This is a genomic window from Stenotrophomonas maltophilia (genome assembly GCF_002799245.1).
GTDB lineage: Bacteria > Pseudomonadota > Gammaproteobacteria > Xanthomonadales > Xanthomonadaceae > Stenotrophomonas > Stenotrophomonas maltophilia_S.
The window spans coordinates 1-56,738 of the sequence record NZ_NEQV01000010.1 but is presented as its reverse complement, the minus strand read 5'-3'; the positions used below and the strand labels follow the sequence as shown (position 1 = coordinate 56,738).

The window sequence follows — 56,738 nt, the reverse complement described above, 5'->3', positions numbered from 1 at the left end:
CCGTAGCGCACGAACTCATCGTCGAAGCGCAGCGTGTTGTAGCCCAGCGCACAGGTACCGGGGCGCGACAGCTGTTCGTTGATGCGGTCGAAGGCTTCGGCCTCGCTGATGCCCTCGGCCAGCGCCTGCTGCGGGGTGATGCCGGTGACCAGGGTGGCCATCGGCGAGGGCAGCAGGTCATCCGCCGGCCGTACGAAGAAGCTGACCGGGGTATCGATCTCGTTGAGGTCGGCGTCGGTGCGGATCGCGGCGAACTGCGAGATGCGCGTGCGCCGCGGGTCCTGGCCGAAGGTTTCCAGGTCGTAGAACAGGAAGCTGTCGGCCATCAGTGCGCGCCCTCCAGGACCGGCAGCTGGGCGTGGATCTGCGCTTCCAGTGCGGCCCAGTCGATGTTGTCCAGTGAATCGTGACCTGCGGTGGCTGCAGCCAGCATGTCGCGTTGCAGTTCGGTACGGCGCAGCGCCTCGGCGTAGGGCGTGTGCAGGAAGGTGACCATCGTGTAGTGCGGCACGAAGCGGGTCGGCCAGCGCCGCTGCAGTTCCTGCTCCAGCTCGCGCTGCAGCAGGAATGCAGGATCGGCCACGCGGTCGCGCATCTCCAGGTAGTTCTCCAGCGCCATCTGCTGGATGGCACGTGCATTCGGCTTGCGCTCGGCTTCGAACGCGGCGAACGCCCCTTCCAGGTCATCGGCCTCCGTCAGGTGGCGAGCCAGTGCGACGCAGTCCTCGAACGCGCAGTTCATGCCCTGGCCATGGAACGGCACCATGGCATGCGCGGCATCGCCGATCAGTACGGCGCGGCCCTGCTGATGCCAGCGCTCCAGGGTGAGCGTGCCGAGCAGGCCCGGCGGGTGCTGTTCCCAGTCCGCGCGCAGGTTCGGGATCAACGGCAGGGTGTCGGCGAACTCGCGGGCGAACAATGCCTCGGCCTGCGCACCGGTGTTGACCGTGGCGAAGCTGGGGTCGCCCTGGTTGGGCAGGAACAGGGTGACGGTGAAGGTGCCCTCGTGATTGGGCAGGGCGATGCACATGTAGTGGCCGCGTGGCCAGATGTGCAGGGCATTGCGCTCGATGCGGAAGCTGCCGTCGGCGGCCGGCGGGATCTCCAGCTCCTTGTAGGAATGGTCGAGGAAGGCGATGTCCTCGCCCAGCGGCGCACGGCGGTTCATCGCCGCGCGCAGTGCCGAACCGGCACCGTCTGCACCGATCAGGGTGTCGAAGTGGATGTCGTGCGGGCTGTCGTCGCGATCATCGATGAAACGCGCGTAGCCGGCATCGAAATCAACGGTATGCAGGCGACGATGAAAATGCACGGTGGCGCCGGCCTGTTCGGCCAGTTCCAGCAGCGTGGTGTTCAGGTCGCTGCGATGGATCGACCAGATCACCTCGCTGTCGTCACGGCCATAACGCTGCAGCTGCGGCTCGCCGTCGCGCGGGTGCACCATGCGGCCGCGCATCATCACTGCGCGCGCCATCACTTCGTCCTCCACGCCTGCCTGGCGCAGTGCGTTGCGCCCGCGCTCGGCCAACGCCAGGTTGATCGAGCGGCCGCTCTCGTAGTCGGCCACGCGCGGATCGCCGCGGCGTTCGTACAGGGTGATGCGCCAACCTTGCCGTGACAGCAGGATGGCCAGCAGGGACCCGGCGAGGCCGGCACCAATAATGCTCAACGAGCGGGAGGCGTGTGCGATCAACGAACTGTCCAGCAGGAGGGGAGGAGCCGGCTTAGAGGCCGGCCCAGACTTCCACTTCCTCGACGAAGTGGTGCACGTCCAGGTAGCGGTTGTAGAGCGGGGTGGGCGAGATGCGGATCACGTCGGGCTCGCGCCAGTCGCCGAGCACGCCGATGCCGCGCAGGTGCTCGAACAGGGCGCGGCCACGCTCGCGGCCACCGATCACGCGCAGCGACAACTGGCAGCCGCGGCGCTGCGGGTCGGCCGGGGTGATGATGTCCAGCACCTGCGGCAGGCGCGCGCGTACCAGTGCTTCGAGCATGCCGGTCAGCGCCAGCGACTTGCTGCGCAGTGCGTCCATTCCGGCGCGCTCGAACAGGTCCAGCGAGGCACGCAGCGGTGCCAGGCCGAGAATGGGCGGATTGCTCAGCTGCCACCCTTCGGCACCGATGGCGGGCGTGAACTGCGGCGCCATCTGGAAGCGGGTGGCTTCCTCGTGGCCCCACCAGCCGGCAAAGCGCGGCAGGGTGGTGTCGCGATGATGGCGTTCGTGCACGAACGCACCGGCCACAGCGCCGGGGCCGCTGTTGAGGTATTTGTAATGGCACCACACGGCGAAATCGGGGGCGACGTCATGCAGGCGCAGCGGCAGGTTGCCGACCGAGTGCGCCAGGTCGAAGCCGATACGTGCGCCCTGCAGGCGTGCGGCGCGGGTGATCGAATCGAGGTCGAAGGCCTGGCCGGTGCGGTACTGCACGCCGGGCCACAGCACCAGCGCCAGGCGCGGGCCGTGCTCGGCGATGGCGCGTTCGATCGCGGTCAGCGAGATCGTGCCATTGGCTTCGTCCGGTTGCACTTCCACCAGGCACTCGGCCGGGTCGAAGCCATGGAAGCGGATCTGTGCTTCCACGGCATGGCGGTCGGTCGGGAATGCACCGGCTTCCATCAGGATCACCGGACGCTGCGTGGTCGGCCGGTAGAAGCTGACCATCATCAGATGCAGGTTCACGCTCAGCGTGTTCATCGCCACTACTTCACTGGGCAGCGCGCCGACCACGCGGGCCAGCTGTGCGCTCACCAGGCGGTGGTAGGACAGCCACTGCGTCGGGCCGGTGAAGTGGCCTTCCACGGCCAGCTCGCCCCACTGCTTCATCACTTCCTGCACCGCCGCCTGTGCACCACGCGGCTGCAGGCCCAGCGAGTTGCCGACGAAGTAGGTCTGCTCGCCGCCACCGTGGCGCGGAATCAGGAATTCATTGCGCAGCGGGCGCAGCGGATCGGCGGCGTCCAGGGCGATGGCATGGGTGCGGCTGAGCAGGTCGGACATGGTCGGGCAACAGGCTGCAACGGGACCGCCAGTGTAGCGCCTGCTCCCTGTAGAGCCGAGCCCATGCTCGGCTTCATCAATACAGCCAGGCTGCGCCTGCATGGTCACGGCAGAGCAGCCGAGCATGGGCTCGGCTCTACAGGCCGGTGGCGCCTCAGCCCACCGCTGGCGTCGGCAGCGGGTCCACGTGCCCGCACTGGCTGCAGGTACGCAGTTCCAGGCTGGCGTGGTAGTGCGCGAACACCTTGGGGAGATCGGTTTCGATGTTCTGCAGCGGGAAGAACTCTTCGTGCAGCTTGTGGTTGCAGCGCTCGCAGTGCCAGATCACGCCGTCCATCTCATGCGGCAGGCGCTTGCGCTCGACCACCAGGCCGATGCCACCGGGCGGGCGCCGTGGCGAGTGCGGCACCTTGCCCGGCAGCAGGAAGATCTCGCCGGCGCGGATCGGGATGTCGCGCACCGCGCCGTCTTCCTGCACCTTCAGCACCATCTCGCCTTCGAGCTGGTAGAACCACTCCGGGCCTTCGTCGTAGTGGTAGTCGGTACGCGAGTTCGGCCCGCCGACCACCATCACGATGAAATCGCCGTTGTCGATCATCTTGTTGCCTACCGGCGGCTTCAGCAGGTGGCGGTTCTCTTCGATCCAGGCGTGCAGGTTGATCGGCGAAGCGAGCATGGTGGTCATCCGTGGGGGATCAGTCGCGCTTGCCCTTGCGCGGGACGTAGGACAGGGCCTTTTCATAGGCCGGCTGCAGCTCTTCCTGCGAACCGACGTCGATGCCCATCTCGCGCACGCGTCCGTCCTTCAGGCTGTAGACCCAGCCGTGCACCATCAGCTTCTGGCCGCGGGCCCAGGCGTCCTGCACGATGGTCGAGCGGCACAGGTTGGCTACCTGCTCGATCACGTTCAGTTCGCACAGGCGCGCGTGCTTGAGCTCATCGGTCTCGATCGCATCGAGGATGCCGGTGTGCTTCTGCATCACGTCGCCGACGTGGCGCAGCCAGTTGTCGGCCAGGCCGACGCGGGTATTGTGCAGGCAGGCGTGCACGCCGCCGCAGCCGTAGTGGCCGACGATCAGGATGTGCTTCACCTTCAGCTGGTCCACCGCGTACTGCACCACGCTCAGGCAGTTCAGGTCGGTGTGCGCGACCACGTTGGCGACGTTGCGGTGCACGAACACTTCGCCCGGGGCCATGCCGATGATCTGGTTGGCCGGAACGCGTGAGTCGGAACAGCCGATCCACAGGTACTCGGGGTGCTGCTGCTTGGCCAGCTGGTGGAAGAACTCCGGATCTTCCTTTTCGATCCGGTCGGCCCAGTCGCGGTTGTTCTGCAGCAGCTTGTGGATGTCTTTCATGTTCGGGTCCCTGGCGTCGGGTGGGGGCTCGCCGCAGCCGTCCGGCTGCGTCGTCGCGGGAATCGGAGGCGTTCAGTCGCTGCGGGCGGCCTGTTCGCGGTGCCAGCGCATCCACTGCGCCAGCTCGGTCGAAGAAGGGGTGCCCAGCCGTTCCAGTTCGGCGATCACTGCGTGCTGGTTGGCGTCGGGGTGGTTCTGGCTCAGCTTGAGCTTCAGCTGCACGTGTTCGACCTGGAAACGGAAGCCGACGATGGCGCGCAGTTCCGGGCCGTGTTCGGCACGCGTGGCATCGAACTGCCAGGCCTGGCCGACGCTGGCCTCGAAGCGGTCGCTGATCGCGCCGACCAGTTCGGCCAGTGCATCGGTGTCGTCGAAGGCCTGCAGCTGGCCACGCAGCTCGGCGGCGGCGTAGTTCCAGGTGGGTACCCGCGCGGCGCGCTCCTTGTCTGGATACCAGCTGGCGGAGACGTAGCCGTGCGGGCCGTCGACCAGCACCTTGGCCGCGCCGGCATGGCGCGACTGCGGGTTGGCGCGGGCCCAGTGTCCACGCAGTTCGATGCGTTCGCCGTCACGCCGGTACAGCACCGGCATCCGGGTCAGCTCCGGCAGGCCATCGCTGCCGGAGGTGAGCACGGTGACGAATGGATCGCGCGCCAGCAGGCGGTCCAGCCAGAGCAGGTCGGTCTCGGCGAAGGCGCGCGGAGTGAACATGCCTGGATCAGGCGCGCCCGCCCAGCGACTGGATCATGCGGCCGCGCAGGCCCTCATCGCTGTCGGCCTGCGGTGGCTGCACTTCGTGCAGGCTGAAACCGCGCACCAGCGCGTCTTCCTCGTCCAGGCCGTCATATTCGACGAACTCGGCGTCGAACAGCTGCGAACGGGCGGTGTCTTCGCTGTCATAGCTCAGCGTATTGCCATCGCTGTCGAGCACCTCGGCGGTGCCCGCCGGGCGAACGCGCAGGCGCGCCCAGATCAGGGTGTTGCCGAGGCTGGCCAGCCACCAGCTGTCGCGCGAGGCGGTAATGTCATTCATGGGTGTCACCAGAGCGAGGCCAGCCAGAGCAGGGCAGCCATGCCCAGTCCGGCCAGCAGGGTCAGCAGCGACACCCAGGCCGGCGTCGCCAGCCCGGACAGCGAGCGGTCCGGCTGCTGGCGATAGTCGCGGCGCAGCAGCCAGGCCAGGGCATCGGGCTTGAGGAAGGCACCGCTGCCGAAGCGCTCGGCGAGCGCCGGATGGCGGTCGCGCACATGCACCAGGGTCAGCGGCCAGAAGATCACGAAGGCACTGAACCCGGCCACTGCAACGCCGACGAAACAGAGGGCGAAGAACAGGGTCATGGGAGCGGTACCTCCGTGGTCGTATGGGGCTTAGAAGTCCGCGCTGCCCGGGGCGCGCGGGTAGGGGATCGCATCGCGGATGTTGGACAGCCCGCAGACGTATACCACCAGGCGTTCGAAGCCCAGGCCGAAGCCGGCGTGCGGCACCGAACCGTAGCGGCGGAAGTCGCGGTACCAGCTGTAGTGCTCACGATCCAGGCCGAACTGGGCCATGCGCGCGTCCAGCACGTCCAGGCGTTCTTCGCGCTGGCTGCCGCCGATGATCTCGCCGATGCCCGGGGCCAGCACGTCCATCGCGGCAACGGTCTTGCCGTCGTCGTTCAGGCGCATGTAGAAGGCCTTGATGTGCTCCGGGTAGTTGGTCACCACCACCGGGCGGCCGACATGTTCCTCGGTCAGCCAGCGCTCGTGCTCGGTCTGCAGGTCCAGGCCCCATTCGACCGGGAAGTCGAACTTCTTGCCGGACTTCTGCAGCAGGCTGACCGCATCGGTGTAGTCGATGCGCTCGAACGGCGCATTGATGAAGTCTTCCAGCTTGGTGATCGCGTTCTTGTCCACGCGCTCGGCGATGAAGGCCAGGTCATCGCTGCGCTCGTTCAGCACAGCGCGGAACAGGTACTTCAGGAACTCTTCGGCCAGGCGCGCGTCTTCGGCCAGGTCGGCGAAGGCGATTTCCGGCTCGATCATCCAGAACTCCGCCAGGTGGCGGGTGGTGTGGCTGTTCTCGGCGCGGAAGGTCGGGCCGAAGGTGTAGACCTTGCTCAGCGCCAGGCAGTAGGCCTCGACGTTCAGCTGGCCAGACACGGTCAGGAAGGTCTCCTTGCCGAAGAAGTCGCGGCTGAAATCGATCGCGCCCTTCTCGTCACGCGGCAGGTTCACCATGTCCAGGGTGGACACACGGAACATCTGGCCGGCGCCTTCGGCATCGGAGGTGGTGATGATCGGGGTGCTGATCCAGTTGAAGCCGTTCTCGTGGAAGAAGCGGTGCACGGCCTGGGCCAGGCAGTTGCGGATGCGGGTGACCGCGCCGAACAGGTTGGTGCGCGGGCGCAGGTGCGCCACTTCGCGCAGGAACTCCGGCGACATCGGCTTGGGCTGGATCGGGTAGGTGAGCGGGTCTTCGACCCAGCCGACCACTTCCAGTGCGCTGGCCTGGATCTCGAACGACTGGCCCTTGCCCTGCGACTTCACCAGGGTGCCGGTGGCGATGACCGAGCAGCCGCTGGTCAGGCGCTTGATCTCATCGAAGTTGGCCAGGCTGTCGCCAGCCACGACCTGGATCGGGGCGAAGCAGGAGCCGTCGCTCACATTCACGAAGGCCAGATTCGCTGAACCGCGCACCGTGCGCACCCATCCGCGTACCGTGACTTCGCCGCCTTCCGGGATCTTCCCGGCAAGCGCATGTTCAACGCTGACCACCGTCATGACTTGAATCCTCTGCTGATCGACTCGATCTGTGAACACGGGAGTTTACCGGTTGCAGCGTTCTGCTTGCGAGGCATTTTTCGCAGCGGCGGCTCCTTATAATGTCCCCGTACCCTTGGAGTAGTCCCATGGCCGTCAGCCTGACCCCCATTGCCTTTGAGCGCGTGCAGCGCTTCGTCGCCCAGACCCCCGGCGCGCTGGGCCTGCGTTTCGGCGTGACCAAGACCGGCTGTTCCGGCTGGGGCCACGTGACCGACCTGGCCCGCGACGAGCGCGAGGGCGACACCGTGTTCGACCAGGACGGGGTGAAGATCTACGTCGACGCCAAGAGCCTGGCGCTGGTGGACGGCACCGTGATCGACTTCGGCAAGCACGGCCTGAGCGAGACCTTCACGTTCAGCAACCCGAATGCCACCGCCGAGTGTGGCTGCGGCGAAAGCTTCACCACCGACGCCGACAAGGCCTGAGGCCCGGCGGGAGCCTGATTGTTCCGGTAGCAATTGTTCCGGTAGCAGCCAACCTTGGTTGGCACGGGGTTGCTCCCCCGGTTCAGGTTGCCGTGTGGCCCGCTGGTTGCCCGGCCACCCCATCTGCGCCATAATGCGCGGCTTCCTGCCTCCCTGGCGGGAATCCTTGCCCCACCGCGGTCTCAACGGCGGGGGGCTGTCCGGCCGCAAGGCCACATCCGAAAGGTAGAAAAAACATGAGTCGTCATTACGAAATCGTGTTCATGGTCCACCCGGACCAGAGCGAGCAGGTCCCGGCCATGATCGAGCGCTACAAGTCGCTGGTCGAGAACGGCAACGGCACCATCCACCGTCTGGAAGACTGGGGCCGCCGCCAGCTGGCGTACCCGATCCAGAACCTGGTGAAGGCCCACTACGTGCTGATGAACATCGAAGCCGACCAGGCTGTTCTGAGCGAACTGACCGAAAGCTTCCGCTTCAACGACGCCGTGCTGCGCAACCTGGTCATCAAGCGTGACGAGGCTGACACCGAGCAGTCGCTGATCATGAAGAGCAAGGACGAGAAGGGTGACAAGCCGGAGCGCGGTGAGCGCCGTCGTCGTGACGACGAAGAAGGCGAGTCCACCACCACCGCTGACAACGAAGCCGGCGACGACGCCGCTTCCGCCGCCTAAGGAGCCTTCCCATGTCCAAGTTCTTCCGTCGCCGCAAGTTCTGCAAGTTCACGGCTGAAGGTGTGAAGGAGATCGACTACAAGGATCTCAACACCCTGCGCCAGTACCTGACCGAGAACGGCAAGATCGTGCCGAGCCGCGTCACCGGTACCAAGTCGAAGTACCAGCGTCAGCTGGCGACCGCCGTCAAGCGCGCTCGCTTCCTGGCCCTGATCCCGTACACCGACAACCACGACGTCTGATGCCCGGCGGGGCGGCCCGGTGCCGCCCCCGCTGTGCCAGCTATTCGGACAGCCTTTGTTGCGGGGCATCGCCTCGCTAACGAATAACTCATCTGGAGCAATACCATGCAGCTGATCCTCCTGCAGAAAGTCACCAACCTCGGCAACCTGGGCGACCTGGTCGACGTGAAGCCGGGCTACGGCCGTAACTTCCTCGTGCCGCAGGGCAAGGCCGTTCCGGCCACCGAGAGCAACAAGGCCGAGTTCGAAGCCAAGCGCGCCGAATACGAAGCCAAGGCCCAGGCCATCCACGCCGACGCTGATGCCCGCAAGGCCAAGCTGGAAGGCGCGAGCGTGACCATCGCCGCCAATGCTTCGACCGAAGGCAAGCTGTACGGCTCGGTCGGCGCCCGCGAAATCGCCGATGCCTTCACCGCCGCCGGCCTGCCGGTCAGCAAGAGCGAAGTCATCCTGGGCGAAGGCGCCTTCCGCAACATCGGTGAGTACGACGTCCTGGTGCACCTGCACGCCGACGTTGAAACCACCGTCAAGGTTGTGGTTGAAGCCGAAAAGGCCTGATCCCGCGCCGAAAGGCCTGGAATCACCGCAGAACGGGCGCCCGCGAGGGTGCCCGTTTTGTTTTATGGCTCCGTTTGGTGGTGCCGGGCCACGTCCGGCTGCCGGCGTGGGGCTGGACAATGTTCCACGCCCATTCGTAGAACACGGCCACATCGGTATACTCAGGGCGTCACACCCGTTCCACGGGCATCGATCCCAACAGGATCAATGACTTGGAGGGTAAACGCAGGCCGCTTGCCGGCCCCAGTCCGGAACCCCTATGCGTCTTTCCACGATCAAGCTGTCCGGCTTCAAGTCGTTCGTCGATCCGACCACCCTGCATCTGCCGACCAACATGACCGGCGTGGTGGGGCCCAATGGCTGCGGCAAGTCGAACATCATCGACGCCGTGCGCTGGGTCATGGGCGAGAGTTCGGCCAGCCGTCTGCGTGGCGACTCGCTGACCGATGTGATCTTCTCCGGGTCCAATGCCCGCAAGCCGGTCTCGCAGGCCACCGTCGAGCTGATCTTCGACAACTCCGACCATACGATCTCGGGCGAGTACGCCTCGTTCAACGAAATCTCGGTCAAGCGCACGGTGAGCCGCGACGGCACCAGCAACTATTACCTCAACGGCACCAAGTGCCGTCGCCGCGACATCACCGATCTGTTCCTCGGCACCGGCCTGGGCCCGCGCAGCTACTCGATCATCGAGCAGGGCATGATCAGCCAGATCATCGAGGCGCGCCCGGAAGACCTGCGCGTGTACCTGGAAGAGGCGGCCGGCATCTCCAAGTACAAGGAGCGCCGCAAGGAAACCGAGACCCGCATCCGCCACACCCGTGAGAACCTGGACCGGCTGGGCGACCTGCGCGACGAGATCAGCAAGCAGCTGGAGCATCTCAAGCGCCAGGCCAGGCAGGCCGAGCAGTACCAGGCGCTGCAGGAAGAGCGCCGGGTCAAGGACGCCGAGTGGAAGGCGCTGGAATTCCGTGGTCTGGACGGGCGCCTGTCGAAGCTGCGCGAAGGGCTGTCGCAGGAAGAAACCAGGCTGCAGCAGCTGATCGCCGATCAGCGTGACGCCGAGGCCCGCATCGAGACCTCGCGCGTGCGTCGCGAAGAGGCCGCCGACGCGCTCAACACCGCGCAGGCCGCCGTCTATCAGGTCGGCAGCACGCTGGCGCGGCTGGAGCAGCAGATCCAGCATCAGCGCGAACTGTCGCAGCGCCTGCACAAGGCGCGCGACGAGACCCGCCAGGCGCTGGCCGAACTGGGCCAGCACATCAGCGGTGACGAGGCCAAGCTGATGGTGCTGCGCGAGGCGGTGGAGGCCGCCACCCCGCAGCTGGAAGAGCTGCAGGAAGAGAACGAGATCAAGCAGGAAAGCCTGCGTGAGGCCGAAGACCGGCTGACCAGCTGGCAGCAGCGCTGGGAACAGCACACCTCGCAGAGTTCGGAAGCCTCGCGCGCCGGCGATGTCGAGCGCACGCGCGTGGACTACCTGGACAAGCAGATCCTCGATGCCGACCGGCGTCGCGAGGCCCTGGCCGCCGAGCGCGCAGGTCTGGACGTGGACGCGCTGGAAGAAGCGTTCGAGCAGCTGCACCTGCAGCACGACACGCAGAAGACCGCGCTGGATGAATTGAGCGAAGACGTCGAGCTGCGCAAGCAGGGCGTGGCGGCGGTGCAGGAGCAGCAGCGCAATGGCCAGAACGAACTGGCCGAACTGCGCAAGCAGGCCAACGGCCTGCGCGGTCGCCTGGCCTCGCTGGAAACCCTGCAGCAGGCCGCGCTGGGCCAGGAGCAGGGCGCGGCGGTCGCGTGGCTGAAGGCGCGCGGGCTGGATTCCGCAGCGCGTGTCGGTGAGCGCCTGGACGTTGATGCCGGCTGGGAGAACGCGGTGGAAAGCGCGCTCGGCCAATTGATCGAAGGCGTGCTGGTCGATGACCCGGCCAGCCTGGTCGACGCCCTCGGCGAACTCGGTGACGGCCACATTGCGCTGGTCGACGGCGCGGCTGCCGACGTCAAGGTTGCACCGACTTCGCTGGCCGCACGCGTGCGCGGCCCGGCGGCGATCCGTCGCCTGCTGGCGCACCTGCACGCTGCCACGGACCTGTCCGAGGCGAAGGCCCTGCAGGGCAGCCTTCCGGAAGGCGATTCGATCATCACCCGGAGCGGCGAGCGCCTAGGCCAGGGCTGGCTGCGCGTATCGCGCTCCGGTGCGGCCCAGCAGGGTGCACTGCTGCGCGAACGTGAGATCAACGAACTGCGTGAGCAGATCGAGCAGTTGCAGGACCGCGAAGCGGAACTGGAAGAGCAGCTGGGCGGGTTCCGCGAGCAGCTGCAGGCAGCCGAACAGCAGCGTGAAGACGCGCAGCGTGCGCTGTACCAGGCCCACCGTGCGGTGTCCGAGCTGGCTGGCCAGCTGCAGGGCCAGCAGGGCAAGGTGGAGGCGGCACGCACGCGCATCGACCGCATCGAAGGCGAGCTGAAGCAGTTGCAGGAAACGCTGGAAGCCAACAACGAGCAGGCGCGTGAAGCGCGCTCGCGGTTGGAGATCGCGGTCAGCAGCATGGGTGACCTGGAATCGACCCGGCAGCGGCTGGAGGGTGAACGCCGCCAGTTGACCGAGGCGCGCGACCTGGCCCGCGACGCCGCACGCGCGGTGCGCGAACGCTCGCACTCCCTGGCCCTGACCCTGGAATCGCAGCGTGCGCAGCTGGCCTCGTTGAGCCAGGCGTTGGAGCGCATGGGTACCCAGCGCGGGCAGCTGGATTCGCGCCTCGGCGAGCTGCATTCGCAGCTGGATGAAGGTGATTCGCCGGTCGAATCGCTGCAGGCCGAGCACCAGAATGCGCTGGAAGAACGCGTGCGGGCCGACCGCGTGCTGACCGAGGCGCGCACGCTGCTGGACGGCATCGACGCCGAGCTGCGCAATTACGAACAGACCCGCCACCAGCGCGATGAACAGGCACTGGCCCAGCGCGAGCGTATTTCGCAGCGGAAGCTGGACCAGCAGGCACTGGTGCTCAGCGCGGATACCCTGCAGGGCGCGGTGGAGAAGGCTGGTTTCGTGCTGCAGGACGTGCTCAACGCACTGCCCGGGGACGCCCGCCTGGGCGACTGGGAGCAGGCCGTGCACCAGATCGATGGCCGCATGCTCCGGCTGGAGCCGGTCAACCTGGCCGCCATCCACGAATACGGCGAGGCTTCGCAGCGTTCGGACTACCTGGATTCGCAGCACACCGACCTGACCACCGCGCTGGAAACACTTGAGGATGCCATCCGCAAGATCGACCGCGAGACCCGCGGCCGTTTCAAGGACACCTTCGACCGCGTCAACGCCGGCGTCCAGGCCCTGTATCCGCGCCTGTTCGGTGGCGGCCACGCCTACCTGGAACTGACCGGTGAAGACCTGCTCGACACCGGTGTGACCATCATGGCGCGCCCGCCGGGCAAGCGCGTGTCCAGCATCTCGCTGCTGTCCGGCGGCGAGAAGGCGATGACCGCGGTGGCGCTGGTGTTCGCCATCTTCCAGTTGAATCCCGCGCCGTTCTGCCTGCTGGACGAGGTGGACGCGCCGCTGGACGAAGCCAACGTCGGCCGCCTGGCCAACATGGTCAAGGAGATGAGCGAGAAGGTGCAGTTCCTGTTCGTCAGCCACAACAAGGCGACGATGGAAGCGGCGCACCAGCTGTCGGGGGTGACCATGCGCGAGCCGGGCGTCAGCCGCCTGGTCAGCGTGGACCTCGAAGAAGCCGCGCGATTGGCGGGCGCGGCCTGACGTGCCATCCTAATTACCTGAATGAACTAGCCGGAGAACCTATCGAATGTCCGACACGGCACTGTTGCGCATCGGCATCCTGGCCGCCGGCCTGCTGTTGATCGCCGCGATCTTCCTGTTTGGCCGTCCGAAGAAGAAGCCCCAGGGGCGCCGCGTGGAAAGCGCGGAACCGACCAGTGGCGAGCGCCGCGAACCGGTGCTGGGCGAGGACGGCGTTGTCGTGGCCGATGGCCGCGTCGAGCCGGGCATGGGCGGCGAAGGCGAGCAGGCCGAACTTGGCCTGGCCGACACCGACCCGGGCGCGGCCAGCGATCTTGGCAAGCGCGCCACCCAGGATTTCGACAAGATCGTCTCGCTGTTCGTGGCCGCGCGGGCCGGCGAGCAGCTGCGCGGCGAAGACATCGTGGTGGCGGCCGAGAAGACCGGCCTGGTGTTCGGCCACATGAACGTGTTCCACCGCCTGGTGGAAGGCCACCCCGAGCGCGGGCCGATCTTCTCGATGGCCAGCATCATGAAGCCGGGCAGCTTCGACATGGCCAACATCCGTGCCATGGAAACCCCGGCCATCGCCTTCTTCCTGACCCTGCCGGCGCCGCTGACCGCACTGGACGCCTGGGAAAAGATGCTGCCGACCGTGCAGCGCATGGCCGAGCTGCTCGACGGCGTGGTGCTGGATGACAGCCGCAACACCCTGGGCCGCCAGCGCATCGCGCACATCCGTGACGAGCTGCGCGCCTACGACCGCCAGCACCAGGCGCCGCCGCTGACAAAGACCCCGCGCTGGTAACGGCATTTTTTCGGTGTGCCGACCAACGGTCGGCACCCACAACAGTAGATCCACGCCATGCGTGGATAGGGCGAACCAAGGTTCGCCCCCACCAACAGGGTCAGGCCGGTACGCCGGCCACCTTCGCGAACGCGCGGCGGAACGCGGCCATCTCGTCCTCGGTACCGACCGTTACGCGTACGCGCTGCGGCCAGATCGGCCAGCTGCGCCCGATCACCACGCCGTTCTCCGCCAGCGCCTTGGCGAACGCGCTGCCGTCGCGTTGCACGTCGACCACGAAGCAGTTCGCCTCCGATGGCAGGCAGCTGAAGCCACGCTTGCCGAGCCAGGCGATGGTGGCCTGCCGCACCCTGGCATTCTGCAGCCGCCGCTGCGGGATCAACTGCGGATCGCGAAGGCTGGCCAGCGCAGCTGCCAGCGCTGGGACCGGCAGCGGGTTGTCGCCGAGGCTGGCCAGTTCGCGCAGGCGATCGGGATGTGCGGCGGCCACGCCCAGGCGCAGGCCGGCCATGCCGTACAGCTTGGAGAATGTACGCAGCACGATCAGGTCATCGCGCTGCGTCACCTGCGCGATCAGGCTGGGCTGCTCGCTGTACTGCAGATAGGCCTCGTCCAGCAGCACGCGGGTGGACGTGGGCTTGTGGGCCAGCAGCCAGGCGAGCTCATCCGGTGGACTGATCGAACCGGTCGGGTTGTTCGGATTGCACACGTACAGCAGCCCGGTCGGGCGGGCGTGCGCGGCAGCGACCATTGCGCGCAGGTCATGCGCGCCGTCGTCGCGCAGCGGCACCTTCTGCACGTGTGCACCGTGTGCGGCGGCGACCTCGCCCAGCGTCTCGAAGGTCGGGTCGGCCACCACCAGTCCCGCCTGCGGGCCGGTCCACAACGTCGCGGCGCGGTTCAGCGGTTCGCTGGAGCCCGGATAGAGGCGCACGTGGTCGGCCGGAATGCGTGCCTGCTCGATGAAGGCGTCGCGTACCTGTGCGGCCAGAGCGAAGCGGTAGCGGCCGCAGCTGGCGATGCTCTCGCGCGCGGCCCGCTGTGCTTCGGGCGAGGGGCCATACGGGCATTCGTTGAAGTTCAGCAGCACCGCGCCTTCAGCGGGGGCAGGTGCGGCGGCTGTCGCGGGTTGGGCCTGGCCGGGCCAGGGCAGGCCGCTACCGGCGACGGCGAGGCCGGCACCGGCCAGTTGCAGGAAGTGTCGACGGGAGGCAGGCAGGGTCACGGGCAGGATTCCGAGGGGCAGCCGTCGCACGCTAGCGCCGGTGGAGATGGGCGGCAAGCCCGTTTTTCTGTAGCGTCGAGCCATGCTCGACTGCAGATGTGCCAACCAAGGTTGGCACCTACCATCGCGGAGAAGTGGTTGGCACCTACCATAGCGGGGGAGTGGTTGGCACCTACCATCGCGGGGAAGTGGTGGGCACCTGCCAGAGCAGGGGAGTGCCCGCCGGGCATGGCTCGACGCTGCAATGGCGGGGGCGTTACAGGGCCTGACGGCCGGGCGCGGTAGAATCCCCGGCCATCCCAGAACCACCGGATCCCGATGAGCCCCAGCCCCGCCGAACGCGCCGAAGATCTTCGCCGGCAGATCGCCCAGGCCAACCGCGCCTACCATGAGCTGGACGCGCCGGAGATCCCCGACGTCGACTACGACCGGATGGTGCGCGAGCTGGAAGCACTGGAGCGCGAGCATCCGCAGCTGGCCCGTGCCGACAGCCCGACCCAGCAGGTCGGTGCGCGTCCGTCCGGCCGCTTCGCCGAGGTGCGTCATGCGGTGCCGATGCTGTCGCTGTCCAATGCCTTCAGCGACGAGGAAGTGGCTGATTTCGTGCGCCGCATCGACGAGCGGCTGGGCCGTCGCAGCCTGCGGTTCTCGGCCGAGCCGAAGATGGACGGCCTGGCGATCAGCCTGCGCTACGAGGACGGGCATTTCGTTCTTGGCGCGACCCGTGGCGATGGCAGTACCGGCGAGGACGTGACCGCCAATCTGCGCGAGATCGGCGACATTCCCAAGCGCCTGCACGGCAAGGACTGGCCGGATGTGCTGGAGGTGCGCGGCGAGGTTTACATGGCCCGCGCCGATTTCGAGGCCTACAACGAACGTGCGCGCCTGCAGGGCGGCAAGGTGCTGGCCAATCCGCGCAACGCCGCGGCCGGTTCGCTGCGCCAGCTCGATCCGAAGATCAGTGCGCAGCGCAGGCTCAGCTTTTTCGCCTATGGCACCGGCGAAGTGCAGGGCGGCGAGCTGCCCGATACCCATTCGGGCACGCTGGCCCAGCTGGGTGCCTGGGGCTTCCCGGTCAGCGGATTGTGCAAGGTGGTGGAAGGCACCGACGGCCTGCTCGGCTATTACCGTGACATCGGCGAGCGTCGCGACGGCCTGCCATTCGACATCGATGGCGTGGTCTACAAGCTGGATGACCGCGCCGGGCAGCAGACCATGGGATTCGTATCGCGTGCGCCGCGATGGGCCATCGCGCACAAGTTCCCGGCACAGGAACAGAGCACCACGGTGGAGGCGATCGAGATCCAGATCGGCCGCACCGGCGCGGCAACGCCTGTGGCGCGGCTGGCACCGGTGCCCGTGGCCGGCGTGATCGTGTCCAACGCTACCCTGCACAATGCCGACCAGATCGCACGCCTCGATGTGCGCATCGGCGACAGCGTGATCGTGCGTCGCGCCGGCGATGTGATCCCGGAGGTGGTCAGCGTCATCCTCGACCGCCGCCCGCAGGGCACCACGCCGTGGCAGATGCCGACGCGCTGCCCGGTGTGCGGCTCGGAGATCGTGCGCGAGGAAGGTGCCGCGGCGTGGCGCTGCTCGGGCGAACTGTCCTGCCCGGCGCAGCGCAAGGAAGCCATCGCCCATTTCGCCTCGCGCCGCGCGATGGACATCGATGGTCTCGGCGACAAGTACATTGAAACCCTGGTCGACGCCGGCATCGTCAAGAGCGTGGCCGATCTGTACCGCCTCAACCGCGACCAGCTGCTGCACCTGAAGCTGGTGCTGGACGCCGAAGATCCCTCGGCATTGGCCGCGGTGCTGAAGTTGCACCTGCCCGCCGAGGGCAGTGGTGCGGTGCTCAATGCGGTTCTCAAGCTGGACGGCAGCGATCCGGCGTGGCGCGCGCAAGCGCTGGCACAGCCAGCCCGCTTCGAATGGAACGCGAAGAAGATCGCCACCAAGTGGGCCGACAACCTGATCGCGGCAATCGATGCCAGCCGCGCTGCCACGCTGGAGCGCCTGCTGTTCGCGCTGGGCATCGAACATGTCGGCGAGAGCACCGCCAAGGCGCTGGCGCAGTGGTTCGGTGACCTGGAGCTGATCCGTCACCTGCCATGGCCGCTGTTCAAGCGTGTGCCGGACATCGGCGGCGAAGTGGCCCGCTCGCTTGGCCACTTCTTCGAGCAGCAGGGCAACCAGCAGGCCATCGATGATCTGCTGCAGGTTGGCCAGGTACGCATCAGTGATGTGCATGCGCCCAGCGCCAGGCTGCGCGAAGGCCTGGACCTGGCGCAGCTGCTGGTCGAATCGGAGATTCCCGGCATCACCCGCCTGCGTGCGGAGAAGCTGGTGGCCGTACTTCCCGGTGCGCAGGCGGTGCTCGATGCCGAGCATGGCCAGTTCGTCAACGCCGGCCTGCCTGACGATACTGCGCGCGGCCTGGCCGAGTGGCTGGACGCCGAGGGCCATGGCGCGATGCTGCTGGCGGCCGAGAAGGCGATGCAGCAGCTCCTGGCCAGGGCGCCGGCGCTGGCCGAGATCGTGGCTGGCCCGCTGGATGGGCAGACCGTGGTGCTGACCGGCACCCTGGCCCAGCTCACCCGCGATGCCGCCAAGGAACGCCTGGAAGCGCTGGGTGCCAAGGTCTCCGGCAGCGTGTCGAAGAAGACCAGTTTCGTGGTGGCCGGTACCGAAGCCGGCTCCAAGCTGGACAAGGCGCAATCGCTGGGCGTGCCGGTATGGGACGAAGACCGCCTGCTGGCCTTCCTTGCCGAGCACGAATGATGACCCCGCCGGGTGCCTCGCACCCGGCATGGAATACAAAGGAATACCGATGCAGACCGCCCCACTGGATTTCCGCCTGGCCAGCCGTGCCGACGAGGAATTGCTGATCGCGTTGATGCGTGAGTTCTATGCCGAAGACAAGATCGACTTCGATGACGCGCGGGTGCGCCGTGGTGTCGATGCGCTGCTGGCCGACCCGCGCAATGGCGAGGTGCTGCTGTGGCTGGATGAAGCCGGTGAAGTGGTGGGGTATGCGGTGATCGCGATGGGCTTCAGCCTGGAGCAGGGCGGGCACTTCATGCTGCTGGACGAGCTGTACCTGAGCCACCGTGCGCGTGGCCGTGGCCGTGGCAAGCAGGCGCTGGCCATCTGCGAGCAGCGTGCGCGCGGCCGTGGCGTCAGCCGCCTGCGCCTGGAAGTGAACCACCACAACGAGCTGGCCCGCCGCCTGTACCTGGCCAGTGGCTACATCGACGACACCCGTGACCTGCTGACCCTGCCGCTGGACCATCCGCGCCCGGAGGGCATCCTGTGAGCGATGCCCTGCTGCGCGCGCTGCAGCAGCGTGCTGCGCTCAATGCGCTGGTGCGCCGGTTCTTCGCAGAGCGCGGTGTGCTGGAGGTGGAAACGCCGATCCTGTCGGTCGCCGGCAACACCGAGCCGAACATCGACAGCTTCCACACCGATTTCAGCGGCCATGTCGACGCGGGCGGGCGCCGTCGCTGGTTGCGCACCTCGCCCGAGTATCCGCTCAAGCGCTTGCTCGCCGCGGGCGTGGGCGACTGCTACGAACTGGGCCGCGTGTTCCGCAATGGCGAGGCCGGTGGCCGCCACAACCCCGAATTCACCATGCTGGAGTGGTACCGGGTCGGTTGGGACCACCATCGGCTGGTGCAGGAAACCGCCGAGCTGGTCGGCCAGGCGCTGGCCCTGGTCGGGCGCAGTGCGAGCCTGCGTGTGCTGAGTTACCGCGAGCTGTTCCAGCAGCAGGTGGGCGTGGACCCGTTCGAGGCCGACGAAGCCGCGCTGCGTGCCGCGCTTGGCGATGTGCACATCGATCCGGTCGGATTGACCCGTGATGACTGGCTGGACCTGTTGATGACCCACCACATCCAGCCGCATTTCGATGACGCGGTGATGACCGTGGTACATGACTGGCCGGCCAGCCAGGCCGCGCTGGCCCGCATCCGTGCCGGTACGCCGCCGCTGGCCGAGCGCTTCGAGCTGTACCTGGGGGCAGTGGAGCTGGCCAACGGCTATCACGAACTGAACGATGCCGCCGAACAGCGTGCCCGTTTCCAGCGCGACCAGCAGCGCCGCCACGACCGTGGGCAGGTACAGCCGGCGCTGGACGAGGCGCTGCTGGCGGCGTTGCCAGCGCTGCCGGCCTGTGCCGGCGTGGCGGTGGGTGTCGATCGCCTGCTGATGGCGATGAACCGCACGCCACGCATCGCCGATGTGCTGGCCTACGACTTCGCCCACGCGTGACCAGCGCGCGTTGCTGAACATCTCAGGCTGAACGAAACACGGGTTCTGCGCGCTTGCGTCGGTAAGCGGGATGATGCTCTTATCACGGCCAATGCCGGACACTGGCATGCAGTTCATCCATTCCTGCTGGGGAAGGCTTTGTTCAAGTGGTTCGCAGTTGTCGCTGCACCGGTGTACTCCATTGCGCTCTGGGGTGCCTGGCTGCCGTCGCCGGCGTCGGCCCAGCAGGTGGGCTATGACGATGAAGTGGTGACCTGCGAATCACGCGACATGGGGTGGGTGCACTGCGATATTGAGGTTGCCAACGGCGTCGATCTGGTGCGACAGCTGTCCAGCAACAGCTGCATCCGCGGCAGCGAGTGGGGCACCGACCGCAGTGGCGTGTGGGTCACCCTCGGCTGTCGTGCCGAGTTCCGCGCCCGTCGCGCGGCCGGTGCTGCCCCGCCGGCTGACGGCACGGGCAAGCGCCTGGTGCGCCGGGTGGTGCGTTGCGAATCCAATGGCCGTCCGCAGAGTTGCCCGGTACGCCTCGATGGCGCGCCGGTGCGCCTGCTGCGCCAGTTGTCGGTGCTGCCGTGCCGTGAAGGGCAGGGCTGGGGCTACAAGCGCAATGAGGTCTGGACCAGCCGTGGCTGCCAGGGCGATTTCGAGGTGGCCGATGAGGACGGTCGCTTCGTCGACATGCCGCGCCGCCTGACCTGTGAATCGAAGTCGAAGAAACGGCGTTTCTGCGGTGCCAGCATCTCGGTTGGCGCCGTGGTCTCCGAGCAGCTGTCCAGCACGCCCTGCGAGGAAGGCAGTACCTGGGGCTGGAACCGCAACGGGATATGGGTGGATGGCGGTTGCCGCGCCGAATTCTCGGTGAATTGACCCCGGGCAGGCTCCAACCCCGTGGGGCGTGGCCCTACAATGGGCCCATGAACACTGCCTCCGACATCGACTACGCCCGTTACGACCACATCCGCCCGATCCTGTGGACCGGCGATGCTCTGCAACTGCTGGACCAGCGCAAGCTGCCATTCGTGGTCGAGCACGTGGTCTGCCATGACAGTGACGAGGTTGCCAGCGCCATCCACGCGTTGACCGTGCGTGGCGCGCCGGCGATCGGCATTGCCGCAGCCTGGGGCGTGGTGCTGGCTGCACGCGAGGTGCAGGCCGCCGATGGTGCGCACGCCCTGCAGCAGCTGGAACCAGCACTGCAGCGCCTCAACGCGTCGCGCCCCACTGCGGTCAACCTGGCCTGGGCGCTGGCGCGCATGCGCCGCTGCCTGAATGCTGCCGGCGCCGACTGGAAGGCCTTGCTGGAATCGGAAGCGCAGGCCATCGCCGAGGAAGACCTGGCTGCCAATCGCCATATGGGCGCACTGGGTGCTGGCCTGATCGAGGCCGGCAGCGGTGTGCTGACCCATTGCAATACCGGCTCGCTGGCCACCGCAGGCTTCGGTACCGCACTGGGCGTGATCCGCGCCGGCATGGCCCAGCACCGCATCGCCCGCGTGTTCGCCGGCGAGACCCGGCCGTGGCTGCAGGGTGCACGCCTGACCGTGTGGGAGCTGCAGCAGGATGGTATCGATGCCACCCTGATCGCCGATTCGGCCGCCTCGCACCTGATGAAGACCGGTGCCGTGCAGTGGGTGATCGTGGGCGCGGACCGCATCTGCGCCAATGGCGATACCGCCAACAAGATCGGCACCTACCAGCTGGCCATCGCCGCCCGCCACCACGGTGTCAGGTTCATGGTGGTGGCGCCGTCCTCGACCGTGGACATGGAAACCGTGGACGGCAGCCAGATCGAGATCGAGCAGCGCGACCCGGGTGAGCTGTATGGCGTGGGCGGTACCCGCACCGTCGCCGAGGGTATTGCTGCCTGGAACCCGGTGTTCGACGTCACCCCGGGCGAGCTGATCGACGCCATCGTGACCGAGCGCGGGGTGATCCTGAACCCGACTGCCGGGAACATGCGCGCCGCCTTCGGCGGTTGACGCGGAACGGGGTCGGATCCCTTTCCGCAGGAAAGGCCTCCGACCCCGGCCCCCAGTAGGGGCGGCCGCTGGCCGGCAACCCCTAAGTTCCTGATTTGTGCCGGTAAAATACCCGTAAAAGGAGGCGGAAAACGGCCTGTTGTGGTAGTATCCACAGGTTGAATCGAGGTTCCGGCGCGACCGCCCACGGGCGAATGTGCCGGACTGGACCGCTACCAGACAACGGAACCCGAATGGCAGAAACCGCCAAGGAAATCATCCAGGTCAACCTGGAAGACGAGATGCGCAAGAGCTATCTCGATTACGCCATGAGCGTGATCGTGGGCCGCGCGCTGCCAGATGCGCGCGACGGCCTCAAGCCGGTGCATCGTCGTGTGCTGTTTGCGATGAATGAACTCAACGCGCACAGCAACAAGCCTTACTTCAAGTCGGCACGTATCGTCGGTGACGTCATCGGTAAGTACCACCCGCATGGCGATCAGTCGGTGTACGACACGCTGGTGCGACTGGCACAGCCGTTCTCGCTGCGCTACATGCTGGTCGATGGCCAGGGTAACTTCGGTTCGGTCGACGGCGACTCCGCTGCGGCGATGCGATACACCGAGGCGCGCATGTCGCGCCTGGCGCATGAGCTGATGGCGGACATCGACAAGGAAACCGTCGATTTCCAGCCCAACTATGACGAAAAGGAACTGGAGCCGACGGTCATGCCGACCCGGTTCCCGAACCTGCTGGTCAATGGCTCGGCCGGTATCGCAGTGGGCATGGCGACCAATATCCCGCCGCACAACCTGACCGAATCGATCAACGCCTGCATCGCGCTGATCGACAATCCGGAAATCGATGTCGACGGCCTGATGGAGTACATCCCGGGCCCGGATTTCCCGACCGCCGGCATCATCAACGGCACCGCCGGCATCATCGCCGGCTATCGCACCGGCCGCGGCCGCGTGCGCATCCGTGCCAAGGCCGATATCGAAGTGGCCGACAACGGCCGTGAATCGATCATCGTCACCGAAATTCCTTACCAGGTGAACAAGGCGCGTCTGATCGAGAAGATCGCCGAGCTGGTCAAGGAAAAGAAGATCGAAGGCATCAGCGAGCTGCGCGATGAGTCCGACAAGGACGGCATGCGCATCTACATCGAGATCAAGCGCGGTGAATCTGCCGAGGTTGTGCTGAACAACCTGTACCAGCAGACGCAGATGGAATCGGTGTTCGGCATCAACATGGTGGCGCTGGTCGATGGCCGCCCGCAGTTGATGAACCTCAAGCAGATGCTGGAGTCGTTCGTCCGCCACCGCCGCGAAGTGGTCACCCGCCGTACGGTGTTCGAGCTGCGCAAGGCGCGCGCCCGTGCCCACGTGCTGGAAGGCCTGACCGTCGCGCTGGCCAACATCGACGAGATGATCGAGCTGATCAAGACCTCGCCGAACCCCGCCGAAGCCCGTGAGCGCATGCTCGCGCGCCTGTGGGAGCCGGGCCTGGTCGGCTCGATGCTGGGTGCTGCCGGTGCCGAAGCGTCGCGTCCGGATGACCTGCCCAAGGGCGTGGGCCTGATCGAGGGCGGCTACCAGCTGACCGAGATCCAGGCCACCCAGATCCTGGAGATGCGCCTGCACCGCCTGACCGGGCTGGAGCAGGACCGCCTGACCGAGGAATACAAGCAGCTGCTGGAAGTGATCGCCGGGCTGATCCACATCCTGGAAGATCCCGACCGCCTGCTGCAGGTGATCCGCGAAGAGCTGATCAGCGTCAGGGCCGAGTTCGGCGATGAACGTCGTACCGAAATCCGCCACAGCGAAGAAGATCTGGACATCCTCGACCTGATCGCCCCGGAAGACGTGGTGGTCACCGTGTCGCATGCCGGTTACGTGAAGCGGCAGCCGGTGAGCGTGTACCGTGCGCAGCGCCGTGGCGGCCGTGGCCGCAGTGCGGCGGCGACCAAGGAAGAGGATTTCATCGAGCAGCTGTGGCTGGTCAACACGCACGACACGCTGCTGACCTTCACCAGTTCGGGCAAGGTGTTCTGGCTGCCGGTCTACCAGCTGCCCGAGGCCGGCTCCAACGCCCGCGGCCGTCCGATCATCAACTGGATCCCGCTGGAACCCGGCGAACGCGTGCAGGCCGTGCTGCCGGTGCGCGAATATGCCGATGGCCAGTTCGTGTTCTTCGCCACGAAGAACGGCACGGTCAAGAAGACCCCGCTGGGCGAGTTTGCCTTCCGCCTGGCGCGCGGCAAGATCGCGATCAACCTGGACGAAGGTGATGCCCTGGTCGGCGTCGGCCTGACCGACGGCGAGCGCGACATCCTGCTGTTCGCCTCCAACGGCAAGACCGTGCGCTTCGGTGAAGACAAGGTGCGCTCGATGGGGCGTACCGCGACCGGCGTGCGCGGCATCAAGATGCCGGCCGGCGAGGAAGTGGTCAGCCTGATCGTGGCCGAGAGTGCCGGTGGCATCGAGGACGAGAACGAGGACGACAACGGTGTCGAGGAAGCCGCCGCCAATGGCGATGCGGTGATCGACGGCGCCGATGACAGCAGCGTGCAGTACATCCTCACCGCCACCGAGAACGGCTACGGCAAGCGCACCCCGCTGCCGGACTACCCGCGCAAGGGCCGTGGCACGCAGGGCGTGATCGGCATCCAGACCACCGAGCGCAACGGCAAGCTGGTCGCCGCGGTGCTGATGGGGTCGGGTGACGAAGTCCTGCTGATCTCCGATGGCGGTACGCTGGTGCGTACGCGTGGCTCTGAAATCAGCCGCGTCGGCCGCAACACCCAGGGCGTGACCCTGATCCGCCTGTCCAAGGACGAGAAGCTGCAGGCGGTGGAGCGCATGGATGCCTCGATCGACGAGGACGAGGACGAGGTGGCAGTGGCTGCCCCGGCCCCGGCCGATGGCGCCCCGGCTGCTGCCAGCAGCGAGGACGCCGCGCAGGAGTGATCCTGCCGCGAGCCTGAGGTACCCGACGACGCCGGCCCTGTGCCGGCGTCGTCGTATCCGGACGCTGCACATACGCGCGCGCTTCACGTCGGCAGTGGGATAACGGCGCATGCTGCCCCCGGAGATCGACGATGTCCGCCACGCCGCCGTCCGCTCCTGCTCCCACCCGCGCCTCCCGGCATCCTCTCGTTACCGTGCTGTCGCTGCTGCTGGTCGTGCTCGGCCTGGTCATCGGCGGGCTTGGCGCGTGGCTGCTCAGCCTGGGCGGCTCGGCGTACTACGCCATTGCCGGGGCCGGCCTGCTGGCCAGCGGCCTGCTGTTGTTCGGCAATCGCCGCAGCGGCGCGCTGCTGTATGCGCTGGTGTTCGTCGGCACGCTGCTGTGGACCTGGTGGGAATCAGGCAGCGACTACTGGCGCTGGGTGCCGCGGCTGGGCCTGGTGACCGCGCTCGGCATCGTGCTGGCGCTGCTGGCGCCGACGCTTCGCGAACCGGTCTCCAGGCGCCTGTCGCGCAGTGTGGCCGGTGTGCTGATGCTGGTGTTCGTCGCTGCGTTCGGGTTGGCGTTCGCACCGCATGGTGAAGTGGACGGGCACCAGCCGTTCCCGGAAGGCGCGGCCAGCGCCGGACTGGAACCCACGCGGGATACCACCGGCCTGCAGCCGGCCGACCAGCCTGCCGAGGGAGACTGGCCGGCGTGGGGCCGCAGCAATGCCGCCACCCGCTATTCGCCGCTGCAGCAGATCACCCCGGCCAACGTGGCCACGCTGCAGCCGGCCTGGCAGTTCCGCACCGGTGACCTGCCGAAGAAGCGCTGGGGCGCGGAAACCACGCCGCTGAAGATCGGCGACCGCCTGTATCTGTGCACCGCGCGCAACCGCCTGATCGCGCTCGATGCCGCCAGCGGCAGGGAATTGTGGCGTTTCGACCCGAAGGTGAAGGACGCTTCGATTCCGTACACCGCCGCCTGTCGCGGCGTGAGCTACTACGAGCAGCCGGCCACGCCAACCTTCGCCGATGCGGCATTGGCCGATGTCGCTGCCGATCTGGCCCTGCCCGAGCCGCCGCCCAGCGTGAGCCGCAGCGCCGCGCCGGGCAGTCGACCGGCCTGCTGGGCCCGCATCATCGAAGGCACGCTGGACGGGCGCATCATCGCGGTCGATGCGGACAGTGGTCGCCCGTGCGCGAATTTCGGCAACAACGGCCAGGTCGACATCACCCTGGGCATGGGCGAGGTACCGCCGGGCTATGTATCGATCACCTCGCCACCGGCCATCGTGCGCGGGGTGATCGTCACCGGCCACCAGGTGCTGGACGGGCAGCGCCGGGATGCACCGTCGGGCGTGATCCAGGCCTACGATGCGATCACCGGCAAGCTGCGCTGGGCGTGGGACATGGACCAGCCCGAGCGCAGCGGCCTGCCACCGCATGAGCAGACCTACACGCGCGGCACGCCGAACATGTGGACCACCGCCACGGGTGATGAAGCGTTGGGGCTGGTCTATCTGCCGCTGGGCAATTCTGCCGGCGACTACTGGAGTGGCTCGCGTACGGAGAACCAGAACCGCTATGCCACATCGCTGGTGGCGATCGACGTGGCCACCGGCAAGCCGGCCTGGCATTTCCAGGCCGTTCGCAAGGATGTATGGGATTACGACCTCGGTTCGCAGGCCAGCCTGATCGACTACCCGACGGCGGCGGGCAAGGTGCCGGCGATCCTGCTGCCGACCAAGCAGGGCGATCTCTATATCCTCGATCGCCGCAACGGCCAGCTGCTGAGCGCCGCCGAAGAGCGCAAGGTGCCGGTGGGCGGCGTCGAACCCGAGCAGCGTTCACCCACGCAGTTGTTCTCGCTGTACCACACGCTGCGCCGGGAACATGACCTGACCGAGCGTGACATGTGGGGCATCACCCCGATCGACCAGCTGGTCTGCCGCATCCAGTTCCGCAAGGCGTACTACGTAGGTTTCTACACGCCGCCGAGCAGTGACCGCCATTCCATCGAATACCCCGGCTACAACGGCGGTTCGGACTGGGGCAGCGTGTCCATCGACACGCGCCGCGGCGTGATCGTGGCCAACTACAACGACATGCCCAACTACAACCGGCTGGTGCCACGTGCCGAAGCCGACCGGCTGGGCTGGCTGCCGCGCGAGAAGATCCGAGCCGACAGGGGCGGTGGCGAGGGCGCTGGCGACCCGCAGGTGGGCACGCCGTACGGTATCGAGGTCAACGCCGGTTGGCGGCTGCCATTCACCGGCCTGCTGTGCAAGCAGCCGCCCTATGGCGGCATCCGTGCCATCGATCTGCGCACCGGCAAACTGCTGTGGGATCGACCCTTTGGCAGTGCGCGCGGCAATGGGCCATTTGGCATCCATTCCGGCCTGCCGATCGAGATTGGCACGCCGAACAACGGCGGCTCGGTGGTGACCGCCAGCGGATTGATCTTCATCGCTGCGGCCACCGATGACCTGCTGCGCGCCATCGACCTGAAGACCGGCAAGGAGCTGTGGCATGCGGCGCTGCCCGCAGGCGGGCAGGCCACGCCGATGGTGTATGAGCAGGGCGGGCGCCAGTACGTGGTGATCATGGCCGGTGGCCACCATTTCATGGAAACCCCGAACGGCGATTACGTGATGGCCTTCGCCCTGCCGAAATAGCGGCGGCCGGCCTGAACAGCGCATACAGGGCTGTGACCGCTGTCGCAGAAGTTGCGCGGGCGACCGGGCAGCATCCATCATCGGAACAGGACGGGGCCGGCCAACGCCCCCAGGGAAGGAAACGCATGCTGAATTCTGAACGCCTGGCGCGGCGCGTCACCCGGCTGCTAGCAGGACTGCTTCTGCTTGGCCCGTGCCTGTCGGCAAGCGCGCAGCCGTCGCCCCAGCCGGTCGCACGCAAGCTGCCCAGCGGTGCCGAACTGATCGCCGGCGATGCGCGCTATCTGAGCCCCGCCCATGCGCCCTGCATGGCGGCCGCGGGCACCGCGCTGGATGCCCGTCGTCGTTGTGCCGACGCTGAATTCAAGGTCCACGACGATGCACTCAACGCTGCCTACAACGCCGCGCGCTCCGCGTTGACGGCCAGCGATCAGCAGGTGCTGCGCGATCTGCAGCGGCAATGGCTGCGCCAGCGCGACAGCCGTTGCCCGGAAGGTGGCACCGCCGTTGCCCAGCTGGATTCACTGCAATGCCGCACGCACATGACCCTGCTGCGTGCCCGCCAGTTGCAGGGCGGCGGTGCGGCGGCGCTGGTGGCTGAAGCCAAGGCGGCCCCGGCGCCCGCGCAGGTTGCTGTGCATACCGCCGATGCCGCGCCCGACCAACAGGGCAGGATCGTGCTGCGGCCCGGCGAGGGCAGGATCTCGCCTGCACTTCAAGTGCTCTTCCAGGTCGCCGGCTGCAGCGGCACCGATGGCGTGACGATCTGCCAGGTGCGGAGCATGGGCGTGACCCGTGGCGGGCGCAAGGTGGCGGTCACCGGCGTGCAGCCGCGCCTGAGCCGCGCCGGCGCCGATGCCCAGGGGGCGGCCGCCGTGCTGTTGACCGTTTCCGATTTCAATGGCGATGGCATGCCGGACCTGCAGGTGTGGCAGGACAACAACGGTGTCTACAACGTTCCGGTGCATGCGTTCTACCTGTTCGACGCCAAGGCCAACCGCTATGTGCGTGCGAAGGCATTGGAAGCGGCCATCGGCGGACGCGATATCGACCATATCGACAATGGGCGGTTCGTGCTGCGTGCGAAGGCCAGCCCCTGCGAGCGCGAGGACAAGGTCATCCAGCTGCGCGGAACCGAGCCGCGCACGCTGCTGCAGCGCCGCTATGACACCTGCAAGGGCGAGGCCCCTACCGAATCGGACCTGCTGAAGTAGGTCTTCCCCCGACGAACGGATGCGTTCCGGAACTGGAGAGCTGAAGGATGAGCGAAGGTTATGGAAAAGGCGGGTCAGGCTTCGGCCTGACCCGGGACCAGTCGGTCGAGATGATCGTGCGCACCTGCATCGACAACGGCATTACCGACCATCGGCAGATTGCCTATGTGCTGGCCACGGCGCAGCACGAATCGCGCGATTTCGCCGCGCCCGAGGAAGACTGGGGCAGGAAGCAGGCGGTGGACCTGCGCTACTTCGGCGGCGAGGAGTATTTCGGCCGGGGCTTTGCCCACCTTACCCACGTCACCAACTACGAGCGGCTGGGCGAGGCGCTGGGAATGGGCCGCGAGCTGGTCGAGCACCCTGAACGGGCTGCCCGGGCGGACATCGCCACCAAGGTGCTGGTGGTGGGCATGCGCGATGGCATGTTCGGCGCGCGGCTGTCCGACAACGTCAACGCCAACCACGCCGATTACCGGCAGGCGCGGGCCTCGGTCAATGGCGGTGAGCTGAACAACGGCAGTCCCTATCCGGACGCCATCGCCACGCTGGCCACTGGATGGGAATCCCAGGTCGCCGGCCTGGTCCAGCGTGTGCAGCAGCCAGGCTTCCAGATGCCGGTGCCGACTGCCCAGGCGCCGGCCGGGGCGATGGACCTGCACCGGGGTGATGCCAACCAGCAGGTGCTGGAAGCACAGCAGTACCTGCAGCGGTTGGACATCCGCAACAACGCCAATGCCGCGATCAAGCCCGACGGTGACTTCGGCGCCTCTACCGAGCAGGCCGTGCGCCGCTTCCAGACCGAGCGGGGTATCAGTCCGGCCAATGGCCACATCGACGATGCGTTGCTGGAACGCATGCGTACCGACACGCTGGCGGTCGATCCGGACTTCAAGCGGCGGACGGTGACCGACCTGAGCGGGCCGCTGGCTGACGGCAACCTGGGCCCCGGCGAGAAGGGCGAACCGGTGTTCGAGATGCGCCGCCAGCTGGAGGCGTTGGGTACCTGACCGAACCGAATCCACGTGCCGAGCGCCAGGCGCGCACGTTTGATGCCGGCATGCAGGCCGCCATGCGCAACTTCCAGCAGGACTATGGCCTGCCGCTGCGCCCTGGCGGCGTCATCGACGCCGATGCCCGCCGGCAGTTGAACGATGCCGCCGTCGCTCGCGAGCATGCGCCAACCACCGAGTTCGACCGCGCAGAGAACTGGCCGCCACAGCGCCCGCCCTATACGCGGGCGGAGTTCCAGCCGGAGCAGGTGCAGGCGCGGCAGCAGGCGGCGGCGAATCCGCCGGTTGCTGGCCCGGCGCCAGCGGAACCCGCGCCGCAGCGCAGTGGCGTGGAATCGCTGTCGCGCAGGGACGCCGCGCTGTTCGAGCGCATCCGCCAGGGGGTGCCTGGCACCGTCGGTGACGAGCACGTCATGCAGGCCGTGCTGGAATCCAAGCGCAATGGCATCGACGATGCCGCGCGCGTCGACCGGGTGATGATGGCCGGAGATCGCCTGTGGGTAGCCGGGTTGATTCCCGGTGAGCGGGCCAGCGTGGATACGGCGCAGCCTGCGCGTTCGATGGACGACACGGTGAACGATCTGTCCGCCGACAACCGGCAGCGCGAACAGCAGCTCGCCATCGACAGCCGCCAGCACGAGAACCGCGGGCCTTCAATGGCCTGAGCCTGCGGCAGCGACGTGCCCGTGCCGGGTCCGTCGCTGCCGCCAGCGGGTTACAGCGTTACCACCACTTTGCCGATCTGCTCGTTCGATTCCAGGTAGCGGTGTGCCTCCTGGATCTGTGCGAACGGGAACACCCTGGCGATCTTCGGTGCCAGCATGCCCTTGGCCAGGCCGTCGACGATGAACGCCTTGGCACGTGCCAGCGCCGCATCATCGGAGACGATTTCCGAGTACAGGTAGCCCTTCAGCGTCAGCGACTTGCCCAGTACGTTGAACAACGGGAACGGGGTGGGCTCGCTGCTCAGTGCGCCGTATTCCAGCAGGATGCCGCCACGGGCCATCGCCTCGGTCAGCGGCACGAACTGCGGGCCACCGATCGGATCGAACACCACGCGGGCGCCGGCACCGCCGGTGATGCGCGTCACCTCTGCCACCAGATCCTGCTCCTGGGTGGCGATGACATGGGCGGCGCCGGCATCGAGCAGCGCCTGGCGCTTGCCCGCACCCCGGGTCACGGCAATCGGCGTGGCGCCCACCGCATTGGCGATCTGGATCGCGGCCAGGCCGACGCTGCTGCTGGCGGCGGTGATGATGACGAAATCCCCGGCGGCCAGTTGTGCCTGTTCCAGCAGTGCGCCCCAGGCGGTGACGTACTGCATCCACACTGCGGCCGCCGTTTCAAAGCCCAGCGCCTGCGGATGCTTGACCACCAACCGCGCTGGCACGTTGGCCAGTTCGCCATAGGTGCCCCAGCGCGCGATATCCAGCGGCGGCACCACGCTGACCGCATCGCCGGCAGCAAATCCGCTCACTGCACTGCCGACCGCTTCGACCACGCCGGCCGCTTCATAGCCCAGCCGGCTGGGGAACTGCGCCTCCTGCAGATAGGCGCCGTTGCGGAACATCACCTCGGCGCGGTTCAGGCCGATCGCCTTGACCCGGATCTGGACCTCGTCGGCGGCGGGGGCGGGAACGTCGATGTCATCGATGCGCAGCACATCGGCGCTGCCATATTCGTGGATGCGGACAACCTGGCTCATGGGGGCTCCTGGGCAAGGCCGGCGTTGGCGCCGGCGGAAAGGTGAAGGCTACTGTGCGCGTGGCCTGCATCCAGAATAAGGGGTAATCTTGCGTTTCATTGACAACCAATTGTTTGCAATGGATCTGATCGCTCCCCTGCGGACCTTCGTCAAAGTGGCCGAGGTCGGCTCCTTCGCCGCTGCTGCCGACGCGCTGGACCTGTCGCCGCAGCTGGTGGGCAAACATGTGCAGTCGCTGGAACAGCACCTGGGCGTGCGCCTGCTCAACCGCACCACGCGCAAGCAGAGCCTGACCGACTTCGGCCAGGCCTATCTGGCCCGCGCGCGGGTGATCCTGGAGGAAGTGGAAGGCGCCGAGCAGTTGGCCGAAGTGGCGCGCGGACGGCCGATGGGGCGCCTGCGCATCAGCGCCCCGGTCACCTTCGGCGTGCATGCGCTGGGGCCGGCGGTGGTGGCCTACCTGCAGCAGTACCCGGACGTGCAGGTCGATCTGAACCTGTCCAACAGCCTGGTGGACATTGTTGAAGACGGCTTTGATCTGGTGTTCCGTACTGGTGATCTGGCCGACAGTGGGTTGGTGGCGCGACGTTTGGGGCGGTATCCGCTGGTGCTGTGTGCGTCGCCGGCCTACCTGGCATCGCGCCCGGCCATTGTCCATCCGGCCGATCTGAGCCGGCACGAGTGCCTGGGTTTCGCGCATTCGATCATCCGCACCCGCTGGAGCTTCCGTGATGCCGACGGCAGCGTGCTGACCGTGCCGGTGTCCAGCCGCTTCATGGTCAATCAGGCCGAGCCGCTGCTGACAGCGGCCGTCGGCGGGCTGGGGTTGATCCTGCAGCCTTACGAAATGCTCGCCGCCGCGCTGGCGCGTGGTGATCTGGTGGAAGTGCTGCCGGACTACGTGCCAGTGTCGACGTGGATCAACCTGGTGTATCCGCGCGACCGCCAGCTGACGCCCAAGCTGCGCAGCTTCCTGGACTTCTGCGTGGCACGTTTCAGCGAGCAGACGATGGCGCGGCCATAGCGCGGCATCGGTTAGCATTCCCGCGACCGTCTGCGAAGGATCGCCCTGGGATGTTGCCCCGATTGCCGTTGCGTGGTGCGCGCCTGCTGCTGGCGCTGCCAGCATTGCTGTTCGCCGCCAGCGTGATTGCGCAACAGGCGCCTGCGCAGGCACTGGCCGCGTGGGAAGCGCAGGGGCGTGCGGACGGCCTGGCACGGCCGGATATCGAATGCCAGGATTTCCTGCAGGCGATGGGCCGGAAGCCTGCGGGACTGGAATACCTGGGCTGCAGCCAGGATGACGCGTCCTACATCAAGCCCATGCAGGCCCGCTACCGCGTTCCCGGCGCCCAGGCAGTACAGGTGGAAGCCTATCTGCGCCGGACATTTGGCATGCCTGCATTGCGCTACGTCTGCTGCGGCTGGAGCAATGGCGCGCCGTACTACTGGCGCGATGGCCCGGATGGGATGAGATACCAGATCGGCATGGGCGTGGAATCGCTGCCGCATGCGCGGAGCGAATGGCATCGCATCGAGGCATTCACCGTCACGGTCGAGGTGTTGCGGCAGAGTCCCTAGCGTGGATGCAGCGGGCCGCCCCATCATCTAGGATGCGTCCAGGGATACCCGCGAAGGAGCTGCCATGAAGGCTGTTGGACGCCTGCTTCTCTGCAATGTACTGGCCTGTTCGGTGTTGATGACCCTTTCGGCTTTTCCGGCAGTGGGCGCAGCCTTCGGCGAGCGTGCGCATCCACGCGCGCAGGAGGCCATCGATGACTGGCTTGCGGCCTTCAATGCAGGCAGCCTCGATGCACTGCAGGCATTCGCCGACAGATATGCGAAGAAGGAAGGCAGCAGTCCCAAGGACTATCTTGAGTTCCGCGGGAGCACCGGCCCGCTGAGCGTACTGGAAACAATCGAGCGCGCGCCCGGCCAGGAGAAGCGGCTGGTAATGGGCCAGCTGAGCGAACGTGCGATGTGGGTGACGGCGGTCATGGACCCGGCCAACCCGGCGCAGCTGAAGCAGTTCCGGATCGAAGGCACTGAAACGCCGGACAAGTACAAGCCGGCACGGGTTGAACTGCCTGCCTTGATGGCCGATGCGGCAGCGAAACTGGAGGCGCTGCGGGCGCAGGACGCGCTGTCGGGTGCGTTGCAGGTGGCACGGAACGGAAAGCTGCTGCTGGACTGGCGCGGTGGCGATGCCGATCGCACCGCCGGAATTGCAGTGGGCGTGGATACGCAGTTCCGCCTTGCGTCCTCCAACAAGATGTTCACCTCCGTGGCGATCCTGCAGCTGGTGCAGGCCGGCAAGCTCGGACTCGATGACACGATCGGCAAGTGCCTGCCGGACTATCCGAACAAGGCCGTCGCCAACAGCGTGACCGTGCGCCAGCTGCTGTCACATACCAGTGGCCTGGGGGATTTCTTCGGCGATGATTTCGAGCAGTATTCGGCGTCGCTGAAGACCCTGGACGACTACGTGCAGCGCTTCGCCAGGGATGCACCGCAGTTCACGCCGGGCAGCCAGGACAGTTACTCCAACTATGGCTTCATCGTACTGGGACGCATCATCGAAGCCGTTTCGGGGCAGTCGTACTACGCGTATGTGGAGGAGCGCATCCTGCGGCCGGCGGGCATGGCCGGCACCGGCTTCGAGCCTGAAACTGTGAGCGTTCCGAAGCGTGCCGTCGCCTACACGAAGCAGGATGGGCAATGGGTCCGTGAAACGAAGTCGCTGCCCTGGCGCGGCATGTCAGCCGGGGGTGGCTACAGCACGGTGGCCGACATGATGAAGTTTGCCGAGGCACTGCAAAGCGGGAAGCTGGTCTCGCCTGCATTGCTACGGCAGGCCACCACGGCGCAGAACCACAAAGGCTGGTATGGCTTTGGTTTCGTGGTGCAGGGCGAGGGCAGGGAGCACCAGTACGGCCACGAAGGCGGTGCACCTGGATCGAACAGTGCCATCGTGGTGCTGCCCGCGCAGGGCTATGTGATCGTCGGCCTGGCCAATGTCGATCCGGATGCGATCGGTAACGTGGTGAACTACATCGCGCGAAGGCTGCCACTGTGACCGTGGCAGGTACCGGTCATTCCGGCACCCGCACCATCTTCGCCATCAAGTGTTCCACCACGCCCGCCGGATCGGCCGTGCGGCCGACATGCGTGCTGGACATCTGCACGACCGAGCTGCGCTTGGCGGTGAGGAAGTGAAAGCGGGCGCGCGCGGGCAGCTGCGCGATCGGTCCGGCGCTGGCGTCGCCACGGCAGATGGCGACGATCGCATCCAGCCACGGTTGCAGCGCGTCCTGGTCCAGCGCTGGCGCAAAGGCACGCAGGCGCTCGGGATCGATCGCGATGGCCGCTTCCAGATGGCGCGCGCCGGGGCAGGAGACGATCACCCCGACGTTGATGAACTCCTCGCGTTCCACCCGCGGCACGACGCGGATGACCGCATAGTCATACGTGTGCAGCGTGGGCACGGAGGGCCTCCTGCACGAACACCGCACGCACTTTCAGGCGATGCTTGAGATAGTTGATATAGCCCTGGCGGTAGGCCTGCGGGCTGTCGAATGCCGGCTCGCCCAGCAACCAGCTGTCCGGCACCAGGCCGACGATGCGCTCGATCTCGGCATCGGTCAGGCGTGCAGCCAGCTCCGCATCCACCTCGGCGATGCGGCTGGCGAACGACAGCAGCACGTGATCGCGGATCAACACGAACGGCTTTTCGCAGGCGTCGCCGGCGTTGGCCCAATCGTGGTGGAAGTACATCGCCGCGCCGTGGTCGATCAGGTACAGCCTGCGGTGCCACACCATCAGGTTGGGGTTGCGGGTGGTGCGATCGACATTGCTGGTGAATGCATCGAACCAGACGATGCGCGAGGCGAGGTCGGCATCCACCGGCATGGCCGCCGGATCGTAATTGATCGCACCGGGCAGGTAGTCCAGGCCCAGGTTCAGGCCCTCGCTGGCGCGGATCAGCTCCTGGATCTCCGGGTCGGGCTCGGTGCGTGCGAACTCGCGATCCAGCTCGACGAACAGGATTTCCGGAATCGGCAGGCCCAGCGTGCGCGCCATCTCGCCGGCGATCAGCTCGGCGATCAACGCTTTCGGGCCCTGGCCGGCGCCACGGAATTTCAGCACGGCCATCCCGTCGTCGTCGGTCTCGACCACGGCGGGCAGGGAGCCGCCTTCCCGCAGAGGGGTGATGTAGCGGAGGGCATGTACGGTGCGCATGGACGCATTCTAGCGTGCTGCCGGGGCGGGAGCGCCGGGCCATGCCGCGGCGGCTCCCTCCCGTCTGCCCTCAGTGCGACAACGCGCTGCGCTGCTGTTCCTGCACCTGTTCGCGCTGGCGGGTCTGTTCCTGCGAGGCCTGTTCGGCCTGTCGCTGGTTGACCACGGCGAGATTGTCCAGGCTTTCCTGCACCGGGCGCTGCGCCGCCTCTGCGGTGGGCGAGTGCGCGCGCAGGGAGGACGGATCATCCAGCGCCCCCTTCACCACGAAGATGTTCTGCGCCGCGGCCGCGCCCCCGGTCTGCTGGCTGAGCACCACGTGGTCGACCCGGTCCAGCCCGTTCTCGCGGGCCAGCACCAGCAGGCTGGCGCTCAGGCGTTCGCTGGACGCATCGAAGCTGCGCCCGTTGGCGGCATCCAGTTCGGCCACCTTGCCGCGGATCTGCTCATGCAGGGAACGGTCACGTCCCTCCGGAAGGACGTTCGGCATGTCGGCACCCGCCGGCTGTACCGGCGTGTTGCCGGGTGGCTGCGCGGTGATCGGCACGTGGACGTGCGTAGCTGCGGTGTGGTCGAAGTAGCGCAGCGTGGATGGCGAGGTACTGGTATCGAAGTACGGCTGGCGCGGAGGCGAAGCCTCGCCGAAGTCCAGTCCGTTCTGCTCCAGCAGGCTCTCCTGCAGGCCCAGCTTCCGCATGTTGACCTCCATCCGGCTGATGCCGTCCGGCGCCGGATTGACCGCTTCATACTGGCAGGCGAGGCTGATGGCGTAGGAACCGTAGTAGTTCTGGTAATCCGAATTGCTGTTGTGGCCCAGTCGTGAGCTCACACCCTCGTCGTAGTAGTGCTTGCCCATGCCTTCGATGTTGGCTGCCGTGGCGGTCATGCTCAGGTCATCGTTGAGCGTCAGGTCGGGGTGCGCAGCATAGGTGACCGGCGGACCCGGCTGCAGGCCCACGAACTGTTTCGAGCGTGTGCTGGCGTCGTACAGGTCGCCCAGCGTGGCGTCCGGCCTGGCAGCCCGGACCCGGCTTGCCAGGGCGTTCCAGCCCTCGATGTTGGCCGAGGCCTCATCGCGCCGGTTGGCGGCCAGCAGGGTGCCGATCGCCTCGGTGTAGTCATGACCGGTGGGGCGACCGGCAACCTCCGCCAGATCGGCGTCGAACTGCTCCAGCGCACGCTCAGTCCCTGCGTGGTTGAACCCATGCTGGATTTCGTGGCCCAGCACGAAGGTCAGGTCCGCCGCATCCAGCGTGTCCGGCGCCGCTGGCGTGGACAGCGCCGATGCGGGCAGCGCGATTGACTTGGTATCGCCCAGGTAGGTGCCACCTGCGTTGGTCTCGGCCGGCTGCAGTTCGAAGTGCTTCAGGTGGCCTGCGGCGATGGCAGCGTCCACCTGCTTTGCCAGGACAGGGGACTCGGCGATGATCCTGCGCAGGTTGTCGACCTGGTCGGTGGTGACGTCGGTCTTGCCTGCGAACTCGCCCAGCAGGCGTTCGGTTTCTGCTGAAAGGGTCGTCATTGCTGCCTCCCCTTACTGCACGGTCACGAGACGCACGCAGGCATGCGTGGCATCGCCGGTGGCGTTGGGGTTCTCTGGCATCGTGTCGACCTTGATGCTCAGCTGCGGTCGATTGAAGCGCTCATGGATCACCCGGCCGTGTTCGCCGCGCACCGTCTGGCGCTTGAAACCCGCCGCATCCAGTGCCGAGGCGAAGTGGTTGAAGTCGATCTGGCAGATGGCTGCAGCCGAGGCCTTGCGGCCGGCACTGGTGTCGATGAAGTTCAGGTCCAGTCGTGCATCGGCGGCGCCGGCGCGCTTCAGTTCCAGGCCGTAGCCCCATTCCGGGGTCAGTGTGCCGCCGTAGCCGAAGTGCCCGGGGCCGAAGGTCTGTGCCGGTGCCTGCATTGCGGCAGACAGGCGTTCGGCGGTCAGGTCGCGGGTGGAGGTCGTGGTCTTGATCAGGTCCAGCAGGCGCAGCAGCAGCTGCCCGGCATCAAGCGAAGGCGGGGTGGTCTCGGATACGGAGGGGGCCATGGTGTCGGTTCCTTGAGAAGTCGGCGTGCGGTCAGCGGCATGTGCGCAGGCGCAGAGCGTGGCCACGGACAAAGCGATGGTCCACGGTCGTATGAATGCGTACCGGGGCATGTGCGTTCCTTGCAGATTGAAGGCTGACCCTAGGGGCCGCCGGATGAAGCAGAGGTTAAGCGCAATTGATTCGCACGAAAACGGCAGGGAGGGGAAAATGCGGCGCAGTCTTCACTTCACCCTTCCGTTGCCGATGGCAGCATCGGCGTCAATGGAGCATTCCACCCGCGTGTAACCTTCAACGGGAGGCTGTCATGCCGCTACAGCGCAGCTGTCACGCATCATCCTGCACGCTATGCAACGCGTGGTGTTGACCCTGGCCTGATACGGTCACTCTGCCGGCAAGGATGGCCGCCGTACGCACCAGTTGCCCACACCCATCCTCGCGGAACCGGCATTCGTGTGCCGGCGCTGCGATTCCCCTGGATACCCGCTTTCAGTGTGCACCTTGCGATGCCGCCGGTGGCCACCGCGCGCGGAAGGTGCCTTGTCCACGATGTTCCTGCAGGCTTTGGAGGTGCACCGATGAACGACGAATTCACTCCCATGCTGCCGATCCTGGACGATGCCAAGGTCGAGGAAATGATCGGCAAGGTGGTGCTGGTCGGCGTGACCCGCTATGGCGGTGACGGCCAGGTGCAGGGGCTGGAACAGTACGCGGGTACGGTGCTGCGCATCAGCGCCGTCGAAGGCGTGGTACTGGCCGACGAGAATGATGGCCACGAGCGCTACCTGCCGCCGATGCTCGATCACTACCAGCCCGCCGAGCCAGGTGAGTACCGCATGCGCAGCAGCGGCATGATCGTGGTCGACCCGGACTACCTGGCCACCTGGGACCTGCACGCCCAGCAGTAGTACCTGGCCATGGCTGGCAGGCGCCGGCCGCCGGCGCCTGCCAGCACGGCACTTTGCCCCATCCGGCCACTAGTCCTTCCGGCCCATTCACGCGTGCCCCTGCGGTGCTAGATTCGGGTCCATGCCCGATTCCGGGTATCCACTCACACCCAGGGGATAAGGATGCTGATCCGTCGAACCTCTCTGGCGGCGGCTGTTGCCGTTGCCACCGTCGGCCTGCTGGCCGCAGGCCCGGCGCTGGCCGATTACGCGAAGCCGCCGGAACACCTGCTCAAGGTGCTGAAGGCCCCGCCGCCGCCGGCACCGAACGTGGCCCCGGGCGGCCAGCGCCTGCTGCTGACCACCGCGCAGACCTACCCGTCGATCAGCCGCGTCGCCCAGCCGTACCTGAAGCTGGCCGGCGTGCGCCTGGAGCCGAAGAACCGCAGCCGCCATGACACTCCCGGCGGCTATGGCATTCCGGCCTGCGTGGCCGACTTCACCCTGGTCGACATCGGCAGTGGCAAGGAGACCAAGGTCAACCTGCCGCAGGGCTGTGCCACCGGCGCGCTGTGGTCGGCCGACGGCAGCCACTTCGCCTTCCAGAATGCGGTCGATACCAGCGTGCAGCTGTGGGTGGGCGATGCTGCCACCGGCCAGGTGAAGCAGGTGCCGAACGTGCAGCTGAACCCGATCTTCGGCAATACCGTGCAGTGGCTGGGAAGCAGCCAGAACCTGCTGGTGAAGCTGGTTCCGGCCAACCAGGGCCCGGCGCCGTCCAATGGTGGCGTGCCGACCGGCCCGGACGCTCAGGAGTCGCTGGGCAGCAGTGGTGAAAGCAGTACCTATGAAGCCCGCGACACGCTGACCAGCGTGCATGACGAAAAGCTGTTTGCCTATTACGGCGCTTCGCAGCTGGCCGTGGTCGATACCGCCGCCAACAGCGTGCGTCCGGTCGGCCAGCCGGCACTGTTCAACGATGTCAGCGCCGCACCCGATGGCGTGCACGTGCTGACCGAATCGATCAAGGCACCGTATTCGCACGCGGTGACCTACCAGCGTTTTGCCAACGACGTGGCCGTGCTGGATATCAGCAGCGGGCGCAGCACTGCGATCGCCAGCCTGCCGCTGGCCGACCGCGTGCCGGTGCACGGCGTGCCGGAAGGCCCGCGCGGTTTCGACTGGCGTGCCACCGATCCGGCCACCCTGGTCTATGCCGAAGCACTGGACAAGGGCGACTGGAAGGTCAACGTGCCGCATCGCGATCGCGTGCTGATGCTGAAGGCGCCGTTCAACGGCAAGCCGGTCGAGATCACCCGCACTGCGCAGCGCTTCGAAGGCTACGCGTGGACCGCCGATCCTGCCGTGGCGTTCCAGTACGAGAACGACGAGAACCGCCACTGGATGCAGACCCGCATCGTCGATGTGGACCAGCCGAAGAAAGAAGGCCGCCTGCTGTGGGACATGTCCAGCGATGAGCTGTACGGCAACCCCGGCGACCTGGTCTTCACCCGCCTGCCGAATGGCGCGCGGGTCGTGCGCCGCGAGGGCAACCATGTATTCCTCAGCGGCCGTGGCGCCTCGCCGCAGGGCGACCGTCCGTTCCTCGACCGCCTGGACCTGGGCACACTGAAGAGCGAGCGCCTGTTCCGCAGCAGCGCCGATGCCTACGAGCAGTTCCTCGGGTTCAGCAGCACGCCGGGCCGCTACCTGACCTGGCACCAGTCGGTGATCGATCCGCCGAATGCCTTCATCCGCCAGCAGGGGGATGCGGTGGCCGACGCGAAGGCCGGCGAGGCTCAGTTCGCCTCCACCGCAACCGCGCTGACCAAGCTGGTCGACCCGACCCCGGAAGTGCGCCAGATCAAGAAGCAGCTGGTGACCTACAAGCGCGCCGACGGCGTGGACCTGTCGTTCACCCTGTACACGCCGCCGGGCTACAAGGAAGGCCAGCGTGTGCCGGCGATCCTGTACGCCTATCCGGCCGACTTCGCCAACGCCGCGCAGGCAGGGCAGGTGTCCGGTTCGCAGCAGACCTTCACCCGTCTGCAACCGTACCGCCTGATGCTGCTGGCCGGCTACGCGATCATCGACAACGCCTCGTTCCCGATCGTGGGTGACCCGAAGAACGCCTACGACACCTACCTGGAGCAGCTGGAAGCTGACGCCAAGGCGGCAGTGGACAAGGCGGTGGACATGGGCGTGGTCGATCGCAACCGCATCGGCGTGACCGGTCACAGCCATGGCGGCCTGATGACCGCCAACCTGATCGCGCACACGAAGCTGTTCAAGGCCGGTGTGGCGACCAGCGGTTCGTACAACAAGACCTTTACCCCGTTCGGCTTCCAGAACGAGCGCCGCTCGGTGTGGCAGGCGCAGGACGTGTACCTGAAGGCGTCGCCGTTCTTCTATGCCGACAAGATCAAGCTGCCGTTGCTGCTGGTCCACGGCGAGGACGACGCCAACCCCGGCACCGAGCCGTTCCAGTCGCGCAAGCTGTACCAGGCGATCCGCGGCAACGGCGGCACCACCCGCCTGGTGATGCTGCCGAACGAGCCGCACTGGTATACCGCGCTGGAATCGAACGAGCAGCTGGTGTCGGAAATGCTGAACTGGTTCGACACCTACGTGAAGAACGCAAAGTAAGGATCTGGAAGGCCGCCAAAGGGCGGCCTTCCTGCATTCTGTAGAGCCGAGCCATGCTCGGCTGCTGTTGGCCCGAGGTAAGGAAGCCCGATGAAGACGTGGTTGTTGGCACTGGCAATGTTGAGCGCTGCGCCCGCCGCGATGGCCTCTCCATCACCAATGAGTGTCCAGGTGACGTATGACTGGTATGGCTGGGGCAGTGTTTCGGAACGTTGGCTCATTCAGCGCGATGCGCGTGGCGTGGTCACCCGCGTACAGATTGCCGAGACGCCTGGCGCCAAAGCGCGATTGCCGGTTCTGCTGTCGGCCGGTGCGATGACCGCGTTCGAGACGGCACTGGGGGCACCTGCGCTGACCCGGCGGGCCAGCGTGGAACGGATCGCCGCGCGCCTGGACCGGCCGGCGATGCTGGCGTTGGATCCCGGCCTGCGCCGCATTCCGGAGTCCAAATGCTCGTTTTCCCGGCAACAGGAGTGGGCACGACAGTCGCTGGCCACGCACGACCTGCAATGGCGCGTCGCACGGCATTTCGAAGGCATGTGGACCGATGACGGTCCCTTGATGACCGTGGTAGTGAAACGATCGGGTCGCCCGGACGTGGTGCTTGTATCGACCTCGCAGAAGGTGATGATGCTGCCGTGGAAGCGGCTGTCTTCGCCCACTTTCGATCACCAGGTGTTGGCTCGCACGCCGGATGAGTGGCGGCCGGCGTTGAGCGAAGCGCTGAATGCGTTGCTGCCGAAGGGTGAGCGCTCACGCCAGCGCTTCCAGATCGGATGGCTGCAGGGCCGGCTGCGCAACGAGCTTGCTTTGGAGGCGTTGGGCTGCGCCCCTGGGCGCGAAGTCAGTGCCAGATGACCATTCAGGCGCGTTATGCCGTCGACTGTGGAGACCCGGTAACAACGTGTTACCAGCACATTCGCCCGTCATGCAAATGGGCTAGTCTGAGTCCGTGTGCTTGTTTCAGGTCGATGCAATGAAAGCGATCCTTCTTGCTGCAATGCTGTCGTTGATCCCTGTCTCATGGGCATCGGCCCAACCGTTGCCGTCCGAACTGACGCAGCTGGGCATTGTCGCCGGCATGCCGTATGCCAAGGCCAAGCGCCTGTTGGATGCGGCAGGGTGGCAGGCGAGCAGGGTGCAGGGCGCCCCCGAGTCACTTGAGGGCTTTCCGGAAGTCGGATGCCAGAAGGGCGCCAAGCAATGCGCAACAACCTTCGAAAAGGGCGGGCAGCAGATCGAGATGCGATTGGGCACTACCCTGGCAGGGCAGCCGTTCGTGCAGGGCGTGGACTGAGCGCTTGCTGCGCTCACGCCAGCGGTAGCCGGTCCTGCGCGTGTGACAGCCGGTCGTGCAGTTCGCGCACATGTTCGGCCTTGGCATGCACGCGGGTGGTATCGCCGTAGCTGCGCAGGTAGGTGCACGCGGCAAAGCCGGCGCTCTTCTTTTCGTAATCGGCAATCCAGGCCAGACGATCCGGGTTGCTGGCCTGCTCGGATGACCAGGCCGCCACTGGCGGGCGGATGCGGTATCGCAGGCCGACACGCCACGGCTTGGGGCTCAGCCGCGCACGGAAGCAATGCTGCAGGCGGCACATGCGTGCGTACAACGGATCGGTACCCAGCGCCTTGAAGAAGTCCTGCGCCAGCGCCTGCTCGGGCGAGAACGTGGCATGCATCGCCAGGACGCGCAGCCCGGCCGGCGTCCGGTAGGTGCGCAGGTGCCAATCGGGGTGCTGTGCGCTGAAGGCGTCCACGCGCTTCAGCGCAAGACCTTCAGCACCGCCGGCGGCGGCCAGGCGCTGTTTCCTCCGCATCAGCAGCGCGGCGTTGACCAGCAGTACTGCCGCCACGCCGAGTACCAGGCCCACCAGCCAGTGCCAGAGCAGGGTGCCAATGACCGCGCCGGCAAGCAGCACGACCGCCGCGACGATGGCCGGTATCACGCATCCGGCCGGCGGCTGCGCATGGTCGATGTCGGCGAACAGCACGTCGGGGCTGTTGAGGCACAGCGCGCCGTAGCTGTTGCGGGTGATGATGACGTCGCCGTCGCGCTGCACGATCTGCTCGCGGATCGGTACGCCCTCCACGCCATAGTTGCTGCGCACTTCGCGGCGCGGAAGCTGCTGTCCGGCGATGATCGCATTGAGGGCTTCATTGGCCCGCGTGTCAGCGTGGGCCTGGGCTTCGGCAGGCCCTTCGTCGGACCAGCCGAAGCGGCGCACGACCACCGGCCGGCCACGGAAACGGGCCTGCAGGCGGGCTTCGGCCCAGTACGCGGGAACGATCATCATCGTGCGGTGCTCCATCATCCGTGGCAGGTGCCAGAGTGAGTCTGGCACAGCCCCGAAGGGCCTGCATGTACCGGCTGCGGCGGCCGGGGCGGAGTGGTAGATTGCGCGCTTCGCATGCACTCCACCAAGGACGGAGCGATGTCCATTCTCCTGCGTTGCCTGCTTGCCCTGGCCTGTGCCGGGGTGGTTGGCGTGGCGTCGGCGGCTACCCCGCCGGGACCGCAGATCCTCACCACCGATGCCAGCCGCTTCTACGCGCTCTACGACAGTACCGGCGGCAAGCCGACTGTTGCCCAGCTGGCCGGCTACCTGGCTGAAGGCAGTGCAGGCCTGGGTGAGCTGGCGAAGGCTCGCCGGGTGACGCCCGAGCGTATTGCCGAGGCCATTGCCAGCCAGCCGGAGCTGTACGCGCAGGGCCGCAGCTGCCTGGCGGAGCTGCCGGCGGTGAAGCAGCGCCTGGTGCAGGTGTTCGGCAACCTGCAGGCAATCTATCCGCAGGCCACGTTTCCGCCGGTGACCATCGCGGTCGGCCGTGGCCGGCCGGTCGGTTTGACCTCGAAAAGCGGGGTGATCATCGGCCTGGAAGCGCTGTGCGCAGCCGATTTCATGAATCCCAACGTGCAGGACCGCTTCGTGCACGTGATCGCGCACGAGTACGTGCACATCCAGCAGACCGGCTTGACCGACTTCGAGCCGGGAGACGCGCATGCGACAGTGCTGCGTGTTTCGCTGGGCGAAGGCATCGCCGAGTTCATTGCTGAACTGATTTCCGGCAACGTCGGCAACGGTCGGCATGCCGCCTGGACCCGTGGCCGGGAAGTGCATATCGAAAGCGCCTTCGCGCTGGATGTGGACAGCATCGATCTGTCGCCGTGGCTGTACAACTACAAGCCCGGATCGCAGGAGCCCTATGACCTCGGGTACTGGGTGGGCTACCGCATCGCCAAGGCCTATTACCTGCAGGCCAGCAACAAGCGCGATGCGGTGCGTGCGCTGATCCAGCAGGACAACCCGAAGGCGATCCTGGCCGCCAGCGGCTGGACCCCAGGCATGTGGATGCCGGCCAAGGTGACGGGTGTGGCTGCGCGGTCGGCGGCGCGGTAAGCGCAGGGCCACGCGCTAGACTGGCCCGGACCTCCAGGGAGAGACCCCATGCGTTCCTTGTCCGTCGGCCTGGCCGCGCTTGCCCTCGGTATCGCGCTGGCTGCCCACGGGTCGGCCGCCGATGCACCGGCCATCAACCCGTTGCTGTTGGAACCTGTCGAGCGCCTGCGTCCGGACCAAGTGCGCTTCATGCAGCAGCGCCTGGCCGATTGGCCGGAACTGCAGCGTTACCGCGATGCCAACGCACGGCTGCCTGCCGCCGTAGCGGGGCAACCACGCGTGGTGTTCTTTGGTGACTCGATCACCGAAGGCTGGGGCAGGGAAGGCAGTGCGGCGTTCTTCCCGGGCAACGGTTGGCTCAACCGCGGTATCAGTGGCCAGACCACGGCGCAGATGCTGGTGCGTTTCCCGCAGGACGTGCTGGCCCTGAAACCGCAGGTGGTGGTGATCCTGGCCGGCACCAACGACATTGCTGGCAACACAGGCCCGGCCACGCAGGCGATGATCGAAGACAACCTGCACGCGATGGTGGACCTGGCCCGCGCGCATGGCATTCGTGTGGTGCTGGCATCGGTGCTGCCGGTCAGCGACTACCCGTGGCTGCCGGGCACATCGCCCGCGCCCAGGGTACGGGCATTGAACACGGCATTGAAGCGCTATGCCGATGCGCAGCAGCTGGTCTATCTGGACTACTACACGCCGATGGCCAATGCGGCCGGCGGCCTGGACCCGCAGCTGGCCGACGACGGCGTGCATCCCACTGCGAAGGGATATGCGGTGATGGCGCCGCTGGCCGAGGCGGCAGTCAATCGCGCGCTGCAGCAGAAGCCGCTTCAGCGGGCAGGTTCGCCAGCAGCCACTCACAGAAACTGATCACCAGCGGATCGGCTGTGCTGTCTTCGTGCACCAGCCAGCTCCAGCGCGGGCCGCGCACGCGTGCATCATCCAGTGGCTGCAGCAGCCCCTGTTCGCAGGCGCGTTCTGCCAGCAGTTCGCTGACCAGCGCGATCCCCAGCCCCTGGCACGCGGCATCCAGCAACTGCCCCGGCTCGGAGAAGTTCATGCCTTCGCGGCGCTGGCCGACGTCGGCACCGCCCTGTACCTGCCACTGGCTCCAGTCCATTTCGCGCTCGCCATGCAGGGTCAGGCGTTCGTGCACAGGCGTGGCAAGCAGGGCCGGATGGCAGGCCGGATAGAGACGGTCCTGCAGCAGCACACGATGCTGGCACTGCGCCTGTGAGTCGAGGTCGTCACGCACCGCCACGTCCAGCGTCTGCATGGTCATGTCCGGTGCGTCCTCGCTGGTCAGCAGCCAGAGGTCGGCGCCGGGATGCAGGTGGTGGAAACTGGCCAGGCGCGGTACCAGCCAATGGCGGGCGAAGGCCGGGCTGGTGTTGACGATCAGTTGATTCGGCTTGCGGTACTGATCGAGCCGGCGGATACCGCTGGCCAGTTGTCGCAGCAGCGCCTGCGTGGTTTCCAGCAGGTCGATGCCGGCATCGGTGAGGGTGACGCTGCGGCCTTGCCGGAAGAACAGCGGTTGCTCCAGCGACGCCTCCAGGCCCCGGATCTGCTGGCTGATGGCTGACTGGGTCAGGTGCAGTTCTTCCGCTGCACGGTGGAAGCTGCCGAGGCGGGCGGCGGCCTCGAAACCACGCAGCGCATTCAGCGGGGGCCAGTGCTTAAGCATTTTGATAAGAAGAACTGTTCAATTGATGGCTGAATCTATCGTTTGTCCTTATGGGTGGGCAAGCGCAGCATAGTCCCCATCCCACACCGGCCCTGGAGCCCGTCATGAGCAGCCGTCGTCATTTCCTCACCCAGCTGGCGGGCGCCGCCGGTCTTGGCGGCCTGGCCGCCCTCGGCCTGGCGGGGCTTCCAGGCCGCGTGTCCGCAGCGGGGCCGGGTGCGGGCGTCTGGCGCATGCCGGACGAGCACGGCCCGCAGGAACGCGTCTTCCTGGCCTTCGCCGCGCAGCCGCGGGTCTGGGGTGCGCAGGCCGATGCAGTGAATACCGCTGTGGCCCGCCTGGCCCGCACCATCGCCCGCCACCAGCCGGTCAGCGTGCTGTGCCGCCCGGCGCAGCTGAAGCAGGCCCAGGACCGCTGCGGCCGCGACAACATCGAGTTTCTCGAGGTGCCGTTGGATGACATCTGGGTGCGCGACTACGGCGGCTGCTTCGTCACCGATGGCCAGGGCGGGCTGGGCCTGGTCGACTTCAACTTCAACGGGTGGGGTGGCAAGCAGAGCGCTCGCAATGATGGCGCGGTGGCGCCATGGCTGGCGCAGGTGACCGGCGCGACGCTGCTGGAAAGCGATCTGGTGGGCGAGGGCGGCGGCATTGAAGTCGACGGCCATGGCACCGCGATCCTCACCGAGAGCTGCTGGGTGAACCGCAACCGTAATCCGGACTGGTCGCGCGCCGATATCGAGGCGGAGCTGAAGCACCACCTCGGACTGCGCAAGGTGATCTGGCTGCCCGGTATCGCCGGCGAGGACATCACTGATGCGCACGTGGATTTCTATGCGCGTTTCGTGCGGCCGGGCGTGGTGATCGCCAACCTGGACAATGATCCGGAGTCCTACGATCACGATCTGACCCGTGAGCACCTGGACATCCTGCGCGCGGCCACCGATGCCGATGGCCGTCGCCTGCAGGTGCACACATTGCCGCCGCCACTGGACGGGCGCGACAACGTGCATACCCGCGACAACGACGATCTGGCCATGGGCTACATCAACTACCTGCCGATCAACGGCGCGGTGGTCGCGCCGCAGTTCGGTGACGACGATGCCGATGGCTTCTGCCGTGAACTGCTGGAAGAAATGTATCCCGGCCGCGTGATCGAACAGGTGGATATCGACGCCATCGCCGGTGGCGGTGGCGGCATCCATTGCGTGACCAAGAACATGCCGAAGGTCTAGTCCGTCACGGTACAGTGGCGTGGCAGCCGGCCACGCAGCGTGGCCGCCAGGGACGATGGGGTGGGTGATGCGGAAGGGAATCCAGAGGTGGCTGCGCCGCGGCGGCGCAACGGTGGCCTTGCTGCTGGCTGCCGTGCCGGCATTCAGCGCAGGCACGGCAGTGCCGTCGCCGCTGACGCGTGAACCGGTGGGCGGCATTGCGTTGGCCGAATGGACCGCCCGCTGGTGGCGCTGGGCCGACAGCCAGGGCGGCGCGCCCTATCTCGACCCGGATGGCCGTGTGTGCGATGTGGGCCAGGAAGGCCCGGTCTGGAACCTGGCAGGCACCAACGGCCGCTTCCAGCCGCATCGCGAATGCGTGGTGCCGGCCGGCAAGTACCTGTTGCTGCCGATCATCAACATGGCGCACTACCAGGTGGACGAGCATGTGTCCTGCAAGGAGCTGCAGGCCGGGGCGGCGGTCAACAACGATTACCTGATCAGTGCAGTGGTGCTGCTGGATGGCCAGCCACTGGGCGACATGCGCAGGCATCGGGTCCGCAGTGACGGCTGCTTCCGCATGGATGCCGGCGACGAACACTCACGGCTGGCCGCCGCCGACGGCTACTGGGTGATGCTCAAGCCGTTGCCGCCGGGCCGGCATACCCTCAGCGTGGGTGCCAACTATGGCGTGCCGGAGGGCGGCGCATACAGCCGCATGCGGCAGTCCTTCGAGTACGTGCTGCATGTGGGAGGGCGCACCCAGGTCGTATCGCGCGCACAGCACACGATGCCCGTGGCCGCTCCCTGAGGATCAGGCGTCGTCCTGCTTCAACGCCGCATCGGCCGCCAGCAGCGCTTCGGCGGCCGCACTGAGGGGCGGCGAAGGCGGTGCGACCACGCCAATCGCTTCCATCATCTTCGGCATGCCCAGGAACTGTCGCGCACGGCGGTCGTAGATGCCGGTGACCAGCAGCGCGCGCGTGGCGATCTTCTGCTCGGCACCGATCAGCACCCGCTGCTCCATGATGCCCCGCGAGCCGACCCAGCCCACCAGGCGTGTTTCCAGGGTGAAGCGCTGGAACGGCTTCAGCTCGCGACGGAACTGGATGGTGCCGGCACCGACGATCGGCGCCCACTTCTCGCGCAGCGCCACCCGGCCCAGGCCCATGCGCAGGATCAGATCCAGCCGGCCCAGATCGAAGATGTTCCAGTATCGGCCGTTGGTCATGTGCAGGTTGCTGTCCAGGTCGTTGGGCAGCACCCGGAACTGCAGCCGCGAGACCCCGAACGGGGCGTCCAGCTTCGGCCGGAACAGGCTGCACAGCAGCAGATGGAGCAGGCGGAACCAGAGATTCATGGCTATGACGACTGTTATAGAACGGCCGGTACGCTAATCTATGACGATCGTCTTAGCAAGGAGCCCCGCCGTGAGCCCGCGACCGTCCGATGCCCCCCAGCGCGTGATCGATGCCGCAGCGCAGATGCTGGCGAGGGTGGGCCTCAATGCCACCAGCATCCGCGAGGTAACCAAGCTGGCCGAGGCGCCCTTGGGCTCGACCTACCATCACTTCCCCGGCGGCAAGCAGGAGCTGCTGGCGCGCGCCACCCACATGGCCGGCGACAAGGTGGAGACGCTGCTGGTGGAGCTGTTGAAGGCGGGCGCGGTGCAGGGCCTGCAGCAGTTCCTGGCGATGTGGCGCGAGCGTCTGCTGCGCTCTGATTTCCGCGCCGGCTGCCCGGTGCTGGCTGCGGCCGTGGAGGAACCGCTGGAGGCGACGCTCAGCCAACCCCGCGCCGCTGCCGCCGAGGTGTTCGCGCGCTGGCAGGGCCACCTCGCCTCGGCGTTCGTCGCCGAAGGGCATGCCCCGGCAGCGGCGGGTGAGCTGGCCAGCCTGGTGATCGCCAGCGTGGAAGGCGCGGTGGCGATGTGCCGCGCGCTGCAGGACATCGCCCCGTTCGACCAGGTGGCCGCGCAGCTGCTGAAGGCGGCCGCGCGGCCTTGATCGACCGCTGCGGGCAGGCGAGACTCGCCAGCAGCCCACGACTGGATGCCGCCATGGACGAACCGCACCGCCGTCAGTTGATCGAGCACTACCTGCAGGCCTACAACCGCTTCGATATCGACGCCATGCTGGCTGTGCTGGCGCACAACGTGCGCTTCGAGAATCACAGTGGTGGCCAGCTGACGATGGTCACCGAAGGCATCGATGCCTTTGGCGAACTGGCACGGCAGTCTGCGCCCCTGTTCCGGGAGCGCGAACAGCGCTTGCTGGCACTGGTGTTCGATGGTGACCAGGCGACCGCAACGATCGGTTGGCGCGGCGTGTTCGCGCAGGATGTTCCCGATGGACCGCGTGCGGGCACCGAGCTGGAACTGCAGGGACAGAGCGAGTTCGTGTTCGCCGATGGCCGCATCGAACGGATCATCGACCGCAGCTGAGGATCGCCCGGATGGGAGCGCTGTCTGGACAGCGGACCTGCCCGCGGTAGAATCCGCCCATCACCGCCTACGCGTGCCCGGCAAGGATGTCCGCATGCAGTATCAGGTTCCCGAAGTCCCTGGCCGCGCTGCCTTCCGCCCCCTGGCGGCGGCATGAAGCGCTCGCGCCATTGTTCACCTCGCCCATTGAAGTTGCCGATGAACCGCGGCAGCGAAGTCGTGCGCGCGCGTCGGCACCTGCAGCAGCGCGGTTGGCCACGCCTGCAGATGGCGCTGATCGTCGCCCTGACCGGCGCGGCCGGTTTCCTTGCCTCGCACCTGCTGCGCCTGGCCGGTCTCGACGCGATGCTGCTGCGCTACCCGATGGCCGTGTTGCTGGCCTACGGCGTGTTCCTGCTGCTGATGTGGATCTGGATCCGCTGGCGCTGGGACAACGTACTGGATGGGCTGTCGCCGGATGTGGGCGGTGGTGGCCCGTCGCCACGCGGCAGCGCCGTGGAATCACCGTGGAGCGGTGCCGGTGGCCATTCCGGTGGCGGCGGTGCATCGGCATCCTGGAACGAGTCGGCATCGGTGAGCGGTGGCGATGCCGGAGAGCTGCCGTTGGCCGGGCTGGCCGAAGACGAAGCCGGCCTGCCGTTGCTGGCCATCCTCGGCATCGTCGCTCTGGTGGCGACGGTCCTGCTGGCCAGCGTGTGGGTGGTGTGGTCAGCACCGGTACTGATGGCCGAACTACTGGTGGACGCGGCCATTGCCGGCGGCCTGTACCGGCGCATGCAGGGGATGCAGGAGCAGGGGTGGTGGCGGGTATGCGTGTCGCATACGATCTGGCCGCTGCTCGGCCTGCTGCTGTTTTTCGCCGTGCTGGGCTGGCTCGCGCAGGAGCTCGCGCCAGGTGCGAGCCATCTGCTGCAGGTGATCCAGGCGATGTAATGAGGCTGCGTGCTGACCGGGCCCTGCCGTGGCCTGTTTTCAGCAGCAACAGGCCGTGGGCTATGATCGCGGTCGCCCGGAAGTCATGTGCTGGCGGTTTCGCCTATGGGGAGCTTGTCGTACTGCATCGGGAACAGGGGCGCCGGAGGCACGGGCGCCCGTTGAAACACACAACCACTGACGAGGAAGAGCGCATGGATGTCGCTGCACGCAGGAACAGGACGTTGTTTCGTTGGATCATGGTGACGCTGCTGGCGGTGTTGTTGCCGTTTGCAGCACTGGCGCAGCCCGCAGCCGGACAGCCCGATGGCGCCGAAGCCGCCACCGCCGCGGAAGAGGCGCGATGCCGGGCCTGCAGCTATGAGCGGATTGGACCGAAGGTCGATATCGGCCTGGTGGCACTGGTGTCGCTGCTGGTGGTGGGCCTGCTGATCGCGGCGTCGCGGGAATGGGGCACCACCTCGCAGCGCTGGACCTGCCGCACGCTGGCCCTGCTGCTGGTGGGCATCGGCGCGGCGTTGCTGTGGTGGGCCGGCAGCATCCTCTACCTGGGTTACAACCCGTGGCAGGAGCAGCTCGCACCCAGCGACGGCTCGCTCGGTTCGACGCTGCTGAGTACGTCGCCGAAGTGGCTGGCGGCACTGGTGCTGATCGGCCTCGCGCCTTCCATCTGGAAGCGCAGTGAACGCCTGCCGGCCTGGCGTATCGGCTGACCCTGGAACGACGGCGCCGGATCACAGCCGGCGCCGCCTGCGGCAATCACTCGAAGCGCCAGCGCACGCCTGCATAGACGCCACGGCCTTCGCCCGGGGTCGAGCGCGCGACATCCTTTCCGGCATCGTCGTAGCCCGGCGTGACCGTGGCGGCGTAGTGGCGGTTGCCGATGTTGCGCATCTCCGCCCAGGCTTGCCAGCGGCCACCGGGTGCGTCGTAGCCGATGCGGCTGCCGAAGATCACATGGCTGTCGGCCCAGTAGCTGTTGGCGTAGTCCACGGCGATGCGCGAGGCATATTCGGTATTGAGCGCGGCATACAGGCCGGATGCGTGATCGAAGCGCAGCTCGGCCTGGTACGCGTGGCGCGGCAGGCCGGGCAGGCGGTTGCTGCCGAAACGCGCGTCGTGGCGGTAGCGGAAGTCGCTGAAGGTATACGCCTGGCGCAGCGACAGGCGGCCCGGCGCAGCCTGCCACAGCGTGCTGTCCAACCCGGCTTCGACGCCGCGGTGAACGGTGGGGCTGGCGTTGTTCTCGGCGATGAACAGGTTCGGCACCGGTTGCAGCTCGACGCTCAGCAGTTCGTGGTTCACGTGTGCGTAGTAGCCGGTCAGCTCCCAGCGGCCCAGCGCAGCGTCGCCACGCGCGCCCAGTTCCAGCGTGGTGGCGGTCTGGTTCTGCATCGGCACCGGCGCGCGCTGGCGGCCGGTGGACGGGCCATTGCCCGGCCCGAAGTACTGGTTCGAGCCCCAGATCATCGACCACGGGTGCGGAGCCTCCACCGAACGGCTGAGGTTGCCGAACCACTGGGTCTGGGCGCTGTGCTGCCAGGTGAAACCCAGTCGTGGCGCGTAGTCCCAGTCGTGGTCGCGCAGGCGGCCGCCGCTGCTTGGCCAGGTCACCTGTACATCGCGGCGGGTGTTGATCAGCGCCAGTCCAGTCTGCATGCGCAGGCGGTCACTGAAAGCGAGGGTGTTGCTGACGTGCAGCGTACTGTCGGTGCCGTGGTGGCGGAAGTCACGCGTGCGCGTGCCGGCGGCATAGCCGTTGCTGGCAAAGCGCAGCGACTCGCGCACATCGGCGTCCAGATCGTGGGTGACGCGCAGGCCGACCGTGGTTTCGCTGTCCAGGCCGAACAGCCGGTGGCGGTGGCGGTAGTCCAGCGTGGCATTGAGGTTGGCGTAGCCCAGCTGCTGGCGGTACAGGCTCTCGTTCAAGTCCATGGGGTACTTGTGATAGACCAGCCCGGCCTGCAGCGAGGAATCCTCATCGATCTGCAGCGTGGTGACGTTGCCCACCCAGGTGCTGCCCGGCTGCGGGCGGCGTGCATCGATGGCCAGGTTGGCCGCGTTCGCGGCGTGCGGATCGTTGCGGATCTGGTCGCGGGTCAGGCGACCGGGCGTTTCGTGATTGGTCTCGCGGTAGCGCACGAAGAAGCGCGTCTGCAGGTCGGGGGTGATCTGCCAGCCGATGTTGGCCATCGCGCCCTTGCCATCGCCGCGCGCATGGCGCTGGTACCCGTCGAATTCGGTATCGGTGTAGGCCAGGAAGTAATCGACATCGCCACTGACGCCGCCCCAGCTGATGCCACGCTTCTGGTAGCCACGGCTGCCGGCTTCGTAATGCAGCTGCACGCCCGCCGAATCGCGGCCGCTGCGGCTGACGTAGTCGATGGCACCGCCGAGTGCCAGCGCGCCACGCTCGAAACCATTGGCGCCGCGCAGCACTTCCACGCGCGACAGCCACAGCGGTTCCAGCAGCTCGTAGGGCGTGCCGCCCGGGCCGGTCAGCGGCAGGCCATCGATCGACACGGCAATGCCCGAGGCATGCGCGCCCGGGCCCCGGTTGATGCCCGAGCCACGGATCGAAACCTTGGTGCCCTCGTTGCCCGGTGACTGCGCGCTGATGCCCGGCTGGTAGGCCAGCACATCGGCAGTGCTGGACAGTCGGCTGTCGGCCTTGGCCATGTCGATGACGTTGCTGGCGCCGGGTATGCGCTTCAGCGCCTCGCGCGCCTGCGCGCTGGCATCGGCAGCGGTGACCTGCACCGCATCGAGCGTAGTCGCCTGCGGGGCGGCAGCGGCAGTGGAAGCGAGGCCGAGGGAAACGGCCAGGAACAGCAGTGAGGGGGTGGGGCGGTACGGCGAGAGCGTCATGCGGAAATGCTGTAAACCACGAAAGTGGCGCGCAAGTTAACAGCTCGTGGGAGCCACGTCACCCCTTGGTCGCCTATGGCGGCCACGCGCTGTTGCGGAACCCAACCCACGCTTGGCGGCGCTCGCTGACCGATCGCCAACGGAGCCGGCCACCGGCTTGCGACCGGCGCGCCCTGCGCGCACCATGGCGGGGTCGAAAATGGTGGGCCGGCGTGGTGAGCCCCGGCCAGCTGCAGGGCGAGCCCCTGTGGCCACAATCCAGCCCCTCCGGGCCGCGGACCACGACAGAAGGCGGACATGTGCCGCTTCCTGTCATCGCGTGCCCGCACCTGCGCACCGCCTTGTGGAAGCCACCACAGTCCTTTGCCGTTGCCTGCGGCACTGTCGAACTGGAGTTCTTCCATGCATCACACCCCCGTCCTCATCGTCGGCGGCAGCCTTGTCGGCTTGTCCGCGTCCCTGTTCCTGTCCCTGCGCGGTGTTCCGCATGTAATGGTGGAAAAGCACGCCGGTAGCGCCCCGCATCCGCGTGCGATGGGCTTCACCGAGCATACGCTGGAGTACTTCCGGGCCTGCGGCCTGGACAGCGCCATCCCGCAGACACCACCTGAAACGCGCCTGCGGCGGGTCACCGCCGAGAGCCTTGCCGGTGCGTGGGGCGAGGTGCTGCCTTGGACGCCGGGCGAGCACGAAACCCCGCCGGGCACGTTTTCGCCCTGCACCGGGGCGGCCATCGCGCAGGACCGGCTCGAGCCGATCCTGCGTGAAGCCACGCTCGCGCGGGGGGCTGATCTGCGCTATGGCCATCGCCTGCTCCAATGGCGACAGGCAGCGGATGGCGTGGTCGCGGTGCTGGAGAACGGCAGCACAGGTGAACGCCATGAGATCCACGCCCGCTATCTGCTGGCCTGCGATGGTGCAGACAGCCCGGTGCGCGAACAACTGGGCATCGCACGGCATGGTGTCGGTCATCTGCGCACGCTTCGCAGCGTTCTGTTCCGCTGCGAGCAGGCCGATGCCTACCTGGCCCGGGGAGTCCAGCAGTTCCAGATCACGCAGCCGGATCTGCAGGCGTTCCTGACCACCTATGGCGACGGCCGCTGGGTGTTGATGTTCAACGATGACCAACCGCGCAGCGATGATGAACTGTTGCAGGCCGTGCGCAGCGCACTCGGTGCGGACATGCCGGTTCAGCTGCTGGCCACCGGGCGCTGGGAAATGGCGGGGCGCATCGCGGAATGCTATCGCGATGGCAGCGTGTTCCTGCTGGGCGACGCGGCCCATCAGCTGCCGCCCACGCGTGGTGGCTTCGGTGCCAACACCGGTATCGATGACGCCTGGAACCTGGCCTGGAAACTGCAGCTTGTGCTGGCCGGCGTATCCGCGCCCGCGCTGCTCGACAGCTACAGCGACGAGCGTCAACCGATCGGCTGGCTGCGCCACCAGCAGACCTTCGCCCGGCCGGACTACGCGCGCTGGGTGAGTGCGCCGGTGAACGCTGTGCTGTACGGCAACGCGGCGATGGAGCTGGGCCAGTTGCAGCGCTCCCCGGTGGTGATCGGCGCAGGCGCCGAGCTGCCACCTGCGGCTGCGCCGGACGCGTGGAAAGGCCAGCCCGGCACCCGAGCACCGCACGTGTGGGTGCGCAAGGCGGGAGCGCGGGTCTCGACCGTGGACCTGTTCGTGCAGCACTTCACCCTGGTCAGTGGATCGCAGCGTTGGCTGCGGGCCGCGCGCGAGGCCGCGGTCGGCCTCGGTCTGCCGCTTGACGTGCTGGCGCTGGGCGGGGACATCCAGACCGATGACGATGCGGCGTTCCGTGATGCCTTCGGCATCGGGCCGGAGGGTGCGACGCTGGTGCGCCCGGATGGTGTGGTGGCCTGGCGCCAGCAGCAGGCCGGAGACGAAGCCACAGCGATGATGGAGTCGGTGCTGCGCACCGTCGCCTGCATCGACTGAGCGGGGGCGTTGGCCTCGCCTCATGAAGAGGCGAGCCGTGCCTGGCTGATTTTCGGTGCGACTCGATGGCCTGCCAAAGCCAGAGCCGGGCATCGCCCGGCTCTACAGGGAGGGGTGCGCCAGCGCCTTGGATTTCGCGTACAGCCGCTCGGCGATTTCCTTTTCGCCCAGCGCCGCATGGCATTCGGCCAGGCTGTCCCATACGTTGGCCGATTCCGGATACAGCGCGGTGTTGAGGGTGAACACCTTCAATGCCTTGCGGGCACCGAGGCTTTCGCGGATGGCGTAGCCACCGGCATTGATCGCACGCTCCAGTTCGCCGCTGGGAACGCCATTGCTGTCGCGCAGCCAGCGGTGCATCTGCTGATCCGCATCGACGCTGTCATCCAGCGCATACGCGATCAGCCGCTCGGACAGCACCGCGTGCGGAAACTCCCCGGGCGCGGCGACCGCCATCGTGCTCTCCACCAGCGTGCTCGACCAGACATTGCGGGCGCTGCCATTGGTCAGGTACACGAACACCCAGTAGCCGCTGGCCAGCGTGCCCTTGTAGGCCAGCCGTGCACGCACACGGGTGCCACCATCGTGGCCGACCTGGGTGTAGCCGTCGTTGCGGATGGTGTCCCACCCGGTGGAGAAGAAGTTGCTGCCGCCACCACTCAGTTTCTGCGGCTGCCAAAGCGTTTCCAGAGTCGCTGTACGCACCAGCCTGCCGGTCGCCAGCGCCTGCAGGAAACGGTTCATGTCACCCACCGTGGTCTGCAGATCGGCATGGCCCCAGCCGTAGTTCGGCCACGGGTCTTCATTGGCCGGCTGCAATGCGCCGGCCTTGCCGATGTACGGCACCGCCGCGCGCTGGGCCGGCACGCTGGCAACGCCCCACGAGGTGCTGGCCATCTTCAAGGGCTGCAGGATGCGTTCGCGTGCGATGGCCGGGTAGGGCTTGCGGTAGTGCGCCTCCAGCAACGCCACCAGCACCAGGTAGTTGGCCTGGGTGTACTGCACGCGGCTGCCGGTGGCGAACTGCATCGGCGCAGCTGCGGCAACTTTCAGCGCAGCGGCAAGATCGGGCGCGACACCGGCGTAGCCTTTGCTTACCCAGCGGTTGTCCACCCGGTCGTAGTACTCGGCGATGCCGGAGCTGTGGTTGAGGAAATCGCGCACGTGGATCGCCTGCCAGGCAGCGGGCAGGTCCGGCACGTAGCGGCTGGCCGGCGCGTCCAGATCCACCTTGCCCTGATCCACCAGCTGCATCACCAGCGTGCTGGTCAGCAGCTTGGCCATCGACTGTGCAGCGAAGACGGTATCAACGGTGACCGGTGTGTGGGTCGCCGGATCGCGTTCACCGCTGGCGCCCTGGTAGAGGACCTGGCCGTTGTGTGCGACCAGTACCGCCTGGCCGGCGATACCGTAGCGCTCACGGTTGGCCTGCAGCTGGGCGTCGAGCTGATGGGAAAGATCGCCAGGGGATTCACGCGCCGAAACAACCGGAACGGCGAAGAGGGCGCAGAGCAACGCGGCAGCAAGAGAACGGTACATCGCAGTAATCCGTCAGCGGCGATGGCGCATCTTGGTCAGCAGCGCCGGGGCGGTCAAGCAGCGCAGGCCGGGTGCTGTAGAGCCGAGCCCGTGCTCGGCTGCTGTTCCGTCAGGCATTGAGCCGAGCATGGCTTGTATGTTCCTCCCGGCTCCTACGAGGTATGTAGGAGCCAGGGTGGAGGGACCGTCAACATGATATCTGCGGGTACCAGCCGACAGACGAGCCGAGCGATCCCCATCCCGCACCTTAACGTCG

The 56,738-nt window shown here is 67.0% G+C and carries 52 protein-coding genes (1 of these 52 running past the window's edge); 32 read left to right on the top strand and 20 right to left on the bottom strand.

The window, feature by feature from the left end; translation table 11 throughout:
* From sbcB to asnS, 9 genes are all read right to left on the bottom strand, one after another.
* A protein-coding gene (gene sbcB / locus B9Y64_RS21505) for an exodeoxyribonuclease I (RefSeq protein WP_100442382.1) crosses the window boundary here: on the bottom strand, window positions 1-326 show its beginning. The gene continues 1,114 nt to the left of window position 1, outside the view; only the first 326 of its 1,440 coding nucleotides appear in the window; it begins with the start codon at window positions 324-326; its stop codon lies beyond the left edge, outside the window.
* Complete coding sequence (locus tag B9Y64_RS21500; RefSeq protein WP_100442381.1) at window positions 326-1,693, bottom strand: FAD-dependent oxidoreductase; 1,368 nt, start codon at window positions 1,691-1,693, stop codon at window positions 326-328. Before B9Y64_RS21500 ends, sbcB begins: the two co-directional genes overlap by 1 nt.
* 31 nt (window positions 1,694-1,724) lie before the next feature.
* Window positions 1,725-2,999, bottom strand: coding sequence for a kynureninase (gene kynU / locus B9Y64_RS21495; RefSeq protein WP_100442380.1), 1,275 nt, complete (start codon window positions 2,997-2,999; stop codon window positions 1,725-1,727).
* A 154-nt stretch (window positions 3,000-3,153) separates the two neighbouring features.
* On the bottom strand, window positions 3,154-3,675 hold the full coding sequence (locus B9Y64_RS21490) for a 3-hydroxyanthranilate 3,4-dioxygenase (protein ID WP_100442411.1): 522 nt from the start codon (window positions 3,673-3,675) through the stop codon (window positions 3,154-3,156).
* Window positions 3,676-3,694: 19 nt separating this feature from the next.
* Window positions 3,695-4,357, bottom strand: coding sequence for a carbonate dehydratase (can, locus tag B9Y64_RS21485; protein WP_014037740.1), 663 nt, complete (start codon window positions 4,355-4,357; stop codon window positions 3,695-3,697).
* 72 nt (window positions 4,358-4,429) lie between these two features.
* Window positions 4,430-5,068, bottom strand: a complete 639-nt coding sequence (locus B9Y64_RS21480; protein ID WP_100442379.1) for an FMN-binding negative transcriptional regulator — start codon at window positions 5,066-5,068, stop codon at window positions 4,430-4,432.
* Between the two features lie 7 nt (window positions 5,069-5,075).
* Window positions 5,076-5,390, bottom strand: a complete 315-nt coding sequence (locus B9Y64_RS21475) for a hypothetical protein (RefSeq protein WP_006453002.1) — start codon at window positions 5,388-5,390, stop codon at window positions 5,076-5,078.
* Window positions 5,391-5,395: 5 nt separating this feature from the next.
* A complete protein-coding gene (locus B9Y64_RS21470) occupies window positions 5,396-5,695 on the bottom strand; it encodes a hypothetical protein (RefSeq protein WP_005417403.1) in 300 nt (99 codons plus the stop codon).
* Between the two features lie 30 nt (window positions 5,696-5,725).
* Window positions 5,726-7,120, bottom strand: coding sequence for an asparagine--tRNA ligase (gene asnS, locus B9Y64_RS21465; protein WP_057500623.1), 1,395 nt, complete (start codon window positions 7,118-7,120; stop codon window positions 5,726-5,728).
* A gap of 128 nt (window positions 7,121-7,248) precedes the next feature.
* On the opposite strand from asnS, the gene B9Y64_RS21460 reads away from it, so the two are divergent.
* From B9Y64_RS21460 to zipA, 6 genes are all read left to right on the top strand, one after another.
* Window positions 7,249-7,587 carry a HesB/IscA family protein gene (locus B9Y64_RS21460; RefSeq protein WP_006452998.1) on the top strand — a complete coding sequence of 113 codons (339 nt, stop codon included), beginning with the start codon at window positions 7,249-7,251 and terminating at the stop codon, window positions 7,585-7,587.
* 236 nt (window positions 7,588-7,823) lie between these two features.
* Complete coding sequence (rpsF, locus tag B9Y64_RS21455; RefSeq protein ID WP_100442378.1) at window positions 7,824-8,261, top strand: 30S ribosomal protein S6; 438 nt, start codon at window positions 7,824-7,826, stop codon at window positions 8,259-8,261.
* 11 nt (window positions 8,262-8,272) lie between these two features.
* On the top strand, window positions 8,273-8,503 hold the full coding sequence (gene rpsR, locus B9Y64_RS21450) for a 30S ribosomal protein S18 (RefSeq protein ID WP_002804494.1): 231 nt from the start codon (window positions 8,273-8,275) through the stop codon (window positions 8,501-8,503).
* Between the two features lie 105 nt (window positions 8,504-8,608).
* Window positions 8,609-9,061 carry a 50S ribosomal protein L9 gene (gene rplI / locus B9Y64_RS21445; RefSeq protein ID WP_100442377.1) on the top strand — a complete coding sequence of 151 codons (453 nt, stop codon included), beginning with the start codon at window positions 8,609-8,611 and terminating at the stop codon, window positions 9,059-9,061.
* A 259-nt stretch (window positions 9,062-9,320) separates the two neighbouring features.
* Window positions 9,321-12,824: a chromosome segregation protein SMC gene (gene smc, locus B9Y64_RS21440; protein ID WP_100442376.1), complete on the top strand. Its 3,504-nt coding sequence runs from the start codon at window positions 9,321-9,323 to the stop codon at window positions 12,822-12,824.
* A 46-nt stretch (window positions 12,825-12,870) separates the two neighbouring features.
* Window positions 12,871-13,611 carry a cell division protein ZipA gene (gene zipA, locus B9Y64_RS21435; protein ID WP_100442375.1) on the top strand — a complete coding sequence of 247 codons (741 nt, stop codon included), beginning with the start codon at window positions 12,871-12,873 and terminating at the stop codon, window positions 13,609-13,611.
* Window positions 13,612-13,711: 100 nt separating this feature from the next.
* Here zipA and B9Y64_RS21430 read toward each other — a convergent pair whose 3' ends face one another.
* Window positions 13,712-14,836: a pyridoxal phosphate-dependent aminotransferase gene (locus B9Y64_RS21430; RefSeq protein ID WP_100442374.1), complete on the bottom strand. Its 1,125-nt coding sequence runs from the start codon at window positions 14,834-14,836 to the stop codon at window positions 13,712-13,714.
* Window positions 14,837-15,148: 312 nt separating this feature from the next.
* Here B9Y64_RS21430 and ligA point away from each other — a divergent pair, with 312 nt between their 5' ends.
* The 10 genes from ligA (at window position 15,149) to B9Y64_RS22370 (ending at window position 29,590) form a co-directional block, all read left to right on the top strand.
* Entirely contained in the window at window positions 15,149-17,620 is a 2,472-nt protein-coding gene (ligA, locus tag B9Y64_RS21425) for an NAD-dependent DNA ligase LigA (RefSeq protein ID WP_202909096.1), read from the top strand.
* Between the two features lie 49 nt (window positions 17,621-17,669).
* Complete coding sequence (locus tag B9Y64_RS21420) at window positions 17,670-18,155, top strand: GNAT family N-acetyltransferase (protein WP_100442372.1); 486 nt, start codon at window positions 17,670-17,672, stop codon at window positions 18,153-18,155.
* Window positions 18,152-19,108 (top strand): EF-P lysine aminoacylase EpmA, encoded by a 957-nt coding sequence (epmA, locus tag B9Y64_RS21415; protein ID WP_100442371.1) that lies wholly within the window; start codon window positions 18,152-18,154, stop codon window positions 19,106-19,108. The genes B9Y64_RS21420 and epmA overlap by 4 nt, the downstream gene beginning before the upstream one ends.
* A gap of 138 nt (window positions 19,109-19,246) precedes the next feature.
* Window positions 19,247-19,978, top strand: coding sequence for a DUF3011 domain-containing protein (locus tag B9Y64_RS21410; protein ID WP_100442370.1), 732 nt, complete (start codon window positions 19,247-19,249; stop codon window positions 19,976-19,978).
* A gap of 47 nt (window positions 19,979-20,025) precedes the next feature.
* Window positions 20,026-21,090: an S-methyl-5-thioribose-1-phosphate isomerase gene (mtnA, locus tag B9Y64_RS21405; RefSeq protein ID WP_100442369.1), complete on the top strand. Its 1,065-nt coding sequence runs from the start codon at window positions 20,026-20,028 to the stop codon at window positions 21,088-21,090.
* Between the two features lie 233 nt (window positions 21,091-21,323).
* Complete coding sequence (gene gyrA / locus B9Y64_RS21400; RefSeq protein ID WP_100442368.1) at window positions 21,324-24,038, top strand: DNA gyrase subunit A; 2,715 nt, start codon at window positions 21,324-21,326, stop codon at window positions 24,036-24,038.
* A gap of 131 nt (window positions 24,039-24,169) precedes the next feature.
* Window positions 24,170-26,698 carry a membrane-bound PQQ-dependent dehydrogenase, glucose/quinate/shikimate family gene (locus B9Y64_RS21395; protein ID WP_100442367.1) on the top strand — a complete coding sequence of 843 codons (2,529 nt, stop codon included), beginning with the start codon at window positions 24,170-24,172 and terminating at the stop codon, window positions 26,696-26,698.
* A 125-nt stretch (window positions 26,699-26,823) separates the two neighbouring features.
* The gene (locus tag B9Y64_RS21390) at window positions 26,824-27,912 is read left to right on the top strand and encodes a lysozyme inhibitor LprI family protein (protein WP_100442366.1); all 1,089 of its coding nucleotides are present in this window, start codon (window positions 26,824-26,826) and stop codon (window positions 27,910-27,912) included.
* Between the two features lie 47 nt (window positions 27,913-27,959).
* Entirely contained in the window at window positions 27,960-28,922 is a 963-nt protein-coding gene (locus B9Y64_RS22375; RefSeq protein ID WP_238379965.1) for a peptidoglycan-binding protein, read from the top strand.
* A 62-nt stretch (window positions 28,923-28,984) separates the two neighbouring features.
* Entirely contained in the window at window positions 28,985-29,590 is a 606-nt protein-coding gene (locus B9Y64_RS22370) for a hypothetical protein (protein WP_238379964.1), read from the top strand.
* Window positions 29,591-29,640: 50 nt separating this feature from the next.
* On the opposite strand, the gene B9Y64_RS21380 is transcribed toward B9Y64_RS22370, so the two are convergent.
* Window positions 29,641-30,630 carry a zinc-dependent alcohol dehydrogenase family protein gene (locus tag B9Y64_RS21380; protein ID WP_100442365.1) on the bottom strand — a complete coding sequence of 330 codons (990 nt, stop codon included), beginning with the start codon at window positions 30,628-30,630 and terminating at the stop codon, window positions 29,641-29,643.
* Window positions 30,631-30,748: 118 nt separating this feature from the next.
* Here B9Y64_RS21380 and B9Y64_RS21375 point away from each other — a divergent pair, with 118 nt between their 5' ends.
* The 3 genes from B9Y64_RS21375 (at window position 30,749) to B9Y64_RS21365 (ending at window position 33,706) form a co-directional block, all read left to right on the top strand.
* Entirely contained in the window at window positions 30,749-31,654 is a 906-nt protein-coding gene (locus tag B9Y64_RS21375; protein WP_100442364.1) for a LysR substrate-binding domain-containing protein, read from the top strand.
* Window positions 31,655-31,704: 50 nt separating this feature from the next.
* Window positions 31,705-32,211 (top strand): DUF4952 domain-containing protein, encoded by a 507-nt coding sequence (locus B9Y64_RS21370; RefSeq protein ID WP_100442363.1) that lies wholly within the window; start codon window positions 31,705-31,707, stop codon window positions 32,209-32,211.
* 64 nt (window positions 32,212-32,275) lie between these two features.
* The gene (locus tag B9Y64_RS21365; RefSeq protein WP_100442362.1) at window positions 32,276-33,706 is read left to right on the top strand and encodes a serine hydrolase domain-containing protein; all 1,431 of its coding nucleotides are present in this window, start codon (window positions 32,276-32,278) and stop codon (window positions 33,704-33,706) included.
* A 16-nt stretch (window positions 33,707-33,722) separates the two neighbouring features.
* Here B9Y64_RS21365 and B9Y64_RS21360 read toward each other — a convergent pair whose 3' ends face one another.
* From B9Y64_RS21360 to B9Y64_RS21345, 4 genes are all read right to left on the bottom strand, one after another.
* Window positions 33,723-34,115: a DUF3037 domain-containing protein gene (locus B9Y64_RS21360; protein WP_100442361.1), complete on the bottom strand. Its 393-nt coding sequence runs from the start codon at window positions 34,113-34,115 to the stop codon at window positions 33,723-33,725.
* Window positions 34,093-34,869 (bottom strand): HipA family kinase, encoded by a 777-nt coding sequence (locus B9Y64_RS21355; protein ID WP_100442360.1) that lies wholly within the window; start codon window positions 34,867-34,869, stop codon window positions 34,093-34,095. The genes B9Y64_RS21360 and B9Y64_RS21355 overlap by 23 nt, the downstream gene beginning before the upstream one ends.
* A 70-nt stretch (window positions 34,870-34,939) precedes the next feature.
* Window positions 34,940-36,391: an XVIPCD domain-containing protein gene (locus B9Y64_RS21350; protein WP_100442359.1), complete on the bottom strand. Its 1,452-nt coding sequence runs from the start codon at window positions 36,389-36,391 to the stop codon at window positions 34,940-34,942.
* 12 nt (window positions 36,392-36,403) lie between these two features.
* On the bottom strand, window positions 36,404-36,907 hold the full coding sequence (locus B9Y64_RS21345) for a hypothetical protein (protein WP_238379963.1): 504 nt from the start codon (window positions 36,905-36,907) through the stop codon (window positions 36,404-36,406).
* Between the two features lie 576 nt (window positions 36,908-37,483).
* Here B9Y64_RS21345 and B9Y64_RS21340 point away from each other — a divergent pair.
* The 4 genes from B9Y64_RS21340 (at window position 37,484) to B9Y64_RS21325 (ending at window position 41,735) form a co-directional block, all read left to right on the top strand.
* Window positions 37,484-37,813 (top strand): hypothetical protein, encoded by a 330-nt coding sequence (locus B9Y64_RS21340; RefSeq protein WP_100442357.1) that lies wholly within the window; start codon window positions 37,484-37,486, stop codon window positions 37,811-37,813.
* Window positions 37,814-37,975: 162 nt separating this feature from the next.
* Entirely contained in the window at window positions 37,976-40,438 is a 2,463-nt protein-coding gene (locus B9Y64_RS21335; RefSeq protein WP_100442356.1) for a S9 family peptidase, read from the top strand.
* A gap of 90 nt (window positions 40,439-40,528) precedes the next feature.
* A complete protein-coding gene (locus B9Y64_RS21330) occupies window positions 40,529-41,296 on the top strand; it encodes a hypothetical protein (protein ID WP_100442355.1) in 768 nt (255 codons plus the stop codon).
* A 118-nt stretch (window positions 41,297-41,414) separates the two neighbouring features.
* A complete protein-coding gene (locus B9Y64_RS21325; RefSeq protein ID WP_100442410.1) occupies window positions 41,415-41,735 on the top strand; it encodes a hypothetical protein in 321 nt (106 codons plus the stop codon).
* 13 nt (window positions 41,736-41,748) lie between these two features.
* Here B9Y64_RS21325 and B9Y64_RS21320 read toward each other — a convergent pair whose 3' ends face one another.
* Window positions 41,749-42,732: a hypothetical protein gene (locus tag B9Y64_RS21320; protein ID WP_100442409.1), complete on the bottom strand. Its 984-nt coding sequence runs from the start codon at window positions 42,730-42,732 to the stop codon at window positions 41,749-41,751.
* 138 nt (window positions 42,733-42,870) lie between these two features.
* On the opposite strand from B9Y64_RS21320, the gene B9Y64_RS21315 reads away from it, so the two are divergent.
* The gene (locus B9Y64_RS21315) at window positions 42,871-43,836 is read left to right on the top strand and encodes a DUF2268 domain-containing putative Zn-dependent protease (RefSeq protein WP_100442354.1); all 966 of its coding nucleotides are present in this window, start codon (window positions 42,871-42,873) and stop codon (window positions 43,834-43,836) included.
* 48 nt (window positions 43,837-43,884) lie between these two features.
* Window positions 43,885-44,709: an SGNH/GDSL hydrolase family protein gene (locus B9Y64_RS21310; protein WP_100442353.1), complete on the top strand. Its 825-nt coding sequence runs from the start codon at window positions 43,885-43,887 to the stop codon at window positions 44,707-44,709.
* Here B9Y64_RS21310 and B9Y64_RS21305 read toward each other — a convergent pair.
* Complete coding sequence (locus B9Y64_RS21305; RefSeq protein WP_100442352.1) at window positions 44,642-45,526, bottom strand: LysR family transcriptional regulator; 885 nt, start codon at window positions 45,524-45,526, stop codon at window positions 44,642-44,644. The two genes, B9Y64_RS21310 and B9Y64_RS21305, sit on opposite strands and share 68 nt — an antisense overlap.
* Window positions 45,527-45,630: 104 nt before the next feature.
* On the opposite strand from B9Y64_RS21305, the gene B9Y64_RS21300 reads away from it, so the two are divergent.
* Entirely contained in the window at window positions 45,631-46,761 is a 1,131-nt protein-coding gene (locus B9Y64_RS21300; protein ID WP_100442351.1) for an agmatine deiminase family protein, read from the top strand.
* A 67-nt stretch (window positions 46,762-46,828) separates the two neighbouring features.
* Entirely contained in the window at window positions 46,829-47,551 is a 723-nt protein-coding gene (locus tag B9Y64_RS21295; RefSeq protein WP_238379962.1) for a hypothetical protein, read from the top strand.
* Between the two features lie 3 nt (window positions 47,552-47,554).
* Here B9Y64_RS21295 and B9Y64_RS21290 read toward each other — a convergent pair whose 3' ends face one another.
* Window positions 47,555-48,100, bottom strand: a complete 546-nt coding sequence (locus B9Y64_RS21290; RefSeq protein WP_049458716.1) for a thioesterase family protein — start codon at window positions 48,098-48,100, stop codon at window positions 47,555-47,557.
* A gap of 70 nt (window positions 48,101-48,170) precedes the next feature.
* On the opposite strand from B9Y64_RS21290, the gene B9Y64_RS21285 reads away from it, so the two are divergent.
* From B9Y64_RS21285 to B9Y64_RS21270, 4 genes are all read left to right on the top strand, one after another.
* The gene (locus tag B9Y64_RS21285) at window positions 48,171-48,746 is read left to right on the top strand and encodes a TetR/AcrR family transcriptional regulator (RefSeq protein ID WP_100442350.1); all 576 of its coding nucleotides are present in this window, start codon (window positions 48,171-48,173) and stop codon (window positions 48,744-48,746) included.
* 53 nt (window positions 48,747-48,799) lie between these two features.
* On the top strand, window positions 48,800-49,183 hold the full coding sequence (locus B9Y64_RS21280) for a nuclear transport factor 2 family protein (protein ID WP_100442349.1): 384 nt from the start codon (window positions 48,800-48,802) through the stop codon (window positions 49,181-49,183).
* Between the two features lie 198 nt (window positions 49,184-49,381).
* Window positions 49,382-50,116: a hypothetical protein gene (locus B9Y64_RS21275; RefSeq protein ID WP_406753775.1), complete on the top strand. Its 735-nt coding sequence runs from the start codon at window positions 49,382-49,384 to the stop codon at window positions 50,114-50,116.
* A 194-nt stretch (window positions 50,117-50,310) separates the two neighbouring features.
* A complete protein-coding gene (locus tag B9Y64_RS21270; protein ID WP_100442347.1) occupies window positions 50,311-50,829 on the top strand; it encodes a hypothetical protein in 519 nt (172 codons plus the stop codon).
* A gap of 46 nt (window positions 50,830-50,875) precedes the next feature.
* Here B9Y64_RS21270 and B9Y64_RS21265 read toward each other — a convergent pair whose 3' ends face one another.
* A complete protein-coding gene (locus B9Y64_RS21265; RefSeq protein ID WP_100442346.1) occupies window positions 50,876-52,984 on the bottom strand; it encodes a TonB-dependent receptor family protein in 2,109 nt (702 codons plus the stop codon).
* Window positions 52,985-53,386: 402 nt separating this feature from the next.
* On the opposite strand from B9Y64_RS21265, the gene B9Y64_RS21260 reads away from it, so the two are divergent.
* Window positions 53,387-54,943: an FAD-dependent monooxygenase gene (locus B9Y64_RS21260; protein ID WP_100442345.1), complete on the top strand. Its 1,557-nt coding sequence runs from the start codon at window positions 53,387-53,389 to the stop codon at window positions 54,941-54,943.
* Window positions 54,944-55,045: 102 nt separating this feature from the next.
* Here the strand turns inward: B9Y64_RS21260 and B9Y64_RS21255 are convergent, their stop codons facing one another.
* Window positions 55,046-56,482, bottom strand: a complete 1,437-nt coding sequence (locus B9Y64_RS21255) for a serine hydrolase domain-containing protein (protein WP_100442344.1) — start codon at window positions 56,480-56,482, stop codon at window positions 55,046-55,048.
* Window positions 56,483-56,738: the final 256 nt, after the last annotated feature.

Bases quoted from the DNA above. Each gene is read 5' to 3' on its own strand.
- B9Y64_RS21490 (WP_100442411.1), bottom strand. From the start codon at position 3,675: ATGCTCGCTTCGCCGATCAACCTGCACGCCTGGATCGAAGAGAACCGC.
- B9Y64_RS21325 (WP_100442410.1), top strand. From the start codon at position 41,415: ATGAAAGCGATCCTTCTTGCTGCAATGCTGTCGTTGATCCCTGTCTCA.
- gyrA (WP_100442368.1), top strand. From the start codon at position 21,324: ATGGCAGAAACCGCCAAGGAAATCATCCAGGTCAACCTGGAAGACGAG.
- B9Y64_RS21315 (WP_100442354.1), top strand. From the start codon at position 42,871: ATGTCCATTCTCCTGCGTTGCCTGCTTGCCCTGGCCTGTGCCGGGGTG.
- B9Y64_RS21345 (WP_238379963.1), bottom strand. From the start codon at position 36,907: ATGGCCCCCTCCGTATCCGAGACCACCCCGCCTTCGCTTGATGCCGGG.
- B9Y64_RS21255 (WP_100442344.1), bottom strand. From the start codon at position 56,482: ATGTACCGTTCTCTTGCTGCCGCGTTGCTCTGCGCCCTCTTCGCCGTT.
- mtnA (WP_100442369.1), top strand. From the start codon at position 20,026: ATGAACACTGCCTCCGACATCGACTACGCCCGTTACGACCACATCCGC.
- B9Y64_RS21260 (WP_100442345.1), top strand. From the start codon at position 53,387: ATGCATCACACCCCCGTCCTCATCGTCGGCGGCAGCCTTGTCGGCTTG.
- B9Y64_RS21330 (WP_100442355.1), top strand. From the start codon at position 40,529: ATGAAGACGTGGTTGTTGGCACTGGCAATGTTGAGCGCTGCGCCCGCC.
- smc (WP_100442376.1), top strand. From the start codon at position 9,321: ATGCGTCTTTCCACGATCAAGCTGTCCGGCTTCAAGTCGTTCGTCGAT.
- B9Y64_RS21475 (WP_006453002.1), bottom strand. From the start codon at position 5,390: ATGAATGACATTACCGCCTCGCGCGACAGCTGGTGGCTGGCCAGCCTC.
- B9Y64_RS21265 (WP_100442346.1), bottom strand. From the start codon at position 52,984: ATGACGCTCTCGCCGTACCGCCCCACCCCCTCACTGCTGTTCCTGGCC.
- B9Y64_RS21365 (WP_100442362.1), top strand. From the start codon at position 32,276: ATGAAGGCTGTTGGACGCCTGCTTCTCTGCAATGTACTGGCCTGTTCG.
- rplI (WP_100442377.1), top strand. From the start codon at position 8,609: ATGCAGCTGATCCTCCTGCAGAAAGTCACCAACCTCGGCAACCTGGGC.
- rpsF (WP_100442378.1), top strand. From the start codon at position 7,824: ATGAGTCGTCATTACGAAATCGTGTTCATGGTCCACCCGGACCAGAGC.
- B9Y64_RS21270 (WP_100442347.1), top strand. From the start codon at position 50,311: ATGGATGTCGCTGCACGCAGGAACAGGACGTTGTTTCGTTGGATCATG.
- B9Y64_RS21395 (WP_100442367.1), top strand. From the start codon at position 24,170: ATGTCCGCCACGCCGCCGTCCGCTCCTGCTCCCACCCGCGCCTCCCGG.
- B9Y64_RS21295 (WP_238379962.1), top strand. From the start codon at position 46,829: ATGCGGAAGGGAATCCAGAGGTGGCTGCGCCGCGGCGGCGCAACGGTG.
- B9Y64_RS21340 (WP_100442357.1), top strand. From the start codon at position 37,484: ATGAACGACGAATTCACTCCCATGCTGCCGATCCTGGACGATGCCAAG.
- kynU (WP_100442380.1), bottom strand. From the start codon at position 2,999: ATGTCCGACCTGCTCAGCCGCACCCATGCCATCGCCCTGGACGCCGCC.
- zipA (WP_100442375.1), top strand. From the start codon at position 12,871: ATGTCCGACACGGCACTGTTGCGCATCGGCATCCTGGCCGCCGGCCTG.
- B9Y64_RS21310 (WP_100442353.1), top strand. From the start codon at position 43,885: ATGCGTTCCTTGTCCGTCGGCCTGGCCGCGCTTGCCCTCGGTATCGCG.
- B9Y64_RS21420 (WP_100442372.1), top strand. From the start codon at position 17,670: ATGCAGACCGCCCCACTGGATTTCCGCCTGGCCAGCCGTGCCGACGAG.
- B9Y64_RS21390 (WP_100442366.1), top strand. From the start codon at position 26,824: ATGCTGAATTCTGAACGCCTGGCGCGGCGCGTCACCCGGCTGCTAGCA.
- B9Y64_RS21470 (WP_005417403.1), bottom strand. From the start codon at position 5,695: ATGACCCTGTTCTTCGCCCTCTGTTTCGTCGGCGTTGCAGTGGCCGGG.
- rpsR (WP_002804494.1), top strand. From the start codon at position 8,273: ATGTCCAAGTTCTTCCGTCGCCGCAAGTTCTGCAAGTTCACGGCTGAA.
- B9Y64_RS21375 (WP_100442364.1), top strand. From the start codon at position 30,749: ATGGATCTGATCGCTCCCCTGCGGACCTTCGTCAAAGTGGCCGAGGTC.
- B9Y64_RS21380 (WP_100442365.1), bottom strand. From the start codon at position 30,630: ATGAGCCAGGTTGTCCGCATCCACGAATATGGCAGCGCCGATGTGCTG.
- B9Y64_RS22375 (WP_238379965.1), top strand. From the start codon at position 27,960: ATGAGCGAAGGTTATGGAAAAGGCGGGTCAGGCTTCGGCCTGACCCGG.
- B9Y64_RS21305 (WP_100442352.1), bottom strand. From the start codon at position 45,526: ATGCTTAAGCACTGGCCCCCGCTGAATGCGCTGCGTGGTTTCGAGGCC.
- asnS (WP_057500623.1), bottom strand. From the start codon at position 7,120: ATGACGGTGGTCAGCGTTGAACATGCGCTTGCCGGGAAGATCCCGGAA.
- B9Y64_RS21460 (WP_006452998.1), top strand. From the start codon at position 7,249: ATGGCCGTCAGCCTGACCCCCATTGCCTTTGAGCGCGTGCAGCGCTTC.
- B9Y64_RS21480 (WP_100442379.1), bottom strand. From the start codon at position 5,068: ATGTTCACTCCGCGCGCCTTCGCCGAGACCGACCTGCTCTGGCTGGAC.
- B9Y64_RS22370 (WP_238379964.1), top strand. From the start codon at position 28,985: ATGCGCAACTTCCAGCAGGACTATGGCCTGCCGCTGCGCCCTGGCGGC.
- B9Y64_RS21350 (WP_100442359.1), bottom strand. From the start codon at position 36,391: ATGACGACCCTTTCAGCAGAAACCGAACGCCTGCTGGGCGAGTTCGCA.
- B9Y64_RS21275 (WP_406753775.1), top strand. From the start codon at position 49,382: ATGAACCGCGGCAGCGAAGTCGTGCGCGCGCGTCGGCACCTGCAGCAG.
- B9Y64_RS21300 (WP_100442351.1), top strand. From the start codon at position 45,631: ATGAGCAGCCGTCGTCATTTCCTCACCCAGCTGGCGGGCGCCGCCGGT.
- B9Y64_RS21355 (WP_100442360.1), bottom strand. From the start codon at position 34,869: ATGCGCACCGTACATGCCCTCCGCTACATCACCCCTCTGCGGGAAGGC.
- B9Y64_RS21320 (WP_100442409.1), bottom strand. From the start codon at position 42,732: ATGATGATCGTTCCCGCGTACTGGGCCGAAGCCCGCCTGCAGGCCCGT.
- can (WP_014037740.1), bottom strand. From the start codon at position 4,357: ATGAAAGACATCCACAAGCTGCTGCAGAACAACCGCGACTGGGCCGAC.
- B9Y64_RS21335 (WP_100442356.1), top strand. From the start codon at position 37,976: ATGCTGATCCGTCGAACCTCTCTGGCGGCGGCTGTTGCCGTTGCCACC.
- B9Y64_RS21290 (WP_049458716.1), bottom strand. From the start codon at position 48,100: ATGAATCTCTGGTTCCGCCTGCTCCATCTGCTGCTGTGCAGCCTGTTC.
- B9Y64_RS21370 (WP_100442363.1), top strand. From the start codon at position 31,705: ATGTTGCCCCGATTGCCGTTGCGTGGTGCGCGCCTGCTGCTGGCGCTG.
- B9Y64_RS21280 (WP_100442349.1), top strand. From the start codon at position 48,800: ATGGACGAACCGCACCGCCGTCAGTTGATCGAGCACTACCTGCAGGCC.